The sequence below is a fragment of the Ruegeria sp. CE8 genome (assembly GCF_056537465.1).
Genome location: NZ_JBQFRP010000004.1, coordinates 113,709 through 170,894 on the forward strand (window position 1 = coordinate 113,709; position 57,186 = coordinate 170,894).

Here is a 57,186-nt window from a genome sequence, read left to right on the forward strand (position 1 = left end):
GTTCGACCGTTGGTGGTCAGCGCGACTCCGATGTTTTCAAGCGCGTTCCTTATGCCGCGTCTGTCGACGTTTATTGACGAATTCCCCAATATCGAGTTGAGGATCGATTCAACGATCCAAGCTGTCGACCTCAAGCCGGGCGGAATTGATATGGCCATCCGATATGGAACAGGTCGCTGGCAAGGGCTTGTCTCGCAGATGCTGCTGCCAGGCTGTCTGACGGTTGTCGCGTCCCGCGAACTAATCGGAAACCGGGATCTCACGAATCCTGCAGAATTGCTTGATTTCACGCTTCTTCAGGAACAAGGGTCAGTCGAGTTTGACCTGTGGTTAGAAAAAGTCGGAATTCCGACCGACGCCGACCGGAGAGTTGTCCGCGTGCCGGGCAATATGCTGCTGGATGGCATCCGTCGCGGTGATGGTATCGGGGCGACGGTACCGGCTTTTGTTTCTGACGAGTTGAAGTCGGGACAACTCGTGGCGCTGTTCGACGATCCAATACCGCAGATCGGCTACTACCTTGTCACGTTGCCGGGCCCGGTTCGACCAGCGGCAAAGCTGTTCATGCGGTGGCTCTCGAAATCAATTACCGAATATGAGAAAAGCCTTTTCCGATGGACGCCCTCTCACTTGCTGTAGGCAGTAAAGAGCACCGACTACAGTCAAATTGGGTCTGACTTACCGTATACGACTGTGCGTACAGGGCGCGAATTGTCGCCGGATATGATCATGTTCCCGCAACTTGACGTTCATAATCCACACCATCATACCAACCGAGCGATTTGGTGACGTTCAGGTTGTCGTCTAAGTCCCATTCTTCCCAGCCCGAGAAACGAACATGGTTACCAGTCTCTTTGTGATGGCCTTCGAAAGTCCACGCATAGACCATGTGGTGATCGGCGACGAGAACCGTGTCGAGGCTAAGAACGAGGTCAGGGAAGTCAGCCATAAATCCCGCCGCCATGTCGCCAATCTCCGCCTGGCTCTCCATTGGGTCGCCACCGTTCATTATCATGATTGTATGTTCAGCATATCTTCCGGCGACATCGCCAGGTGCCCGGTTTGTCCAAGCAGCGCAATGGTCTTGAGCTATGCGGTGGGCGGTTTGTACATCAGGTGTCATCTATATCTACATGTCCTAAAAATCGCGAAAAATATGGTTACAAAAACGTTAGTCGGGTCTCTGAAAGCAATCAAGTTTGCTTAACAGCGCTTCTCAACGTTTGCAGGTTTGTTTGCCTCACGGCCATCCGCTCATTGAAATTTCTGCGTTTTGAACGAACGGCAGCTTTCGGGAAGCCGATAAGTGAACTCTGAGAGATATCGAATGTCGGCTGTGGGCCGTTTGCGCGCGAATGAAACTCCCAAAATTGACCCAACCAATCAGTCTTCAATCAGAGAAAAATTGTCGCCATCGCCCGATTTTCTTTTTCGATTTCTGGCTTCCCTGGGTCTTGGGCCTTTGGGAACGTAATTGTCGTTTAACGCCTTCTCGACCAACCATGTCGCAGGGTGATCAGGGAAACCTTCGCCATAGTGGCGGATCAGATCAACATATTTGAAACCAAGCGCAGAAATCTTACCGATCTCCTCGCTGGTTGAGGCGTTTTTGACCACAAGGCCGCCGCCCTTGGCCGCCAGCACTATACCTTTATCTTTCAACGCGGCCAAAAGATCCTCCCAGGAGCGTGTGTCGTCAATGGACTTGCGGATTAGTGCTTTGAGGTCGAGTTCCGGCGGACTATCAATCTCCTGTGGTTCTGGAACCGAGATATCCAATGCCTTTGCGGAAGGGTCGGCCGTTTGTCGATATGGATTGTCCCTGACACGGTCCGTCTGATCATCCTCTCGGGCTGTTGGTGTTGGCTGACTATGCGAGGCTTTGGCATTCTCATGTCGGAAGATCAACTCTGGTAGTATGGTCTCCCAACTATCGCGCCTATGGTAGTGAGCGTACTCTTCTCCACTATCGATCTTGCGCCAGTTGATGATGGCCCCGATCTGGCCAGAGGCAAATACATGCCCGCGGGGTGGTTTCCACGATTTGGCCATACGTCCGACAACACGTTTTTGGGCATCCAACAAAACCCAATGAGGTTGTTGAAACACAAGGGAAAGGGTGTCCCCTACATTTGCTGTGCGCACGGCGTTGTGCACTTCATGCGCATCCCTTTGGCGACCGGCGAACGACAGATCTACGATATCGAGCGCAGGCATCTGGTATTTTGTTGCAGGCAGCGAAGTTTCGTCGAGATCGGGCGTCACATGCCTGATCAGAACTGAGTCGGAACCCGTTTTCAGAAAGGGGTGCGCTCCGGATGTCAGCACTGTCAGGCTTTGCTGTGCGCGGGTCATTGCCACATAGAATAGGCGACGAGGGGCTTCGTTATCCTCCTCTTTCGACACTCGAGACCAACCGCCATTTAGAATGGCGACATGGTCAAATTCAAGGCCTTTGGCCCTATGCGCCGTCAGCAACAGCAGTCCACGTTGTTCACCGCGAGTATCCCGAGACCAGTCCGCGATCCATTCAATGATGTCAGGTACCGGCATAGTTTTGGTGCCCAACTCCCGGGCCAGTTCCGCCACACCTTCTGCCAGCAAATCCACCCATTTGTTGCGAGGCTGAACATTCAGGACCGTGAGGATGTCCTGAATACCCAGAAGTGCGCCTTGTTTCTCACGCAGCCCGGACACCAGACGTTGGGTCTCCCTAAGTCGCCAAACATTTGGAAGGTCTTCGTTGGCCATATCCACGCGCAGACCTTGTGCTTCGGCATAGGTCCGAACTGCATCCAGTGATTTCCAGTCTCGGGAAATCACAGCAACGCGGGACCAGTTCCAGTTGGGGTCCAGACGAGACAGGCGTATCAGCTCGTCAATAGCTGCTGCAGCTTGCGGCATGGCACCGGGTAGGACGTCCAGCAACTGCACTCGGCCATGGGCAACGGAATCCTTACCCTCCAGACGTCCGCCGCTGGGTTGAGAGAGCCGCGCCTGATTGATCTTGATTTGGTGATCAATTTTCATGCGTTCAGGCGCTTTGGATATGACCTGATTGGCGGCCTCGATAATATGTGCTGTCGACCGGTAGTTTTCGATCAGAAAAGATGGTCTGGCCTTATAGTCCTCTTCAAATCTTCGGATGAAATCGACAGAAGCCCCGTTGAAAGCATAGATATTCTGGTCGTCGTCGCCCACGGCAAACAGGCTCAGTTTAAGCTCGGCATCTTCCAGAGAACGACCGGCCACGGCGGAAATGAGCGCGTATTCCTCTGGGCCAATGTCCTGGTATTCATCCACCAATATCCAGCGAAACCCCTGAATCAGACTCTCGCGCTGCGCCTCTGCTTCGGCTTTTGCCAGGCCTTCGGGGTTGAGCTGGCGCACCGCCTCCATAATGACATTGTCGAAGTCTTCTGTCGCGGCCTGAACCCCCGCAAAACTGGCGCCAACCAGCTTCATCGCAAGCGAATGGCAAGTCGAGATCGTAACCCCCGCCGCATCATCGCCCACCAGCGCCCTTAGACGAACGCGGATTTCGGCAGCGGCATGGCGATTATAAGCCAGTACCAGAATACCGCGCGGGTCTTCGCGCTTCATCCGCAATAGATATGCGATCCGGTGCACCAAAACACGGGTCTTCCCAGATCCGGGGCCGGCCAGAACCAAAACATTGGTCTGGTCCCGATCGTCCGCGACAATGTCCTGTTGGACCTTGTTGCCCAGGTCTTCGACAATGGCGGTCCAGGACTTGCTTGTTGTCTGTCGCTTGACCTCACGTGCCATGCCCGGCATCCAACGCTTCATGAACTGCTCTTTGTTGAGCAGGAAGTAATCCTCAGACAGGCGTTCGGCGTCTGTGATCTTCTCGAGACCGGTTTCCGCGTAAGTTGCCATGACATGGGTCTGAAGCGTCTGTTCGGCGTAATGCTCTTCCAGAGGAAGGAAGTCCGATTGCGTGAACTGACCACCTTTGGGATTGAGGAATACGGTCATGGCGGGGCGGAATACAGTCAACCCTTTGCCCAGTGTCAACACGCCCTGTTCATGCATCCACAGCAGGGAGCGTTCTAACAGCTTGGTCATGTCGCGCAGACCGCTGGATTTTAAGACAGCATCCTGTGTGAGCTGCGCCAGAAGGTCACCCACAGTAGTTTCAACTTGCAGGTCTTTGCCGCGTGCGCCTTTGTCGAGTCGACCCGTCAGAAACTTCAAAAGAATCCCGGCCGCTTGCCACCGAACCTCAGCGGTTTGGGCAATGACGTCCCACGTCCTTACCCGAGTCACGTTCATGGTTTTTCGGCTGATTTTGCGCAACCTGATATTACCGGTGCCACCATCCTGTCCCTTGCCGTCCCGCGCTATGCCCCGGATCAGTTTGTCGATGACATCGGGGCGGGCATCGGCGTGGTCCTGATCGCGCAGATGCTGGCAGGTTTCCTGCAGGTTCAGCGGTATTGGAGTCTCTTTGTCCGCATCCGGTGCCAGCTCTCGCATCGAGGCGATCAAATCCCGTTCAAGATTTGCAGCCTCTGTGAGGCGCCCGGAGGAAGACTGCGCCACACCGACATGGATGAAGAGCGTCATCGCAACGTCGTTTCGAGCGATGCCAAAGCTTTCGAGATTGGCCATCGCCTTGGTCAGTGCGCCGGGTGTCAAACCGCTGACGCCGCAGAGCTGATCGGTTGAGACCCCTTCATCCGCCGGGGCCAAAATCAGATGCTGCACGATGGCCAGCAATTGTTTGCGATGCGCTTGAGTGATCTCCGCATCCGAAAGCCGTTGTTTCGCCTCGTCCAGTGTGCGGACTGTTAGCGACGAAGGGAAAATACGAACTCGGTTCTCTTCTCGCGAAACAAGTGTTGCTTCTTCAAGCCAAGATACGGCCGTCTTGACGCGCGTGTCATCAGTCGCACTGTCCCGTTCAAATTCTTGATCTTTTTCGAACCTGACAATCTCACCCGCAGTGGCGACGATCTTGCCAGTTCCAGTCAGATCGCTGGGTGCGATTAGTCCATCGAGGGCAGCTTTGACGCGCTCACCGAGATCTGACCCATGTATCGAGTTTCCATCTTCATCGAGACCGACGCCAAGACCCTTCCGCCGCCGTTCTTCAAAAACCGCTGGTTCTCTCGGCCCTGGATTGGACATCTTCTCCATGAACAACGCAGCCCAAGCCTCGTGTTCCTCATCGGAGAGTTCACCAGGTGACAATTTGCTTTCAAGGGCAGCCTTAACGCGCTCATTTGAATCTTGCCCACGCATAAGTTTCCCGCCTTTGTCGTGGCCGAAACAGCCATTCCTCTTCAGCTGGTCATGCCTCACAGAAAGAAACCCACTCGTTCACCGACTTTGCGCCCCTACAAGAGATTGTATTGCTGAGCTGCGCTCTGTCTCTCTGGCAGAGTATTGGCATAGAACCGCCTCAAACCGCTAAGAGAGTTAGCTATTGTCGATTGGCAATCCACATGGCTGCTCCTCCCAACACAGTCGCAGTCGCAAGATTGAACCGTTGCACAGAGCGCCTACTTGTCATTGCCGTTCGAGCGGCTTCGGCGGCAAACAGATAGATGCCTAATACCACCGACAGAACAACAAGCATAGTCGCGACAAGCGCCATTGCCATCCCCAAATCAATTCTGTCAGTGCTTATAATACTGGGCAACAACGCCACGTTGAACAGCATCATCTTCGGATTGATCCAGCTATTGTTGAGGGCTTTCCCCGTTACCCGAAAATGAGTTCGTCAAATTGTTCTGTTTCGCTCTATTCTCTACCTGTTGAGCCAAAACCACCTGATGCACGGCCAGTTGAAGTTAGTTCGTGCGCTTCGACAATTGAAGCCCGTAGTACCGGCGCGATGATCGCCTGCGCAAAACGATCACCATGATTCAATGTAGTTGGCTCGCCTCCGAGTTGATAGAGACCGACGTACACGATACCTCGATAGTCTTCATCAATCGTGGCAGGACTGTTCGGGATAATTATCTTTCGCTTGATAGCAAGACTCGAGCGAGGCCGAATTTGCATCTCCGTGCATTGAGGAAGCTCAACATAGAGGCCAGTTGAAATCAAGCTTAGCTCACCTGGAACAAGATCAATTGGTCCGTTAGGTAGAAACGCACGGAGATCCATTCCTGCCGAGCCCTCTGTCGCATAGCTGGGGAGCGGCAAGTCATTACCATCAACCCTCTTGAATTTAACGATTTTCGTCACGACTGTTTTCCTTGTTAATTGGCACAACATTAGAACCGGCGAGTTTTTGTTCGTTCAGATTCTCACGCAGGAAATCGTTCTCCGACGATAGAGCCTCATTTTCAACTCGCAGCTTGTATACTTCGGCGCTCATCTTGGAAATAATTTCCTTGAGAGAAGCGATTGTCTCTACTGTTTTCGCCCTCTCTCCACCGGTTTCGATGGCGGTGCTTAGTTTTAGTTCGCCAAGCCAGTTCTTCACGATGTCTCGAGTTTCATGGTGATGCGGATTTCGGAGGGTCGTCTGACCTATATTCGCTCGACGGCAAACTTCCCGCTGGTTCAGTTTTCCATTGTTTTCAAGATAGGTTCCGTGTTGAGAGATCTCGTTTTCAATTGTTCGAAGAGCCTTTAACACCCGCACTCGCGTTTGTTCGCGTTGCGCCTTCTTAAACTCCATCAATCTTTCGAAGTGCTTAGCCATTCGACGAGCCTTTCACCCACCCAAGGCGTGCTTTCAGATCTTCCTGAACATTACTCCAAATATTGGGGTCACACGCTCGCAATTCTTTCTCAAGAGGGATAGCCATGTTGCGATCATCGAGAATTTCTGGGAAAGCGTTCAAACTTGAGACGAGTTGGTTCTGCCAAAATGCGACCTCAAGTTCGGAAAGAGCGCCTGCGTTCAGTTTCCGCAAGACGTGTTGAATCTTTGTGATGCGATCCGAGCGGCAAGCCGCCAATTCAAGTCTGTGACCACAACTCGTAGAACATGCGCCTATATCCCGAAGCCCCAGACTTGAAGAACATACACCTCGTTCAAGCTTCTGAGCTGTACATAGAACTCCTGGGCGTACAACTTCTACTTCACCTAAGAGGCTTGCGGCCGCCGCGATGTCATCGATATCAAGATCTAACTTCCCTGATCTTACCAGCATCTCCTTTTTCGTGCGCCGCAATAAGCCCGCTGCCGGGCCGCCATTACTTTCCGAATTGTCAAAAATCTCCTTTGCACGAACGACCATCACTTCAGACCGAATGCGATCAATTTCTTCTGCAAGTTCAGGGTCTTGATGTGCGTATCCCAATGTTACATCCACATCGTCATGCCCCAGAACGTCAAAAAGAACCTGCGAAGCGTTAGTAAGGGATAGAGCTATAAGACGAGCGATCGTATAGCGGAAACGATGCGGTGTTACTTTCCCATCTATTTCGGACAGCTTTTGTTGCGCTTCTCTCCCCACACGTTTTGCAAACATGGAAATAGCATTATCCAAAACTGGCACTCCGGTAGTGTTCTTACCCCCTCCGAATGGTACCCACAGTTGTTGATCATCCAACATCGCCCGAGACAACTCTTGTTGGCTGGAAAGAGCGTGGGCAGCAACTTTGGGCAACGGCCAATGTCTGTTTACACCGGAGCCATCATCATTGTCTTTGAACGAGGGACCAGTCAAAAAACTCCGCCCGTCAACTATTCTCGCGCAATCAAATGGCAGGGACGATAGCTCTCCCACTCGCATTCCTGTGGTCAACAATAAAATTGCGTTTGCAGTCTGACATAGATGCAGCAGTGACTTTGCACCCCGAACGGTCGGGAGTGGCCAAGATTCAAACGGCTTAACTACGTTGTCCTCACCCGCAACCCAAACTGTAAACCCGAACTGAATTTCTGGCGCAAGGCGCGGAGACCGCCAAGACGAGAGCACCTTCTTTTGTTCTTCTTGCAGTACCGAAACTCGCTTCCCCCTGGAATGGGCCTGACCATAGATGACCGCTCGCCTGTACGCGGCCAGTAACTCTGGCTGCATATGGGAAAGTAAGATTGCGCAGTGAATAATCTGAGTGAAAGCCTCGTCTGATAGGTGATCACTTGCTCGACTTTCTGTCCGTTTTGCAAATTTCTTCACACCTACGTAAGCACTTGGCCAATCGTCGAATAAACCTGCTGCGAATAGTGCATTGAGACGAGAGACCGCGGCGTTACTCCACGTAGGAAATCTGGTTTTCAAATCTTCCATTTCGTCCGGAGATAGCCCTGCAAAAAGCTTAAGCACTGCGCTTGATCTAACAGCGGTTTCTGCAGTCATTGCACTGTTCTCAACTAAGTACCGCGCGACTGCGATCGTACACCGCCATCTTCTTACCCATGTCAACGAAGTGGGCGGTTTTATTAGATGTTGCTTTCCTTTCCTCTTAGCTCTCACAGTCTGAAAGCGGTCGAGAACTGCAATCCGCTTTAATGTCTCTACGAAATGTTTGGACCTGCTGGGTGCACAATCCAGAGAAACTGCGTTCCGAAAATCAATTTTTCGATAACATAACGCCCGTTTAGACGGGGGGCACCATTCCGCAGGAAGCAGCCAGACGTCGTCTTTCACAAGTGTAGGAACGTTATCGTTGGACAATGAAACTGGCGAAATTGGGTATTCAGCCAGTTCCTCCCAGGCAATTGACCATGCGAGATCCAGACTAAACGAACTTGAAAATTGCCGGTAGTAGTCGTTTGAAATGGCATTTTGTAGAGTTGCGTCCATTTTTAAACCTACAGCGAAGGATCATCAAAGATGAACTCAGTTCCCGCCTCCAGGCGTTCCAGCCGAGCTTCAGAATGATCTCGAAATTCAATCTTCACATCACTAAAGGCTGTTTCTCTTGCGAGCTCTATTGCTTCGAGCTCCCAGGAAAGAGTCGATGTCAACCACCGAATTGGAGAACTCGCTTGTCGAATCCAGATCAAATCTGCGTGGCGATCAGCGAGCCCCTTCCATGCTTCAGTGAAGATCACACCATGACGGCATAGGATGCATCTTTGTGTTTCACAAAGCGCTCCAGAGCGCGAAGAAATTACTGGGTCAGGGTTGTTTGGATCTGTGCACCCCATTCCAAGGCGCGTTCTATATAGTCTAAGCCTCTCACGATCTTCATTCGTGAAATCTGCATAGTTTGAGCGCAAAAAAAGGATAGTGGGATCTAAAGCTCTTCCTTGAGACACTTCTTCCAATGCGGCTGAAATAACTTTTCGAAAATCATCAAAATGCTCACGTATGAGCCTGCGTTGTCGGAGGTAGCTGCGCGTTACCCGAACGTCATTGTGATTCAATGCGCGTTTAACCAAGAAAACGTTTCCGCCACTGGCTGCATATATGTGAGCCGCAAACGCGTCTCTGAGGTCTGACCAATTTAGGGTGCGTATACTCTGAGCGACTTTTTCATTAGCGTTCTTGCGCACACTTGGCAGTTCAAGAGCTCTTTTTCGAATAATGGGCAACTGCTCATTCATCAATTGTGCAAGTCTGACTCTGCTGACAGCCTTCACTCCAGATTGCCGTGAATTGAGATAGATCCATGGGGAACGCAATCGATAATCTATCTCGGCCAAAGCGGCGGCTTTTTCCAACCCGTCCGGCTCTTTTTCGATCACCTTCCGTTTCTCCCTGAGCAGCGTTCTTAGGTATTCGGAACGTTTCTCAAGCATTCGAATTATTCGAAAGGAACGAAAACGAGGTCCGGCAAGGCCTACCGATATATGTGGCTTTCCAGTTTTGGGTCTAATCGCCTTTAATATGACACTGTCCGTTTTCCTCGCTTCGGAGCCATTATCTGCCTGCCGCACCTCAAACCAGTCGGTGGAAAGATCAACGGCATCGACAGTATCGATCCAACCCGTTTCCATGCTTACAATCAGAATTGAAGCTGCTACCTCTAAATTTGAAGGCGCGATAGCGTGCTGAAGATCGGTATAGGTGACGCCTGCCCAGGTGTTTCCACGACTGAGGTGGTTTCTCATCTTTGTAAGATCTTGCGAACTGAACTTGTCTGATTTCAGAACTTTTTCGCGGATATATTCGCGCATAAGTACAGCAAGGTTGGCGTGGCTATACCAGGTTTGGTTTTTTACAGAACCCCGAGACCCTTTTTCCCAAATTTGCCGCGGGCCGGATTGAATTCTTGGATCCACTCCATTCGAAAGCCAGGCAAGCCCTCTCCGGTGAGATTGATCAGCCTGTTCAAGAATTCTTTTACAAGCGTTGTAGATCGCACGTACCGCCTCAGGGTTAACGTCCTCTTGGATCTTGATTGTGCGCCCATGTTCAATAGTTGGCCATTGCAGAGACGACGCACCGGTACCACGTGCTCTTGTGATAAAGCTGTGGACGGTTGAGAGTGATTTTCCTCTTGCTCGCAAATTACCGGGCTGAGAGATAAGATACTGCTTGAGGAGCTCACCATCCGCGTTTGTGAACATGAAAACACTGGTTGGCGCCTCACCTGTTTCTCGGTACAAATGAGACAACCACTTTACCATGACTCCCAATGATTTTTGCAAATATGAGTCTATTGAAGCTTTAGTGCGCGGAGTACTAAGGAAGCTCCGAACAACAGGTAAAACTTCTGCTACAATTTGCGGGAATCCAACAAGGTTCCTCTCTGCTGCACCATCACGATAAGCGCGAAGATCGATTTCTATATAGCGACCACTTCTTTCTCGATACTGCATTAACAGGGGATCAGTTTCAGTGAACTGCGTATCGTTGCAGTCGTGATGGTCCAAACTCAGCGGAGCATCTTGGTTTTGCAGTGTGTGTTTGCCAAACTTACGCATCTTCGAGAAAGGAGACCCAACTGTCTCTCAAATTCAGTAAGTCGGCATCATCTGAAAGCCAGGCCAGGTACATGTCACTTGTTCGCGTATCGATATGCCCAAGTTGTGGCCGCAAGTACACATCAACTAATGTTTGATGGAGGTAAGGAGCCACCTGAGAAACCAGTGCATCTGAGGAGGAAATCTCAATCTCTTGCTGAATCTTCTCTTTTAGTGTGAAGCAAGCCCAGATGTGTCGAGCAAGGTGTGGACTAAACCCGTCGAAAGGCAGAGGTTGAGAAGCAACCCAAACTTTGTAGAACCAGTGATATGATAGAGTTGTCCCTGCTGTGTCAGTTAGGAATAGCTTTTTAGGTGCTTTCTCGCCTGGATTTCTCTTGCGAAACTTTGCTAAGAGCTTTTTTCTCCTCACACGAGCATAAGCATGCAACTCTATGAGAAGATCTACGGGTACGTTAATTCGACGCGGCTTTCCTTTCTTCTCAGAGTCACCAATACGGCGGCCGCCCTTTGTACCAAAAATGATTGTCATCTTGACGGTAGCTCTACTCCGATCAATTGGCACTTTTGGTAGCCCGTTGAGCGGAAGATTGACGACTTCATCAGGACGCAATCCAAGACGGATAGCCGTCTTTGCGGCGAGGGCAATACTCGGTCCAAACCGTTTCTCCATGCCACCAAGCCATCTGCCAATTTCATTTGGTGAAGGTAATCGAAGATCCCGCGGATGTTGGCGCACTCGACCTGCCCTTGCCATGAGAAAATCTTGCGTTGGATAGAAGCGAATTCGCCTCCTTTCAGTTTCAAATGGTAAACGCAAACCGTGCAATGCAGAATACTCCAGAAAATCTGAAACATAGGCCATTCGCCTGTTAATCGTGCTTGACGACAAAGGCTTGCCCACAACCCGCAAAGACCAATGTCCAGAGCACATCTGACCTTGGTAATGTTGGCACAATTGGCTATAGGAAATTTCTTTCCAGTCGATGTGACGTGTTTCGCACCAATCAAAAAAATTCGTCAAGTCATTTGCGACAGCAAGAATGGTGTTCATCGAAGGCCGAACAACACTTGCATATTTCGAACGCCTGCCTCCCGCCCAGACACCAATTGCTTTATGTCGAAGATAATCGGCAGCTTCGACATACGGGATCCAGTCTCGAGACCAGATGACACCGATTCCATATCCCACCAACTCATGGAGCCCGAGACTCATTAGGTGTCGATCTTCGCAACGAACGAAATGCGCCAATACACCCAGCTCCAACTCAACATAGAAAAAACAATAGAGATGAAGATATTAAAAGCGTCAAGACTCCCGTTTGGGCGCGGTGACGAGACGGCTCCGCAACCACGAAACACTTATTCGCAAACAGATTGGCAACAAGACTCTGTGGAAATTTCGTGCCTCAGTACGAAATGGCCCTTCGGGCCATAGCGCCTTGGCACACGCCTGCTTTTTGGGGAGCGCGCGCGCCAAGGCGCCCCTCATCACTCTAACCCATCCGCTACTCGACGGGAAAAATAGTACCGTAGGATCAATCCCGTTTAGAAAATTATGAAGTTCTGTGGGCATTGCCCCAGTCAGAAAAACACATAAAGTCGCTTTTCTCTCCGGTCCTAATAACCACGATAATCGCTGTCGATTGTGCCGGGTGTATTGGGCAGTGTGATCCCATGTTTCAGGGCCAGTCCCGAGCGGGGCCGCACCTGCACCTCGTACCCATTGGGAATTTCTATCCTCAGGCCCGTGGGAACCAAAGCGCGTTGCCCCGGCTGCAATACAATAGAATCCCCACCCGGCAGGTTTGCGCGGACGTCAGCACCGGCCGCGCCCGTCGATTCGTAAGACGGCAAGGCAATGGCCGGATCAGCCCCCTCTTCGCGGATCACACGAATTGCTACCATCACTGTTCCTCTTGTTCAGCTTGTCAGAGCGTCGGCGATCTTCTGCGCCAGACGTTTGGCCACGGTATCCTTGCCCATCCGCGGCCATTTTTCGGCCCCATCGTCCGAGATCAGGATGACTGCGTTTTCGGATCCGCCCATGATGCCCGTTGCCGGGCTGACGTCATTTGCCACGATCCAGTCACAGCCCTTTCGGGCGCGTTTCGCGGTTGCATGCTCGACCACGTTGTCGGTTTCGGCTGCAAAGCCAACGACAAGCGATGGCCGTCCCTCCTCCAGCCTTGCTACCCTTTTCAGAATGTCCGGGTTCTCGGCAAACTCCAGAGTTGGCAGGCCATCGCGGCTTTTCTTCAGTTTCTTGTCTGAGGCAGTCGCCATACGCCAGTCTGCGACCGCTGCGGCAAAGACGCCGGCGTCGACGGGCAGTTCGGCATCCACCGCGTCAGACATTTGCCGCGCGGTTTCAACGCGGATGACCTGAACACCTTCGGGCGGAGGAACATCGGCGGGCCCGGTAACAAAGACCACATCAGCGCCCAGCGCTGACAACGCCCTTGCCACCGCTGCGCCTTGAGCGCCGGATGACCGGTTGGCGATGTACCGAACCGGGTCGATCGGTTCATGCGTCGGACCGGACGTGACCAAGATGCGCTTGCCTTTCAAAGGGCCGTCGCCAAGCTGTGACTCGACCGCCCCCAAAATCTCGAGCGGCTCTGACATCCGACCTGGGCCGTACTCGCCACAGGCCATGTCACCTTCGTTCGGGCCGACAAAACGGATGCCATCTGCTTGCAACTGCTTCAGATTGCGTTGCGTCGCTGGATGATCCCACATTCGGACATTCATGGCAGGTGCGCACAAAACCGGCGTATCGGTGGCCATGAGCAGGGTCGAGGCCAGATCGTTGGCCAGCCCGCCAGCCATCTTGCCCATCAGGTCCGCCGTCGCCGGGGCGACAACGATCAGGTCGGCCGAACGCGACAGCTGTATGTGCCCCATCTCGGCTTCATCCGTCAGATCGAACATATCGCGATAGACTTTTTCGCCCGCCAACGCTGAAACCGAAAGCGGCGTCACGAATTCCTCGGCCGCGCGCGTCAGAACAGGCGTCACAGTCGCGCCGCGTTCTTTGAGACGCCGGATCAGATCCAGAGATTTATAGGCCGCGATCCCTCCGCCGATGATCAAGAGAATGCGTTTCGATGCCAGCATGTTTTGCCCTTCCCGTCCCGGTCGGCCTGACATTAGGCAAGGCCAAGGGACAGTTCCAGCGGTTAATTCTGCGTCTCAAACGCCAGACACGGGTCTTCGCGCTCGATGCTTGGACTGTCAATCACGGCGTCAAACTCACCTTCAACGATCCCGTCTTCGGATTGACCCAGCACAAAGACATTCAAACCCGGGCTCATTCGGGACAGAAAGGTCGGGATACCCCGGTCCTTTCGGGCATGGCCGTTGCCTGTGATCACCGCAACAGGCCCGCCGGTTTCATCCGTCGCACGCAATATCGCCCGCGTCAGCACCGCGTCTCGCAATCTTTGAATCGCGACAAGCTGCGGCAGGGCACTCTCTGGTAACGCATTGCAATGAGCCGCCATTTGATCGGCCTCTCGCGCGGTCTGTTCCTCCTTCGGCAACGGAACCGTCAGGCCATACCGGGCCGCGTCTGCGCCCAAGGCGGTGGCAGCGCCGCGTTCCATTGCCGCCCGGGCCGCTGCTCGTGGAACCATCGCTCCGTAAACCGGTGCGTCCGAAGCCTGAAACACCGGGTAATACATGCTTAGCGGAGGCCATCCGGATTCAAGCCACTTCAGAATTCTTGAAAGCTCTTCCGGGTCGGAAACGGCCTTGTCCGCAAGACGCTGAGCACCCTCTTCGGTCACCATTTCCCAAACCACGGCTGACGGCCCGATCGCCTTCAGCGCTTCGGCCTGGATAACATGGTGCTGCGGGTTGTCGTGGATTTCGCCCAATATCACAACGTCCGCCGCGTTCATCGCGGTTAGCACATCGTCAGGTATCAGGTCATCGGCCCGGGCAGCGTTGGCCGTAACCACAAGTGTACAAAGCAGAATCGCAAGCTGTCTCATGCGATGAAGTGTTGCACCTCACGCGATTGAGCTTCAAGGTTCTTCCGCATTTTCACGAAGGCCGCGGCCTCAAGCTGACGGACGCGTTCCTTCGACAGGCCAAGTTCCTGTCCAAGACTCTCCAGTGTCCGCGCTGGTTCACGAAGCTTTCGTTCGCGTACAATAAACCGTTCCCGGTCGTTCAGCGCCTGCATCGCGGTCAGCAGCCATTCGCGCAATTGCTCGGTATCATGGCTGTTTTCGACCGCCTCGGCCGCCTGTTCACGTTCATCTTCAAGGGCATCGATCCATTCGCGCCCATCCTCGTCCGCCGATTGAACAGCATTCAATGAAAAATCCGACCCCGATAGGCGACCCTCCATCATTTCCACATCACGAAGTGGAACACCGATTTCCGCCGCGATCATCTGATGAAGCTGATGACGGTCCAGTTCCATTCCTTCGGTCGCAGCCTCACGCTCTAGCCGCGCCTGCACACGCCTCATGTTAAAAAACAGGGATTTCTGCGACGACGTCGAACCGGTCCGGACCATGGACCAGTTGCGCATGACGTAATCCTGAATGCTCGCCTTGATCCACCAGACAGCATAGGTCGAAAACCGCACACCACGATCAGGATCGAATTTGTCTGCGGCTTTCATCAAACCCAGCCCTGCTTCCTGGATCAGGTCATTCATCGGCGCGCCATAGCGTTTGAACTTGGCGGCCATTGAAATCGCCAGCCTCATATAAGCTGTAATCAGTCGGTGCAGGGCTTGTTCATCGCGGTCGTCCCGCCATGCGTATGCCAGTTGCAATTCGGTTTCCGCGTCCAGAAGCTCGGCCTTCATTGCCTTCCGGGACATCGAAAAATCGTTTGCGTTGTCCAGTGCCATGGAAATCTCCCCTTTTCACAGGCGCGAGCCGGGCTTGCTTTGCCGACATATGGTCGATACGCAGAACAAGACCGGGTGGATCACATGAAAGGTAATTATCGTGGGTCCGGATTTAACCTTTGTGCTGGGAGGCGCGGCCTCGGGCAAGTCGGCTTTCGCCGAGCAACTTGTTGTTTCGTCAGCAAAAAAGAAGACTTATCTCGCAACATCACAAGTGTTTGATGACGAGATGAAACAGAAGGTTCAGCGCCACATATCCCAACGCGGCGAAGGATGGAAAACCATCGAAGCCCCATATGACCTTGGCCCGGCACTGGCCAATCTGACGCCCGACGACGTTTGCCTGATCGACTGTGCGACCATGTGGCTGACAAATCACCTGTTGGCTGAAAGCGATCTGCAACAGGCGCAAGGCGCGCTTTTGCAATCCCTGCGCCTTTGTCGCGCGCAGGTCGTCGTCGTTTCGAACGAGGTGGGGCATGGTATTGTCCCGGATAACGCCCTGTCCCGTCAGTTTCGCGAGGCGCAGGGGCGGTTGAACATCGCTTTGGCAGCCGAGGCCGATTTGGTTGTTCAGGTAACTGCTGGCCTTCCATTGGTTTTGAAGGGGCGATTGGATTGACACGTTTGCATCTCGTACGCCACGGCCCGACCCACGCCAAAACCATGGTTGGCTGGTCCGATCTGCCCGCCGACCTGAGCGATCGCGACGCCGTTGCCCGATTGCACGATCACTTGCCTGCAAATGCCGTTGTCGTATCCTCTGACCTATGCCGCGCCGCCGATACCGCCACGGCCATTCAGGGCGCACGTCCGCGCCTTCCGCATTTGCCCGACCTGCGCGAGATCAACTTCGGCGCTTGGGAGTTGCGTGGTTTCAAAGAAATCGAGGCTGAAGACCCCGAGCTTGCCTTCTCCTACTGGGACAACCCCGGCGATGTACGACCCCCGAATGGGGAAAGCTGGAACGAGGTCCGAGCCCGCGTAGACACCGCCGTTGACCGGTTGATCGCACAGTACACCGGACACGACCTCGTGGTTGTTGCGCATTTTGGCGTGATCCTGACGCAAGTCCAACGGGCGCTCGATGTCGACGCGAACGAAGCGCTAAGCCACCGCATCGACAATCTCTCGGTCACCGAAATCACTCATCACGGTGCCCATTGGTCAGTTGGGCGGATCAATCACCTTCCGTGATGCAACCTCGCACAAATCACTGATTTACTGAACGGCGCAGCCACGCCATCGTTTAGTCATGACTTATGATTTGTTTATCGGAGACCGCCTGTTTTCCAGCTGGTCCATGCGCGGGTGGCTGATGCTCGAGAAGTTCGGCCTGCCCTATCGGTCCCACATGATCGGGCTGTATTCCGGCACCATGACCGAAGATATGAAACCCCTTGCCCCTGCCCGCCTCGTACCGGCGTTGCGGCTGCCTGACGGTACGGTCGTCGGTGAAAGCCTGGCGATGGCGGAAACTTTGGCCGAGTTGCATCCAGATGCTGGCATGTGGCCCTCAGATCCTGCGGCAAGGGCGACGGCAAGGTGGCTTTGCAGCGAAATGGTGGCCGGATTCACCGCATTGCGCGGCCAGTGCCCAATGCAGTTGAAGCACTGCTGGCAGGGGTTCGAACCATCACCGGAAACCCGGGCTGATTTGCAGCGGATTGAGACACTTTGGGCCCATGCGCGTGACATGTCCGGATCGGCATCAGGCCCCCTTTTCGGCACCTATTCGTTGGCGGACGTGTTTTATACACCAGTCGCGGCACGGATTATTGGCTACGGATTGCCGGTCTCTGACGCCAATCGCGAATACTGTCTTGAACTGCTGTCGGATACCCCGGTCCGCCAGTGGCGCGCGATGGGGCTGACGGTCCGCTACGACCCTTTCCCATACGCAGAAGACCTGCCGTCAGCCCGATGGCCAGTCGGCGGAATCTCAACGGCAAAGCCCGTTGAAGGCACGGAATCAATCAACGATACCTGCCCTTATTCCGGGAAGCCGGTCACAACCGTCCTTGAGTTGGATGGCCAACGCTGGGGGTTCTGCAACCGATTCTGCCGCGACAAAACCGTCGCAGACCCGGGTGCCTGGTCAAAATTCATGGACATGGTGGACGCTGTTAACGATTCTTAAACCGCAACTGTGGCAGCAACGACCTGTTAACCAAAAAGGTCGTTCATGGTCGCCCGCGCCCACACTGTTGCATTCCAAGGGGTCGATGCCCGCCCGGTCGAGGTGCAATGCGCCGTCTCGCCGGGCCTGCCTGCCTTTTCCATCGTTGGCCTGCCCGACAAAGCTGTGTCCGAGGCGCGGGATCGCGTGCGCAGCGCGCTGAGTTCGATGGCGATCGCCTTGCCGTCAAAACGGATCACGATCAACTTGTCTCCGGCGGATTTACCCAAGGAAGGCAGCCATTTCGACCTGCCTATCGCCGTTGCGTTACTGTCAGCGTTAGAGATCATCCCTGCTGACGCCGCCGAAGGCTCGGTATCGCTGGGCGAGTTGTCTTTGGATGGCTCATTGGTGCCAGTGGTTGGCGCCCTGCCCGCCGCAATGACCGCTGCAGCCGAGGATAGGGCTTTGCTCTGCCCACGCGCCTCCAGCGCCGAGGCGGCATGGGTCGATGCGACACAAGTGATCGGGGCCAGCTCATTAGGTGACGTCGTGCGGCATTTCTCAGGACAGTCTCCGCTGCCCGCCGCGCAACCCGGTGAAGTCAAACTTGAGCCCAGCTCGCGTGATCTGCGCGACGTAAAGGGGCAGGAGCGCGCCAAGCGTGCTTTGGAAATCGCCGCGGCCGGGCGGCACCACCTGATCATGATCGGCACGCCTGGTTCGGGCAAATCCATGCTGGCTGCCCGCCTGCCTGGAATTCTACCGCCTCTGACACCGGCCGAGGCGCTGGAAACCTCAATGATCCAATCTCTTTGCGGTCTATTGGACGAGGGTGGCATCAGCCGCAGCCGCCCATTTCGCGAACCGCACCACACCGCATCCATGGCCGCTATTGTCGGCGGTGGCCGGGGGGCGAAGCCGGGCGAGATTTCATTGGCCCATAACGGCGTTCTGTTCATGGACGAATTCCCCGAATTTCCCCGCACGGTTCTCGAAACCCTGCGCCAACCCATCGAAACCGGAGAAGTCATGGTCGCGCGTGCGAACGCGCATGTGAAGTACCCCTGCCGGTTCATGCTAGTGGCAGCCGCCAACCCCTGCAAATGCGGCTACCTGACCGACCCCGGACGCGCCTGTTCGCGCGCGCCGGTATGCGGAGAGGACTATCTGGGTCGTATTTCGGGACCTTTGATGGACCGGTTTGACCTGCGGATCGAGGTGCCACCGGTCGGATTTACCGATCTGGATTTACCGCCATCGGGCGACAGTTCGACTACGGTGGCTGCTCGCGTTGAACAAGCCCGCGCAATTCAGGCCGAGCGCTTTTGCGATACTCCGTCGACGCGCCAAAACGCCGATGTCGAAGGCAAACTGCTGGAAGAAATCGCCGCCCCCGATGCCGAAGGCAAAGAACTGTTGCTGAGGGCCGCCGAACGCTTTGGCCTGTCGGCACGGGCCTTTCACCGCATCTTGCGGGTCGCCCGTACAATAGCCGATTTGGATGGGGCGCCAGACGTCCGGCGCCCTCATGTGGCCGAGGCGCTGAGCTTTCGCATCAGCGCCAAAGCTGCGTCTTAGAGTTTTGCTTCAATCGCCTGCCAGATTTTTTCGGCAATGTTCACACCGTTGAACCGTTCCAACTCCTGAATACCGGTTGGCGAGGTCACGTTGATCTCGGTCAGGTAATCCCCGATCACATCAATCCCGACGAAGATCTGGCCTTTCTCTTTCAGCAAGGGGCCAATAGCAGCACAGATTTCCAGATCGCGATCCGTCAATCCGATTTTTTCCGGACGACCACCAACATGCATGTTCGAACGGGTTTCACCAGCGGCCGGTACGCGGTTGATCGCGCCTACGGCCTCACCGTCGACAAGAATGATACGTTTGTCGCCATTGCTGACATCCGGCAGGAATTTCTGAACGATCAGGGGCTCGCGCGAGAAACCGGTGAACAGCTCATGCAGCGAGGTCAGGTTGCGGTCATTAGCATCCAACCGGAAAACTCCGGCACCGCCATTGCCATAGAGCGGCTTGAGAATGACGTCGCCGTGCTTTTCCTTGAACGCTTTAATGGTCTGCAGGTCACGCGCAATTGTTGTTGGCGGGGTCAGGTCCGGGAAATCCAGAACCAGCAGTTTTTCAGGGTAGTTGCGTACCCAGAACGGATCGTTGACCACCAGAACCTGCCCCTTGAGGCGGTCCAACAGGTGGGTTGACGTGATGTAGTGCATATCGAACGGAGGGTCCTGGCGCAGCCAGATCACATCAAACTCAGAAAGGTCCACTTCGCGCTCGGATCCAAGTTCGGCTGGATTACCTGCCACGCGCTGAACCGTCATGTCCTGGCCACGCGCAGTGATCCGCCCTTCCTGATAGGCCAACTGGTCCGGGCCGTAGAAGAACAGCGTGTGTCCACGCGCCTGTGCCTCTTCGGCCAGCCGGAATGAGCTGTCGGCATTGATATCCACGGCCCCGATCGGGTCCATCTGAAAGGCGATTTTCATGGCGTGTCCCTCAGTTTCACGCCAGATACATGGCCCAGCAGGGCTGGCGGTTCAATGGGGATCAACCCAGATCGAACGCGTTTTCGATGATTTGAACAGCACCAGAGCCATCGACCAATGCCGCATCAAATCGCACATTCGTCAGTTGACCGTTTGGTTCAGTCTCAAGGAAATGGGCGGCAGAGGCGCAAATCCTGTCCATCTGTCGCCGGTTGATCCGGCTTGCTGCTGCATCAAAACTGCTGCTTTTCTTTACCTCGACGAAAACGACGCCCTCCGCGTCGCGCGCGATCAGGTCGATCTCTCCGCCCGCGCCGCGCCAGCGTTGGTGAGCTATGGAAAAGCCACGGCGTTCGTACTCTGCCGCGACCTGTTGCTCCGCCGCCTGCCCGGCGTGATAAGAAACCGAGCTTCGAACGGATCGCGCAGACATATCATCCCTTTCCCAGTTTCAGAGCCTTCTGATAGATCGGACGGCGCGGCAGTTTGAACATCTCTGACACCAGATCAGCCGCATCCCGAACCGAATGGGTCTCCAAGGCTCGTTTCAAAGCCTCTTCTATGTCGGATTCGTTAACAGTTTCCGAATGCCCCCGGTCCACCAGCAAAACGATCTCGCCCTTGACCGTCTGCCCCTGCAACTCTGCGGCCAATTCCTCCAATGACCCTCGCCGGACTTCTTCAAACTTCTTCGTAAGCTCGCGGCACATCGCAGCTTGGCGGTTTCCACCCAGCACATCGGCCAGATCGGACAGACACGCCGCCACGCGCTTGGGCGATTCGTAAAAGACCAGAGTGCCCGGCACATCCCGCAAAGCTTCGATCCGGGACCGGCGTGCGCCCGACGCATTAGGCAGGAAGCCTGCAAAGAAAAACGCATCCGTGGGCAATCCGGCCAGCGTCAGCGCCATCAGCGCCGCAGAAGGTCCCGGCGCGCAGGTCACCATGTGACCCGCCTCGGCTGCCTGCCGGCCTAGATCATAACCCGGATCAGCGATCAGCGGCATTCCGGCCTCGGATGCATAAGCGACGGACTTTCCTTCGCTTAGCGCGTCCAGGATTTTCCCTCGCGCGCCCGCGCCACTGTGGTCGTGATAGGCCAGGATTCGGCGGCCATCCAATGGCACGCCATGTATCTCCATCAACCGACGCAGGCTGCGCGTGTCTTCTGCAGCGATCACATCTGCTGACGCCAGCACGTCCAGCGCTCTGAGCGTGATATCGCGCGCCGTTCCAATCGGAGTGGCAATAAAATACAGGCCAGCGCCCAATCTTACTTTTTGGAAATTCAAAGCTGGACCCTCACAGCGTGACGTTTATTATCGCAACCTAACAGATTGGCGGCATCCCAAGTCGCCGGGACAGGGAGTTTTCATTTAGATGTTTACCGTTTGCAAGCCCGTTCGCAAGCTGGCGAAATCCGCCGCTATCTTGGCAACCGCCGCATTGCTGGCCGCGTGTGAGCCCGGTGGCCTGGGTGGAGGACCATCGATCAACACGTCCAAACCCGTTCCGGTCGCCCTGTTGGTGCCTGCGGGATCGGGAAATTCCGGTGATGCAGCATTGGCGCGGAGCCTTGAAAACGCGGCCCGCCTAGCCATGGCTGACTTGCAAAACGTACAGATCGACCTTCGCGTTTACGACACGAGGGGCAGCTCGAATACCGCTGCGACGGTTGCACAGCAGGCGGTTGCGGACGGTGCGAAGATTATTCTTGGACCGGTCTATGCACAGGCGGCAAACTCTGCCGGTCTGTCCGTCCTCAACAACAACGTCAACGTTCTGTCCTTCTCGAATAATACCAGCATCGCGGGCGGCAACGTCTTCGTTTTGGGTCCGACTTTCCAGAACACGGCCAACCGCCTGGTCAATTTCGCCGGATCACAGGGCAAGTCCGGTATGGTCATCGTCCACAGTAATGATGCCGCCGGTCAGCTTGGCCAGTCGGCGATTGCAAACGCACTTAGCAGCAGCCGCGTGAACAATGCAGGGACGGTCGGCTATGACCGTTCGCAGCAGGGCGTTATCAATTCCGTCCCGACAATCAAGGCGACCGTGGATTCCTCCGGCGCGGACTCGCTATTTTTGACGGCCACGACAGCAGGCGCGCTGCCGCTGTACACCCAATTGCTGCCCGAGGCGGGTGTTTCACCGGCAACAACCCAGTTCATCGGCCTGACACGTTGGGACATCCCGGCGCAAACGTTGGAGCTGCCCGGTGTACAGGGCGGCTGGTTCGCCCTGCCCGACCCGGCCAAAGCGCAAGCCTATCGTCAGCGGTACAACAACACCTATGGCGAGGCACCACATCCGATCAGCGGGCTGGCCTATGACGGCATCGCAGCAATTGCGGCTTTGGTCAGCCAGGGCAAATCCGATGCGCTGACCGCTTCAGCCCTGACACAGAACGCCGGGTTCCAGGGCGTCGGCGGTATTTTCCGCCTGCGGTCCGACGGCACGAACGAACGCGGTCTGGCCGTTGCCACGATCCAGAACAAACAGGTAGTAGTGATTGACTCCGCCCCTCAAAGCTTCTCCGGCGCCGGTTTCTGATCAGCCGGTGCTGATGCTCACCCCAAAGGGTGAGCTGATCTGCCCGGCCGATGAAATTTTCGATAGTAACGCCATCATGGCGCAGCTGTCGGAAGCCTTTAAAGACACACAGGACAATGGCGCACGGCGGAATGAGACCGTGCGCATTCTTCGTGACGCCCAAAAGGCTGGGCGCAAGGCTATTGCGGACGCGTTTGCCAAGCGCCCCTTTGACGCAAGGCCCCTGACCCGGTCGTACACCTATCTGACCGATGGGCTTGTTTGCACCGCCATGCAGGTGGCCAGCCTGCACCTGCATCCCCTGGCCACACCGACGCAGGGCGAAAGGATCGCTGTTCTGGCCGTCGGCGGGTATGGGCGCGGTGAGATGGCTCCGGCCTCAGACGTGGATCTGCTGTTTCTGACGCCTTATAAGATTACCGCCTGGGCCGAGAGCGTCATCGAATCCATGCTCTACATCCTTTGGGACTTGCGTCTGAAGGTGGGCCATTCGTCCCGAACCATCAAGGATTGCCTGCGTTTGGGTGCCGATGATTTCACCATCCGCACCGCCATGCTTGAGCAACGATACCTAGCCGGAGACGCCGCGCTTGCCGAAGAGCTGGATAACCGCCTGAAGACCGACCTGTTCAAAGGCAGCGAACGCCAGTTCATTGAGGCCAAGCTGCAGGAGCGCGACGAGCGCCACCACAAACAGGGCGAGCGCTATATGGTCGAGCCCAATGTAAAAGAGGGCAAAGGCGGGTTGCGCGATCTGCAGTCGCTCTATTGGATCGCAAAGTACATCTACGGCGTACAGGATGTGGCCGAACTGGTTCCGCTGGGCCTGTTTACCTCTGACGAATTCAATACTTTCTTGCAGGCCGAGGAGTTTCTGTGGGCCGTCCGATCACACCTTCATCTGGTGACCGGACGTGCGACAGAACAACTGACCTTTGACCTGCAGGTCGAGGTTGCCGACCGGATGGGCTATGAGGATCGGGCCGGACGCCGCGCGGTTGAAGTGTTCATGCAGCGCTATTTCCGCGAAGCCACAAAGGTTGGAGAGCTGACCCGAATATTCCTGACCAAGCTTGAAGCGGCTCATGTAAAGGGTGAAGCCCTGCTGGAACGAATCTTCCGGCGCCGGCCACGCGTTAAAGCGGGATACAGGGTCGTACACGGCCGCCTGGATGTGGCCGACCCGAAGAAGTTCCTTGCCGACAAACTGAACCTTTTGCGCCTATTCGATGAAGGGCTGCGTACCGGGATGCTGATCCATCCGGATGCAATGCGGCTGGTAACCGCCAACCTGAACCTGATCGACGAAGACATGCGCCACGACAAAGAGGCGCAGCGCATCTTTCTGGATCTGATGCTGAAGCACGGCAACCCGGAACGTGCCCTGCGTCGTATGAACGAACTGGGTGTATTGTCGGCGTTTCTACCCGAATTCGAACACATCGTGGCGATGATGCAGTTCAACATGTATCACAGCTATACGGTGGACGAACACACGATCCAGACCATCGTCAACCTGGCCCAGATTGAACGCGGCGAATTGGTCGAGTCACTGCCGTTGGCCTCATCAATCCTGAAGCGCGGAGTCAATCGCAAGGTTCTCTACGTCGCCCTGCTGCTGCACGATATCGCCAAGGGGCGGCCTGAAGATCATTCCATTCTGGGAGCGCAGATCGCGCGGAAAGTGGCGCCGCGTCTGGGTTTGAACAAATCCGATTCTGAAACTGTCGAGTGGCTGGTGCGGTATCACCTGTTGATGTCGGACATGGCACAGAAGCGTGATATCTCGGACCCGCGGACCGTGCGTGACTTTGCAAAAGCGGTGAAAACGGTCAAACGGCTGGATCTGCTGACGGTTCTGACGGTGTGTGACATTCGCGGTGTCGGCCCGAACACGTGGAACAACTGGAAAGCCACTTTGCTGCGGGCCTTGCACGCCGAAACCAAGCGGGCGCTGGAAACCGGTATGGAGGACCTCAACCGGGCCAACCGTGGCGCGGAAGCCAAAAAGGCGCTTCGCTCGGCATTGTCCGAATGGACCAAGGTCGATCTGAAGGCCGAGACAGGACGGCACTATGCACCCTACTGGCAGGGTCTGAACCTCTCGACACATATTGAGTTCGCGGAAATGCTGCGGGCGCTGGAACACAGCGGCGACCCCGGTGCGATGGAAATCCGTCTGCACCCGGACGAGGACCGTGACGCGACGCGCGCCTGCTTTGCGATGGCAGACCACCCTGGAATTTTCGCGCGCATCGCTGGCGCGCTCGCCTTGGTGGGCGCCAACGTGGTGGATGCCCGCAGCTATACCACCAAGGATGGCTATGTGACAGACGCATTCTGGATTCAGGATGCCGAAGGCCACCCGTTCGAAGCCAGCCGTCTGCCGCGCCTGACCCAGATGATCCACAAAACGCTCAAGGGTGAGGTCGTGGCGCGCGATGCCCTTAAATCGCGCGACAAGATCAAGAAGCGGGAACGCGCTTTCAACGTGCCGACGCATATCATCTTCGACAATGACGGATCAGAGATCTACACCATCATCGAGGTTGACACACGCGATCGTCCGGGCCTGTTGTATGACCTGACCAGAACGCTGGCGGCGGCCAATGTCTATATCGCCAACGCCGTAATCGCGACCTATGGCGAGCAGGTTGTCGATACCTTCTACGTCAAGGACATGTTCGGCCTGAAATACCACTCCGAAAGCAAGCAACGCGGTCTTGAGGCCAAGCTGCGCAAAGCCATCACCGAAGGGGCGGAGCGCGCGATCTCATGAAACAGATCCAGTTGTTTTCAGGCCTGTTTACGGTCGGATTCTGGACGCTCGCCAGCCGGATTTTGGGCTTTCTGCGAGAGATCCTACTGACCGCCTTTATTGGGCCCGGGCCAGTAATGGACGCCTTTGTCGCCGCGTTCCGCCTGCCCAACATGTTCCGCCGCTTCTTTGCCGAAGGCGCGTTCAACGCCGCGTTCGTGCCGATGTTTTCCAAACGTCTGGAAGGTGAGGAAAACGCGCAGGGATTCGCGCAGGACGCCTTTAACCTGCTGGCGGCAGCCGTAATGGCGTTGGTCGGGCTGGCGATGATCTTCATGCCGGGGCTGGTCTGGCTGACCGCAGAAGGGTTTTATGGCGACGAGCGGTTCGATATGGCCGTGGACTACGGGTATGTGGTTTTTCCCTACATCCTGTTCATGTCGCTGGCGGCCCTGTTTTCCGGCGTTCTGAACGCGACGGGCCGATTTGCCGCCGCCGCTGCCGCACCCGTGTTGCTGAACATCTTTGCCTGCACCGCCCTGATCGCAGGTGCACTATCCGGTGGCGAGGTGATCCGGTGGCTGATCGCCGTCATCCCACTGGCCGGAATCGCGCAGCTGGCGCTGGTTTGGGTCGCGACGGAACGTGCGGGCATCCGCATCCGACCGGGCATGCCGAAACTGAGCCCCGAAATGCGCCGCATGGTTCGCATCGCCGTGCCGGCAGCGTTGGCGATGGGTGTTACGCAAGTCAATTTGGTCGTTGGCCAATTGGTCGCCTCAAAGACAGAAAAAGCCGTTAGCTGGCTGTTCGCTGCTGACCGTCTGTACCAGCTGCCTTTGGGCGTTGTCGGCATCGCGGTGGGGATCGTCCTGCTGCCTGATCTGTCGCGCCGCCTCAGGGCCGATGATAAGGATGGTGCTCGCAATGCATACTCCCGCGCCGGGGAGTTCACACTGTTGCTGACCCTGCCGTCGACTGTGGCCTTCCTTATTATTCCCGTACCCTTGGTTTCTGTCCTGTTCGAACGCGGCCAATTCAGCGCCGAGGATACGACGGCCACGGCTCTGGCGGTGGCGGTCTACGGTATTGGCCTGCCTGCTTTCATGCTGCAAAAGCTGCTACAACCTCTGTTCTTTGCGCGCGAAGACACACGGTCGCCCTTTCGCTATGCCGTGGTTGCTATGGTCGTGAATGCCGGGCTGGCCTTTGGTTTGTATCCGCTGGTGGGATGGATCGCCCCGGCAATTGCGGCTTCGGCGGCGGGCTGGGCCATGGTCGCCCTATTGGCGATCGGAGCACGACGTTTCGGCGAAGAGGCGCGATTTGACGATCGGTTCAAGCGACGCGCATGGCGTATCGTTGCGGCTTCGTTGGGTATGGGTGCCGTACTCTATGCGGCCATTTATCTTTTTGGCTGGACCTTCCAGCTCCCCGGATGGCGCTATGTTGCGCTGTTTACCCTGATCGTCGTCGCCGCTGCATCCTATTTCATGCTGGGTCATCTCTTCAAAGCGTTCGAGGTGTCTGACTTTAGGAAGGCCTTGCGACGGTCCTGATCAGTCGCGGCGGATACGTCTGACGATCCGTGCCCATCCACCGGGCGCTAGGAAGAATGACAAGCCAAAACCGGTGGCAAAACCGCCGAGGTCTGCGACCCAGTCGGAGGTGCCGCCGAACAACAGCCCGAACAACAGCTGTATCCCCATCAGAACCGCAATCAGGCTGAAAGCGCGAGACTGATTTTCACCCACAAGCGACAGCTTGCGCCACAACAGCCATGTAAACGCGCCGATCAGGCCATAAACCGGGGGAAACCCTCCGACCAGCGGATAGTTCGGGTTCAGCAGAAGCGCGTAGACCAACGCTCCGCCGACGCCGGACAAAACGAAAATGATCAGCATCTGAAAGCCGCCAAACACTTCGGCCACCATTTTCCCCATGGCCAGAACAAAGACGCTGACGAACACTGCCTGGGTAAAGCTGCCCGAGACAAACGGGTAGGTCACGAAGCGGATCACATGCTCAAATGGCCAGCGCCCGTTCTCGATCATCCAGTGGAAAATGTCCGGGGAAAAAGAATAGTTCTGCAACGCGTCCAACCTCCACCCGACTGCCGTCGGCCCGCCGATCAGCCCGCGTGTGCCCAGCGTAAACGCCAATTCGATCCCCATGATGAACAACACCAACGCCACCACCACGGGCGGCAGAGGGTTCACGGCTGGTGTATAATGCTCACTGCTCATTGGGGTGGCCTTTCGCGGCTGTTGACGTCCCTTGACCTCATGGGTAAGCGACGGGGGCTTATTTTTCCAGACGGGAGTTCCCTTCGATGACCGAAACTCAATTCACGCCGCGCGTGTTTTCCGGCATCCAGCCTTCGGGAAACCTGCACCTTGGCAACTACCTGGGTGCGCTGAAGCGTTTTGTGGATATGCAGGGCGAAGACTACGAGACCATTTATTGCATGGTCGACCTGCACGCGATAACCGTCTGGCAAGACCCGTCGCGCTTGCGTGAAAAGACCCGCGAGGTTTGCGCGGGTTTCATCGCCGCCGGTCTGGACCCTGAAAAGTCCATCCTCTTCAACCAAAGCCAGGTGGCCGAACACACGCAGCTGGCGTGGATTTTCAACTGCGTCGCCCGCATGGGCTGGATGCAGCGGATGACGCAGTTCAAGGACAAGGCGGGCAAAAACGCGCAAAACGCCTCGCTGGGTCTGTTTGCTTATCCGGCGCTGATGGCCGCAGACATCCTGACCTACCACGCGACGCATGTGCCGGTGGGCGAGGATCAGAAACAGCATCTGGAACTGACCCGCGACATCGCGATCAAGTTCAACCATGACTACGGCGTGGATTTCTTCCCGGTGACCGAACCCGTCATCGGCGGCCCTGCGCCGCGCGTGATGAACCTGCGCGATGGTACGCGGAAAATGTCGTCCTCGGATCCGTCCGACATGACCCGGATCAACATGACCGACGATGCCGACGCAATCGCCAAGAAGATCCGCAAGGCAAAAACCGACCCCGACGCCCTGCCGTCCGAAGTTGACGGCCTGTCCGAACGCCCCGAGGCACGTAATCTGGTCAATATCTACGCCGCGCTCAGCGATCAGACGGCGGAGCAGGTACTGGCCGAGGTCGGCGGTAAGCAGTTCGGTGAGTTCAAACCGATGCTGGCCGAACTGGCCGTTGCCAAACTGTCCCCGATCTCGACCGAGATGGCCCGTTTGATGGGTGAACAGGCCGAGATTGACCGGATTCTTGCCCAAGGCGCGGAAAAAGCGCGCGCGATTGCCGCTCCGATCCTGCAACAGACCTACGAAATCGTGGGCATGGTTGGCGCGAAACACGGCTGATTGCGCTGGACCTTCCTGTGACGCCTTCCTAGGTTGCCCCAAGGGCAAAGGAGGGCGTCATGGCAGTTGGCAAAAATATCCGCACCTATTTCGATGGTCAGTGGCACAACGGGGACGCCCCCATCATGCGGGCGGCGGATCACGGCGCTTGGCTGGGATCCTCGGTTTTTGACGGGGCGCGATTCTTCGACGGGCTGACCCCTGATCTGGAGGCCCATTGCGAACGGGTTAACCGCTCGGCCGAAGCGCTCATGCTGACCCCGACAGTCACAACCGAGCAGATGGTTGAGATCGTCCGCGAAGGACTGGAAAGCTATCCCAAAGGCTCGGCAGTTTATATCCGGCCCATGTATTGGGGAATCGACGGCGATGCCACAGCCATTGTTCCTCAGCAGGACAGCACGGGCTTTGCCATCTGTCTGGAAGAAATTCCGATGGCCCCTGAAACGGCATCGGTCACACTGACTACCACCCGATTCCGCCGACCGGTTCTGGAATCAGCCGTCGTGAACGCCAAAGCCGGATGCCTTTACCCCAACAACGCGCGCATGCTGCGGGAGGCCCGCTCGAAAGGGTTCTCGAATGCTCTGGTCGCGGACGCTCTGGGCCACGTTGCGGAAACCGCCACCGCAAACATCTTCATGGTCCGCGACGGAGAGGTTTTCACACCTACTCCGAACGGCACATTCTTGGCGGGAATCACCCGCGCGCGCCATATCAAAAACCTGAGGGCCGACGGCGTGACGGTACACGAAGCCGTCCTCAGCTTTGAAGATTTTCACGAGGCGGACGAGGTGTTTATGACCGGCAACATGAACAAGATTACCCCGGTCACTGCCCTTGAGGACACACAATATCAGGTCGGACCGATTGCCCGTCGCGCACGCGAGCTGTATTGGGATTGGGCTGCAAGCACGCAGTAGGCACGCACCGTGTTGCCAGCCCGCATCTGGTCGGGCATGATCCCCCTAAATACACGAGGACACCCATGCGTAAGTTTCTAGTCATTCTGGATGACAGTCGTGAATGCCTGAACGCGATGCGTTTCGCGGCAATGCGTGCAGCCCATACTGGTGGTGGAGTGACGATCCTTTCGGTCATCCCCCCGGATGAGTTCAATCACTGGATCGGTGTCGCCGAAGTGATGCGAGAAGAAGCGCGCGAGCGTATCCACGCCCATTACGAAGTTTTTGCCAAATGGATGCGCGACAAACAGAACGTTGATCCGGAACTTTCTATTCGTGAGGGTGAGCCCGTTCCGCAGATCATCGAACATGTTCAGTCCGACCCGGATATCGGCGTTCTTGTTCTGGGTGCGGGCATCGACAAAAAAGGCCCTGGCCCTCTTGTGACGCAACTGACCAAAAACTCGGGCAGCTTGCCGATTCCGATCACAATTGTGCCCGGGGATCTAAGCAAGGAAAAGCTGGAAGCCATCACCTGAGGCTTGGTCATGCAGCGCAGCATCCAGTTCTGGTTCGAATTCGCGTCGACTTACTCTTATCTCAGCGCCATGCGTATTGAGGAGGCTGCGGCAAGACGGAACGTTGCGGTGGAATGGCATCCCTTTCTTTTGGGCCCCATTTTCGCTGCGCAGGGGTGGGACAACTCTCCGTTCAACATCTACCCTGCCAAAGGTCGCTATATGTGGAGGGACATGGAGCGCCTGACGGCCCAGCGCGGCCTGGTGTTTCGCCGACCCGAACAATTCCCGCAAAACGGCCTGAAAGCTGCTCGGCTGACGCTGGCCATTGAAGAACAGGAGCAAAAAGGCCGTTTTGTTCGCGCGGTCTACTCAGCGGAGTTCGCGAATGGTCAGGATGTTTCGGACGATTCAGTCCTGCGTGAATGTCTAAGCACCGCCGGTTTGCCAGAAAGCCTGATGGGCAAAACCAAAGACCCCGAGATCAAGTCCGCCTTGATTGAACAGACCAAAACCGCTCAGGCCAAAGACCTGTTCGGAGCACCCACTTTTCTAGTCGGAGATGAGCTGTTTTGGGGAGACGACCGGTTGGACGATGCCCTCGAACTGGCTGCTGGAATTTAGAACCGTTCCAAATCTTGACTTATCAGGCCCGGACCCGCATATCAGGTACAACTAAAACGGAGCCGTGACATGTTCATCCAGACCGAATCCACGCCGAACCCCGCGACACTGAAATTCCTGCCCGGCCAGCCGGTGCTGGAAGCTGGTACTGCGGATTTCCCATCGGCTGAGGCAGGTGAGAAATCGCCGCTGGCCAAACGGATTTTTGCCGTCAACGGGGTAACTGGTGTTTTCCTCGGCAATGACTTCGTAACCGTCACCAAATCGGACGACGTACAGTGGGATCACATCAAACCCGCAATCCTTGGCGCCGTGATGGAGCATTACCAGTCCGGCCAACCGGTTATCGGCGCGGACGCTAACGCCGCGTCGGGTCATGCCGAACACACAGGCGAAGATGCAGAGGTTGTCAACCAGATCAAGGACTTGCTGGACAGCCGCGTCCGGCCGGCCGTTGCGCAGGATGGCGGTGACATCACATTCCACGGTTTTGACCGGGGCATCGTTTACCTGCACATGCAGGGGGCCTGCGCAGGCTGCCCGTCTTCGACCCTGACGCTCAAGATGGGCATCGAAAACCTGCTGCGTCATTACATCCCAGAGGTGACCGAGGTTCGCCCCGTTGCCGTCTAACCCGATCATTCTGGCGATTGACACATCGGCCGCGCATTGCGCGGCCGCTTTGCTGCGCGGCGACCAGATTCTCTCGTCCCGCGTCGAATCCATGTCGCGCGGTCAGGCCGAGCGTCTGATGCCTTTGTTGGAAGAGGTGCTGACCGAAGCAGGATGTACTTGGCGTGACTTGTCTGCAGTCGGTGTTGGCATCGGCCCCGGCAACTTTACGGGCATCCGGATCTCTGTTTCCACAGCACGCGGGCTGGCTCTGGGCCTGGGAATTCCAGCTGTGGGCGTGTCCGGTTTCGATGCTCTGGCCTTGGATACTGCGGATGCGTTGCCTGCAATCCGTGCTCCGCGCGAGCAGGTTTACGTCACGTTTCCCAACCAGGGCCCGGCCTTGATGCCACAGGCCGAGGCAGAATCACTCGGAACCCTGATCCTGAACGATGACCCGGATGCGCAGGTTCGAGCCATCGCCCGGATCGCCGCGCAGAGGTGGCAAACCTCGCCCGAGCGGCCTGCGCCGCTCTATGTCCGTCCGGCCGACGCCGCGCCGTCCAAAGACACCCCCCCTGTTTTGCTCGACGGATGACACCTCAGAACCTTGCCGAAACCCACGCAGCGGCGTTCACTCGATCGCGCCCTTGGACTGCGGAAGAGTTCGCCGATCTTCTGAGCAACAGATTCACGCATGTCGTTGGCAACGCTAAATCTTTCGCGCTGTTTCAGGTCATCGCCGATGAGGCGGAGTTGCTGACGATCGCCACACATCCCGATGCTCAGCGGCAGGGATTGGCCAGTAAGCGGATGCAGGAGTGGCATTCGCAAGCGAAGGCCCTTGGTGCGACCCGCTCCTTTCTGGACGTCGCGGCAGACAACCTGCCCGCGATTGCCTTGTACACCCGCTTCGGATACCGGTCCTGTGGATCGCGCAAGGGCTATTATCTTCGCGGAAACAATCAGAAAATTGATGCGATTTTGATGGATTTGCCGCTGGAGTGACCTACCGCCGCGTGTTTTTTCGACCAGTTGGTCAAAATTCTGTTGACCACGGCGGTTGCAAACGGCCTTAATTCCCGCCATCACAACAGTTATGCTCGCTCACAGTGGGTGAACGGGGCTATCTTGGCCCCGACCGACAATAACAAACGGGAGTATGAAATGACCCTGATGAAATCTTTGATGGGCGCCGCCGCCGCTGTCGCACTGACCGCAGGTGCAGCCTTGGCCGAACCGGCCCTGATCTTTGACCTTGGTGGCAAGTTCGACAAGTCGTTCAACGAAGCCGCGCATAACGGCGCGCAGCGTTGGGCCGATGAAACTGGCGGCACCTACCGTGAGATCGAACTTCAGTCCGAAGCACAGCGCGAGCAGGCCCTGCGCCGCTTTGCCGAGGCTGGCGCCAACCCGATCATCACCATGGGTTTCGCAATGGCCGATCCGCTGTCCGCGGTTGCAGGTGACTATCCGGACACAAAGTTCGTCGCGGTTGACGTGAACTGGCTGGACGCGCCGAACATCCGTCAGGTCAGCTTTGCCGAGCATGAAGGCTCGTATCTGGTTGGCATGATGGCCGCGATGGCGTCCGAGTCGGGCACTGTTGGTTTCATCGGTGGCATGGACATCCCGCTGATCCGTCACTTTGGCTGCGGCTATGCGCAAGGCGCGAAGGCTGTGAACCCGGACGTCAATGTTGTTGCCAACATGACCGGCACCACTCCGGCCGCCTGGAACGACCCGGTAAAAGGTTCGGAACTGACCAAGGCCCAGATCAGCCAGGGCGCTGACGTGATTTATGCAGCCGCTGGCGGCACCGGCGTTGGCGTTTTGCAAACCGCAGCTGACGAAGGCATCCTGTCGATCGGCGTGGACAGCAACCAGAACCACCTGCACCCGGGCAAGGTTCTGACCTCGATGCTTAAGCGTGTGGATGTCGCAGTTTATGACGCGATGAAAGCAGGTGAAGGTCTTGAAACCGGCGTATTCGCCATGGGCCTGGCAGAAGACGGAGTTGGCGTTGCAATCGACGACAACAACCGCGAGCTGGTTGACCCCCAAATGGCGGACGCTGTTGAAGCTGCCCGCCGTGGCATCATCGATGGGGACATCTCTGTCGTCAGCTACTACGAGAACGACAGCTGCCCGGCACTGCAGTTCTGATATCGCGTGGGATGGGGGGCGGCCTCCATCCCACTTCCACTCTGCCGCATGAAGCGCAAATACTGCGCCGGCGGCCCTTCGGCAATTGAGGGCAAGATATGACCGTCCCCGCCATTGAGCTCAAAGGGATTTCCAAAGCCTTTGGGCCGGTTCAGGCCAACAAAGACATTTCCATCAGCGTCGCCCCCGGTACGATCCATGGGATCATCGGAGAAAACGGTGCGGGCAAGTCCACGCTGATGAGCATTCTCTACGGCTTTTACAAAGCCGACAAAGGCGAAATCTGGATCAACGGCACAAAAACCGACATCCCGGACAGTCAGGCGGCAATTGCCGCAGGCATCGGGATGGTGTTCCAGCACTTCAAGCTTGTTGAGAATTTCACCGTTCTGGAAAACATCGTTCTGGGCGCCGAGGATGGCGGGCTTTTGGCCCCGTCTCTGGCCAAAGCCCGCAAGGAACTGAAGGCGCTGGAAGAGGAGTACGAGCTGTTCGTGGACCCCGACAAGCGCATCGATGAAATTGGCGTTGGCATGCAGCAGCGTGTCGAAATCCTCAAGGCGCTGTATCGGCGGGCCGAGATCCTGATTCTGGACGAGCCCACCGGCGTTCTGACACCAGCCGAGGCGGATCAGCTGTTCCGGATTCTTGACCGTTTGCGCAGCGAAGGAAAGACAATCATCCTGATCACGCACAAGCTGCGCGAGATTATGGAATACACCGACACCGTGTCGGTGATGCGCCGCGGTCAGATGACGGCGACCGTCAAGACGGCAGAAACCAACCCGCAGGAACTGGCCGAGCTGATGGTTGGCCGCAAGGTCTTGCTACAGGTGGACAAAGTCCCTGCGCAGCCCGGCAAACCCATTCTGGAAATCGAGAACCTGCGCGTCATCGACGAGGCCGGTGTCGAGCGTGTCAAAGGCATCGATCTTACCGTGCGCGCAGGCGAAATCGTCGGCATCGCGGGTGTGGCCGGTAACGGCCAATCCGAGTTGCTGGAAGTTCTGGGCGGGATGCGTACCGGTCTTGGTTCGATCAAATTGAACGGCGAGCCGCTGGCCCTCAGCGGTCACGGCTCTGACGGTCAGGCCCGGCGTGCTCAGCATATCGCGCACGTGCCGGAAGATCGGCAGCGCGAAGGCCTGATCATGGACTTCCATGCCTGGGAGAACGTGGCCTTTGGCTATCACCGGGACCCAGCTTATAAGCGCGGCATCTTCATGGATAACGCTGCTCTGCGCGCCGACACCGAGCGCAAGATCGAAAAATTCGACGTCCGTCCGCCAGATGGCTGGCTGGCCGCCAAGAACTTTTCCGGCGGCAACCAGCAGAAGATCGTGGTCGCCCGCGAGATCGAGCGTAATCCGGACCTGCTGCTGGTCGGCCAACCGACGCGCGGCGTGGACATCGGTGCGATCGAGTTCATTCACAAACAGATCGTTGCCCTGCGTGACCAAGGCAAGGCAATCTTGCTGGTCTCGGTCGAGTTGGAAGAGATCTTCTCGCTGTCTGACCGGATCGCGGTGATGTTTGACGGACATATCATGGGTGAGCGTCTGCCCCATGAAACAGATGAAAAAGAACTGGGCCTGCTGATGGCCGGTGTTGCGGGAGAGGCCGCGTAACATGGAAAAAATGCCCAAATGGGCCGACGTCGTTCTGATCCCGCTGATCAGTCTGCTTTTGGCCGCTATTCTTTCTGCGCTGGTGATCCTCGCCATCGGCGAAAACCCGGTCGAGGCCGTGAACCTGATGGTCACGGGCGCGCTGGGGTCGACCTATGGCTGGGGCTATACGCTCTACTACGCGACCAACTTCATGTTCACCGGATTGGCCGTTGCCGTTGCCTTCCACGCCCGCCTGTTCAACATCGGTGGCGAAGGTCAGGCGATGCTGGGCGGTCTTGGTGTTGCCATGGTCTGTCTTTATGTACCCTGGCCGCATTGGAGCATTGCCCTGCTGGCCGCCTGTGCGGCATCCATGCTGTTCGGGGCCGCGTGGGCCGCGATCCCGGCCTATCTGCAGGCCAAACGCGGCAGCCATATTGTGATCACCACGATCATGTTCAACTTCATCGCCGCGGCCTTCCTGAACTACATGCTGGTAAATGTGATGCGCCCGCAAGGCTCGCAAGACCCGGCAACAGCCCGCTTCTCGGAAACGGTGCACTTGCCGACCTTCCAGTCAATGTTCTCGACCGCCGAGAATGTGGTCTTCCGTGGGGCACCGGCGAATATCTCGTTCTTTGTGGCGCTGCTTGCGTGCGTCGTAGTTTGGGCTCTGATCTGGCGGACCCGGCTGGGTTATGAAATCCGGGCCTATGGGCATTCGGAAACCGGTGCGGTCTATGCCGGGATTTCGCCCGTGCGTATCACCATCATCGCCATGCTGATCTCGGGCGCGCTGGCAGGCCTGATGGCCATCAACAACGTGATGGGTGAGGCGGAACGACTGGTTCTCAACTCGACGGAAGGTGCGGGTTTCATCGGGATTGCGGTGGCTTTGATGGGCCGTTCGCATCCGTTCGGTGTGTTCCTAGCCGCGATCCTGTTCGGGTTCCTTTATCAAGGCGGCGCCGAACTGGCTTTGTGGACGTCGATCCCACGCGAATTGATCGTCGTCATTCAGGCGCTGGTCATCCTCTTCACAGGAGCGCTGGATAACATGGTCCGGATGCCGCTTGAAAAGCTGTTCCTGGGTATGCGGAAGGGAGCCAAGTGATGGAGTTCTTCATAACGCTTATCCAGGTCCTCGATTCGACCATCCGTCTGGCAACACCTCTGCTGTTGGCCTGTCTGGCAGGTCTCTATTCGGAACGCGCAGGCATTTTCGACATCGGCCTTGAGGGCAAGATGCTGATGGCGGCCTTCTTTTCGGCCGCAGTCGCAGCAGTGACCGGCTCAGTTTGGCTGGGTCTTCTGGCAGGGATTGCGTCCTCACTGGTCCTTTCCGGGCTACATGGGCTGGCCTCGATTACCTTCCGGGGCAACCAGTTGATTTCGGGGGTCGCGATCAACTTCCTTGCGGCGGGTATGACTGTTCTGGTCGCTCAAAGCTGGTTCCAGCAAGGTGGCCGCACGCCATCCCTGTTCGGAGGCGGGCGCTTCGTTCCAATCGAGTTTCCCTTTGCCGAATCCCTGAGCGGCGTGCCGATCTTCGGGCCGATTTACTCCGAATTGCTCTCGGGGCATTCGATTCTGGTCTATGTCGCATTCCTGATGGTCCCAGCGACCTGGTGGATTTTGTTCCGGACCCGATTTGGCCTGCGTTTGCGCGCCGTGGGTGAAAACCCGGCCGCGGTCGACACGGCAGGTGTATCGGTCGTTGGTCTGCGCTATGCCGCCGTCGCTATCTGTGGCGTCTTGTGCGGTATCGCCGGTGCCTACCTGGCCACCGCGCTGCAAGCCGGGTTCGTCAAGGACATGACCGCTGGTCGTGGTTTCATCGCGCTGGCCGCGCTGATCTTTGCGAAATGGCGGCCGTGGCATGCCATGGGTGCCTGCCTGCTGTTCGGTTTGCTACAGGCGATTGCACTGCGGTTCCAGAACATCGATCTGGGCGGCGTAGTCATCCCGGTACAGGTTATGGACGCCCTGCCCTACATCCTGACGGTCGTCATTCTGGCCGGCTTCGTTGGCAAGGCCATCCCTCCGCGGGCCGGTGGCGAACCCTATGTAAAAGAACGCTGATAAGTCCAGTTTCGGACTCAGTTCAGTCCTGTTCGCTGCAGAGCGGCATGCAGAGTTGATTTTGCATGCCGCAACCGTTCTAAAGGGGTATGCATGTGCTTCCCTTTATAAACCACGACTCGGACCCAGCCCTAACCGGGCTGAGGGGACCGCATATGCGCCTCAAAAGTGGGGCAATCCAGGTTTTCCAGCCTTATCAAGCGGCTGGCACTGCGCCCAGCGCACCGATATTCGCCATGTGGCCGCGGGGCTTCACCACCGCACGTCGCATTAAATCTACACCACTTTGCCTTGGGGCGGACCACGTCACTCATCGTGATGGGCCGAGCCTCATCCAGTAGCTCGATATGCAAATTTACCTTCCTATCGCCGAAGTCTCAGTCAACGCCTTCCTGCTTTTGGGGCTTGGGGGGATGGTCGGCATTCTTTCGGGCATGTTCGGTGTCGGCGGAGGGTTCCTGATGACCCCCCTGCTGTTCTTCATCGGCATTCCACCAGCCGTCGCTGTTGCTACCGAAGCCAACCAGATCGTTGCATCTTCGTTCTCGGGGGTTCTGGCCCACTTCCGACGAAAGACGGTGGACCTGAAAATGGGGACGGTCTTATTGATAGGGGGCTTAACCGGGGCTGCGCTTGGGGTGGTGATATTCAACTATCTCAAAAGCCTTGGGCAGGTCGATCTGCTTGTCACGTTGTGCTACGTCGTATTCCTTGGTGTTGTCGGCGGCTTGATGTTCATCGAAAGCCTGAACGCCCTGCGCAAATCCAAGAAAGGTGTATCTGCACCGCCAAAACGTCGTCAGCGCGGCTGGGTGCACGCGATGCCGTTCAAGATGCGTTTTCGGACGTCGGGCCTGTATATTTCGGTCATTCCACCGGCATTGGTCGGCCTGTTCGTTGGTGTATTGTCGGCGATCATGGGCGTTGGCGGCGGTTTCATCATGGTCCCCGCGATGATCTACCTTTTGGGAATGCCGACCAAGGTTGTTGTTGGCACGTCCCTGTTCCAGATCATCTTTGTCACCGGCTTTACCACCATGCTGCACGCAACCACGAACTATACGGTCGATGTCGTTCTGGCTGTACTACTGCTGGTTGGCGGCGTTGTCGGCGCACAGATCGGAACAGTGATCGGTGCGCGTATGCCTGCCGAACAGTTGCGCGTGTTGCTGGCCGCGCTTGTTTTGGCCGTGTGCGGGAAACTGGCATTGGATCTTTTGCTTGAACCGTCCGAGCTTTACTCGCTTGGCACTGGCGGAGGGCACTGATCATGCTGAAACGCTTGCTTGTTTTGCTTGCTTTTTGCGCCAGCCCAGCACTTGCCGTTGACGAAGAGGTCGTGCTTGGCCTCAGCCAGGATCGCGTGGCGATTACGGCCAATTTCGACGGTTCTGAGATTCTGGTCTTTGGCGCTGTCAAACGCGAAGCGCCCATTCCGCCCGGACCGCCTCTTGAAGTGATCGTGGCAGTGGCCGGCCCATCCAGCCCGATCACCGTTAGGCGAAAAGAGCGTAAGCTTGGCATCTGGGTCAATACGGACAGTGTTCTGGTCGACTTGGCCCCCAGTTTCTACGCAGTTGCGACAAGCGCGCCTTTGAATGAAATCCTGTCGGATACCGAAGACCTCCGCTATCGCATTTCCATCGAACGGGCCATCCGATCTGTTGGTGCAGCGATGAACATTCGCGGGGCGCAGGATTTTGCAGACGCCGTGGTTCGCATTCGCGAAGACGAAGGTCTGTATTCCATTCGCGAAGACACCGTGGCCGTCGATGAACAGACCCTGTTTCGCACATCGATTGAGATGCCGGCGGACCTGACCGAAGGGGAGTATGCGGCGCGTATCTTCCTGACCCGGGACGGTGAGGTCGTTTCGCAATTCGAAACCACCATCGATGTCCGCAAAGTGGGGCTCGAGCGGTTTTTGTACAACATGTCCCGCCAGCAACCGGTCTGGTATGGCCTGATGTCTCTGGTCATTGCCATCGCGGCTGGTTGGGGCGCGTCGACTGCGTTCCGGTTGCTGCGCGAGTAACTGATCGCTACCCGCGGCCGATATAGGGCATCGTCGTGGCCATCACGGTCATAAACTGAACATTGGCCTCCGGCGGCAAGTTAGCCATGTGCAGAACCGACCGCGCTGCGTCTTCCACGGCCATTGTCGGGTCGGGCTCTTGCCCATCGGCAATGGCCGCGTCGACCAGCCCCTGGACCATCTGCGTGCGCGCATTGCCGATGTCGATCTGCCCGCAGGCAATGCCAAACGCGCGTCCGTCAAGGGACAAGCTGCGGGTCAGGCCCGTTATCGCGTGTTTGGTCGCCGAGTAGTGCACCGAGTTCGGGCGTGGCACATGCGCGGCAATCGAGCCGTTGTTGATGATACGCCCGCCTTGCGGTGACTGATGGCGCATGATCCGAAAAGCCTCGCGGGCACACAGGAACATACCGTTCAGGTTGACGTTGACGCTCTGATACCAATCGTCCAGTGCGATCTGGTCTATCGTGCCGCCCGGCGCGAAAATTCCGGCGTTGTTGAAAAGAATTTCCAGATTGCCAGCCTTTTCCTGAAAGGCACTGAAGGCAGTCGCGACCGCATCGGCATCGGTCACATCCGCGATCAAGGGTATCGCGTTGGATTGCCCCTCGGCCATTTTGTTCAACGTATCGGCTGAGCGCGCCAGAAGGCCAACAGTCCACCCTTCGTCCAGAAACAACTCTGCCGTAGCCCGTCCAATACCCGAACTTGCGCCAGTCACGATTATGGATGTCATGTTTCTTCTGCCTCCAATGTCAGCGATGCCGCCGGCACCGCGCGCAAATCATCCACACGCAGCGGATAGGTCGGCTTGGCCAGGCGGTTGCGCACCACCCAGATCAGTCGCTCCTGGGCACGTGTGATGGCCACATAGGCCAGACGCTTCCAGAGCGGCTGCCCGGCTTCTGTGCGGCCCATGCGGGCTGCGGCGTAGATGTCCGGGGCAAAGACTTGCACCGTATCCCATTGCGACCCCTGCGCCTTGTGAATGGTGACCGCCGCACCGTGCAGGAAAGTGGCCCCCATTCGGGCAGCAAAGGGAATGAAGGGCTCTTCCTCGTCCGGTTTTTCGATCTTGACGATGGATGCGGCGCTGACCTGAGGGTCTTCGGCCCCCATCACATGCAACCGTGAAAATCCCGGTTTGCGGCCCGGCCCCAGATAGATGACCTGAGCCCCCTTTATGAGCCCACGCGCCTCAAGGTCCAGTCGCTTTTTGCGGTGTTTCAAAGGCAGTTCGATGCCGTCGCAAATCAGCGGCTCGCCCTCCAGCAGTTCGGTATCGGGTGCGCTGTGCACGTTTCGGAAGGCCTGAATCAACCGAATGCGCGTCGCGTTGCGCCAGACAAGAACCGGGCTTCGGGCCATTAGGTCAACTTCGACCCGTTGGCCCCAGACAACCCGATCGTCCTGCCGGGCAGTCTGTTCGATCAGACGTTCGAAATCCTCGAACCCCATCTGAGGATCAGCCAACGCATGTGCGAGGTCCAGAATGGGGTTGTCTGCCTCCTGCCGGTGGACGCGGTGCAGGATCTGCTTGCGCGGTTCCGGTAAGCTTTCAAACACCATGCTGCCCGACTGATTGACCGGAGCCAGCTGCGCAGGGTCACCAAACAGCAGCAGCGTCGGGAAAATCTCTTGCAGATCTTCGAACTGGCGATCATCCAACATCGAAGCCTCGTCCACAAACCCAATATCCAGCGGTTCGTCCCGTCGTTTCCAGCCGGTGATGAAATCGGATCCACGCAGGCCAGCTGCCGCCAAAGCACCGGGAATGGATTTGTTGTTCTCATAAAACGCCGCCGCGCGATCCAGCGCTTCATCGGTCAGACCTTCGATCTCCGGCCGCTCATCATTGCCTGCCAGCCATTCCGCGATCCGCTCGTACTCCGGGTCGTAGACGGGCGTATAGAGAATGCGGTGAATCGTCGTCGCCGGAACCCCGCGCAGCCGCAAAACGCTGGCGGCCTTGTTGGTAGGGGCAAGGATGGCGAGGCTGCGTTTCTCTTTGGCTTTGCGGCTTTCAAAGTCCCCGGACACAATCTGAACGCCGGTCTCAGCCAGGGCTTTGTAAAGTTCGGCCAGCAACAGAGTTTTACCAGACCCCGCCTTACCGATCACTGCCATCACACCGGACTTACCAGCCCCCGGCAGTTTCAGCAGGGCATCATCATCAAGGTCAACGCCTGCGGACTTCAACATCTCTGAGATGTTGTCATAAGCGGCGGCCTGGTCGTCGGAAAAGGTCACGGGGGGCAAAGACATGGCGCGACCCTACAAGGCCGCGCCGTCTATCGCCAGATACGGATTTCGGTTTTCGCGCGGTCAGGCCGTCATGGCAAACCGATGCTGCCTGCCGACACCAAACGCCGTCTTGAACCACAGCCGTGACAATTCGCGCGGGATCCCGGCACGCTCAGCCACCCGATTGCAGTCATCCGCCGAATAAGGCCACAGCCCGACAGAGATCTGATCGCGCCCTGCCCCTTGCGTGCCCAGCACTTTCGGAGACGACCCGATCAGACGGTAGATCCGAATCATGCGTGCATCGAATACACCCGCGATGTGGGTCAGACCGAACCCTTCCATCATTTCACCGCCGCTAAGCATAATGGCCCCGGCGGTATGGGGGCTTGCGGTGCGTGACAGGCAAAAGCGGGTCACTTCCCAGATCAACGGGCTGCAAATTGGGCTGCCCCCGTTCAGATGACCAAAGACCTCGTTAATCATAACTGGACCCGTCGTCGGCAGCACCCGCATAGAGCCTCCGTGGCTGCCATCCGTTTCCTCCCAAATGACATACAGCGGGTTCAGGTCATCGTATTGATCCCGCTCCTCTCCTTTTTCGTTCACGTGAACGTCCCAACCCAGCCGCGTTTTGAACTGGTCGGCGCGGTCCCGGAACATCCCTTCGGCCAATTTCGGAAATTTGTGCAATTCGTCCGCATAAACATAGCGCAACATGACTTTTCCCCTTGTCGTCCTGTGCAAGAACGAAGGGGGTACAAAGTTGTGGTTAATTTCCCGTTCGGAGGGCGCGCGTGCCTTAAACCACTATTAACCCTCGGCTTAACGCCGTGGCGATGGCGTGGGTCGTATTTTGCGCCCCGAGCTTGGCGCGAGCACTCTCGATATATACCCGCAGGGTATGCTCAGAGATCGACAGCGAATGAGCGACTTGCGCCCGGCTGTAACCCAGGGCGAGCAAGGTTATGGCATCCACTTCACGCGGGGACAATCCCCGTGAGGATTCGGGTTGGCGGTCACTTTCGAATTCCAATGCCTTACGGTTGAAGTAATGTGCAATCAGGATCAGCTCGCGCCCATGTGTTTCGATGAAACTCTGCCATGCTTCATCGTTGCAGGTATGATTCACCGTGAATAAGGCGAACTGACCATTCGGGCCGCGGATCGGAATCGAGTAACCTTGATTTCCGACCCCGTGTTCCAAAGCATCTTTCAGAAACGTCTTGGCAACTTTGCCCGACCAATCCAGCGTCTTCCAATCCACCGGGTGAAACCGCTGGAAACAGCCCAGAATAACCGGATCAATCCTGTGGTAGTTTCGTTCGAGGTATCGTTCCGCCCAAGTGTCGGGATAGGTGGTATAGCCGTATTGATCACCGGCCCCGTCAACCCAATGGTAAATGAGGTGTTCGATTTGCAGCCTGTCCCGCAGACGAATGGCAACATCGCTTAGCTGATCAAGCGTGCTGGTGTTTTCCAAGTCCTCCAGAACCTGGCTCATATCGAGTTTTGTTCCCATCCGCGGGCGCCCGAACCTCATTCTTTCTGGACGTGATCTCGGCTGCGGCGATCAGCTTGGTATCATCCAACTGCTCGGCCAACGCGGTCAAACCGTTTTCAACAGCAAAGGCGCTGAGGTCCGACAGAACGTCCAGTATCCACTCATTTTGCGCCATCAGCGTCTCTCCGAAATGGTTAACGAAGGGTTAACACAACCATAGCATGTAAGGGTTTTTTTGGCCTATTCACTGGTTTCTACTCCCCAAAAACAGTGAGGGCGCCTGAGATAACATGCTGAAAATGCTAAATTTATACTTAAAATAGGATCGCCCACGAACCGGTAACGCGATTCGCGGGCGATCTCGAAAAAAAATTAGGAATTGATTAGCCGCGCGCGGCCAGAACCTCTTCCAATGTGCGCATTCCAGTCTGCGGTGCCTGTACCAGAACTGACATGTTGCCCGGTTTATGTTCGTTACGCATCATCTTCATATGCGCTTCGGGCAGATCCTGCCAGGTGAACACTTCGGACATGCACGGGTCCAGACGACGCTCAACCATCAGCTGGTTTGCCGCCGAAGCTTGCTTGAGGTGCGCAAAGTGCGAACCCTGCAGGCGCTTCTGGTGCATCCACATGTAACGCACGTCAAAGGTCAGGTTGTAGCCGGTGGTACCAGCGCAGATCACAACCATACCGCCTTTTTTTACAACGAAGGTCGAAACCGGGAAGGTGCTTTCGCCAGGGTGCTCGAATACCATGTCGACGTTCACGCCTTTACCGGTGATATCCCAGATGGCTTTGCCGAACTTACGCGCTTCTTTGAACCACTCGGCATATTCCGGCGTGTTCACCGTGGGCAACTGACCCCAGCAGTTGAAGTCTTTGCGGTTCAGAACGCCCTTGGCGCCCAGGCCCATGACAAAGTCACGCTTGCTTTCATCCGAGATCACGCCGATCGCATTCGCGCCCGCGGTGTTGATCAGCTGGATCGCATAGGAACCCAGACCACCCGATGCGCCCCAAACCAGAACGTTCTGGCCCGGCTTCAGATCGTGCGGCTCGTGGCCGAACAACATGCGGTACGCAGTCGCCAGCGTCAGCGTGTAGCAGGCGCTTTCTTCCCAGGTCAGGTGCTTGGGGCGCGGCATCAGCTGCTGTGCCTGAACATTGGTGAACTGCGCGAACGAACCGTCGGGGGTTTCGTAACCCCAGATACGCTGCGAATCCGAGTACATCGGGTCGCCGCCGTTACAGGCTTCATCGTCGCCGTCATCCTGGTTGCAGTGGATTACAACTTCGTCGCCGACTTTCCAGCGCTTCACCTTGTCGCCAACAGCCCAAACGATACCCGAGGCATCGGAACCGGCGATGTGGAAAGGCTGACCATGGCCATCAAACGGGCTGATCGGTTTGCCCAGCGAGGCCCAGACGCCATTGTAGTTGACGCCGGCCGCCATCACGAGAACCAGAACCTCATGGCTGTCCAGTTTCGGGACATCAACCACTTCCAGCTGCATGGCCGTGTTTGGTTCGCCGTGGCGTTCCTTGCGGATGGCCCATGCATACATTTGTTTCGGGACATATCCCATCGGGGGAATTTCACCCATCTCATAGAGGTCTTTTTCCGGTGCCTCGTACGACGCGATGCCGCTGTCGGTGTCCAGAGCCATGTTGGCCTCCTTTATTCAAAACCATTGCCGCGATGCAGAATCGCTTGCATTAACCGATGGAATATTGGCCTTCGGGAAATAATGCAATAGATTTTGGCGCTATTTTGTAATTTTATGACCCAGCGGATGCAGAAATTTCCTTTGCGGTCGCAGCATCATCCCCACCTGAACTCAGCGGGGCCGAGGCCGCGTAGTACTGCAACAGATCAACCCTTTGGCCGGATTGAGAAATTTTCCCGGCATTTCGCTTGAGTATCCGTCTTTCGACCAGTTGGTCGATGGCATCCTTGATTGAGGTTCGATTTTCGTCGTCTGAAATTCCGTTGCGTCGCATGAGATCGGTAATCAGTTCTATGGCGTCGGCCTCGGCCATTTCTCCGTGCTCTCGTACCAGCCAACACGCAGCGGGTGCCGGAACCAGTGGGATTGCATCACTGATCCGCGCCATCAGGTCTCGCGCCAAATCGGTCATCAAATCGCGCTTATGTGTCGCGCGAAATGCTTGCAGCGAAATTGGCTCGCCATATCTGACAGACGCCAAGCCGAAACGCTTGTAACGGCCAATAACGCGCCGCCAAATCTGTTTGAGAATCCACCGGGTGATCACGCCGATTCTGGCGCGAAACCGGCGCTCATTGCCAAGCGCAGCCCGAGTCAGGATCGTATCTTCCAACACCCGGTCATAATTCAGCGCCACCGGCACGAACACCACGTCGCGCCCGTCTTCCGTGGTTCCGTCGATTATGTACTTGAGCAGCCCAAGCTTCGGGCGCCCCAAACCACCCGTCAGGCTCAACCCGCCTTCGGGAAACATGGCCTGAGTGACGCCGGCTTCGGTTGCATGGCGCACATAACAGGACAGAACCTGCCGGTACAAATCGCTGCCCGACCTGCGGCGGATAAAGTATGCCCCCATCGCACGGATCAACCGGCTCAGTGGCCAGACACGGGCCCACTCGCCCACCGCATATGACAAGGCGGACTGTTCCGCGGCAAGATACGTGACCAACACGTAGTCCATGTTGCTGCGATGGTTCATGACAAAGACAACCGTTGCATCCGGATCAATGTTCTTGACCGCGCTTTCGTCCTGATAGCTGAGTCGCACATGATAGAACGCATTGCTCAACAACCGGGCTACGCGGATCGCAAAACTGAAATAGGCAACGGCCGAGAACGAGGGGACAATCTCGCGCGCGTAACGCCGGGCCATCTCGAACGCCACCGCCTCGGGGACCCCTGTTTCGCGCGCATGCTCTTGAACCGCCTGGCCCACTTGCGGGTCATAAATCAGGCGCTGGATCATGTCGTGACGGTGCGCCAGTTTGAATGGTTGTATCGGCCGCTGCAGCCGAGTGTTCAATTGTTTGACGGCCCGTTCCAGGCGGCGTCGAAAGAACCACCGCACTGATGGAAAAAGAAAATGCGAAGCCAGAGTGACCATGGCAAACACCACGATCAGCAAAAACAGCCAAAGCGGAAGTTCCACGGTCTGAGTCATGCACGCACCCTGCCACCAAATAGAATGGGCTACAATCTGAAGAACCAGATATGCCGCGACGCAGCGAATTGACATATCCCGAAAATTGCGCTTTAGAGGCCGAGAACGTAATTTTGTTGCCCACTCAACTCATGAGGCCCAGCTATGACGCAGACGCAGAAAGATCGCCCCTGGCTCATCCGAACCTATGCCGGTCATTCAACCGCCAAAGCGTCGAATGCACTTTATCGCGGGAACCTCGCAAAGGGTCAGACGGGTCTTTCCGTGGCGTTCGATCTGCCGACTCAGACCGGATATGACAGCGATCACACACTGGCGCGCGGTGAGGTCGGCAAAGTGGGCGTGCCAGTTTGCCATCTGGGCGACATGCGGGTGCTGTTTGACGAGATTCCTCTGGAACAGATGAACACGTCGATGACGATCAACGCGACAGCCCCTTGGCTGCTTGCCCTTTATATCGCCGTGGCAGAGGAACAAGGCGCGGATGTCTCCAAACTGCAGGGCACTGTTCAGAACGACCTGATCAAGGAGTACCTGAGCCGCGGCACCTATGTCTGCCCGCCGAAGCCGTCGCTGAAGATGATCGCGGACGTGGCCGAGTATTGCTATACTAACGTGCCGAAATGGAACCCGATGAACGTGTGTTCCTATCACCTGCAAGAGGCTGGCGCGACACCGGAACAGGAACTGGCTTATGCGCTGGCCACCGCCATCGCTGTGCTGGACGAGCTGCGCCCCCGTGTCCCTGCCGAGGATTTTCCGGCGCTCTGCGGGCGGATTTCGTTTTTTGTGAACGCAGGCATCCGGTTTGTCACCGAAATGTGCAAAATGCGCGCCTTTGTCGACCTTTGGGACGAAATCCTGCAAGAACGCTACGGCGTCGAGGACCCAAAGTTCCGCCGGTTCCGCTATGGCGTTCAGGTCAACTCGCTGGGCCTGACCGAGCAGCAGCCGGAGAACAACGTCTATCGCATCCTGATCGAAATGCTGGCTGTTACTTTGTCGAAAAAAGCACGCGCACGTGCGGTGCAGTTGCCTGCATGGAATGAAGCGCTCGGTTTGCCGCGCCCATGGGATCAGCAATGGTCCATGCGGATGCAGCAGATTCTGGCCTATGAAACCGACCTTTTGGAATACGGCGACTTGTTCGACGGCAACCCGGCCGTGGACGCCAAGGTTGAAGAACTGAAAGAGGGCGCGCGCGCCGAACTGGCCAACCTGGATTCCATGGGTGGCGCGGTTGCCTCTATCGAGTACATGAAATCCCGCCTGGTCGATTCGAATGCGGAACGCCTAAATCGAATCGAGCGGAATGAAACCGTTGTCGTTGGCGTAAACAAGTGGATCGAAGGCGAACCCTCGCCACTGCAAACCGACGATGGCGGCATCATGGTCGTTGACCCGGCCGTTGAGCAGGAACAGATCGACCGCCTCAATGAATGGCGCACCGATCGCGACGATGCAGCCGTCGCGGCTGCGCTGTCTGCACTGCGCGAAGCGGCGCAGACCGGAGCAAACGTCATGGAGCCCTCGATCGCGGCAGCCAAGGCTGGCGTCACCACCGGTGAGTGGGCCGAGGAAATGCGCAAGGTCTACGGCACCTATCGGGGACCGACAGGCGTATCCGGGTCGGTTTCAAACAAGACCGAAGGGTTGGATGACCTGCGCGCCGCCGTGGATGCGGTCAGCGACAAGCTGGGTCGCCGCCTGAAATTCCTGGTGGGGAAACCTGGTCTGGATGGTCACTCGAACGGCGCCGAACAGATCGCATTCCGCGCACGCGATTGCGGCATGGACATCAGTTATGAAGGCATCCGCCTGACGCCTGAGGAAATTGTGACTGCCGCTGCCGAAGACGATGCCCACGTGATTGGCCTGTCGATCCTGTCCGGAAGTCATATTCCGTTAGTGCAGGATGTCATGACCCGCCTGCGCGACGCAGGTCTGGACCATATCCCGGTCGTTGTCGGCGGTATCATTCCCGATGACGATGCGGCAAAACTCAAATCCATGGGTGTCGCGAAAATTTATACGCCCAAGAATTTTGAGTTGAATGCGATCATGGGCGACATTGTTACCCTGGTCGATCCTCAAAACCTCGCTGCTGAATAACAATTCGGCATTTTTTCTTCCTGTTTCTATCCCCTGAATAAAAGGGGATAGATAATCCCTTTCTTTGGAATTACGGTGTGCCATCGGGGACACCGTCAATTTACCAATGGAGAAGAATGGTGGGGACAAATCTTGAAAAACTGTCGCGCAAGGAATTGCTGGAATTACGCGATCAGGTCGAAAAAGCACTGGTAAACGCCGAAAAACGCGAACGGAAAGAAGCATTACAGGCCGCAGAAAAAGCGGCGGCGGAATTCGGGTTTTCTTTGTCAGAACTGGCAAAAGACTCACCGCTTTCCACCAAGGGCCAGAAATCAAATGCGAAATACCGCAATCCGGCTAATCCAAAACAAACATGGTCGGGTCGGGGACGTAAACCGCAATGGATTCACGATGCGTTGAAATCCGGCGCTGATATCTCGGATTTGGAAATCTGAGATCTAATTGGAACTGATCCCAAAATGACAATTCATATTGGCGCCGAAAAAGGCGATATCGCAGAAACAGTTCTTTTGCCCGGCGATCCTTACCGGGCAAAATGGGCGGCCGAAACGTTTTTGGAAGACGTAAAGCAGGTCAACGACGTGCGGGGCATGCTTGGCTTTACCGGAAACTGGAAAGGTAATCCCGTCACAATTCAGGGCAGCGGTATGGGAATGCCGTCCTTGTCGATTTACGTTAACGAGCTGATCCGGGATTTCGGAGCTAAAACGCTGATTCGCATCGGCTCTTGCGGCGGAATGCAAGACAGCGTCAATGTCCGAGATGTCATCCTTGCGATGACCTCGACCACGCTCAGCACGCCGTCACGCGGTATCATGAAAGAGCTGAATTTTGCGCCCTGTGCCGATTGGGGCCTGCTACAGGCCGCGGCTCAGGCTGCGGCTGCCAAAGGTACGCCAACCCATGTCGGCGGCATCTATTCGTCTGATGTGTTCTACGATGAGCGCCCCGACCTGAACGAGCAAATGGTGCGGCACGGCATTCTAGGGGTCGAGATGGAAGCTGCCGAGTTGTATATCCTCGCGGCACGCCACAAGTGCCGGGCACTGGCGGTTCTGACCGTTTCCGATCACTTGCTGACCGGAGAAGCGTTGCCCTCCTCTGAGCGCGAGCGCAGCTTTGGGGATATGGTTGAAATCGCCCTTCAGGCGGCCTTTCCAGCGTTGCAGTAAGATCGCGCAGGGTGGGAAACCACCCTGTCCACATCCTACTTGTCCTTCAGACAACGTTTTGGCGTGTCAGCTCCCTGTTGCTGCGCGCCGCAAAACGCACAGACCCAAACACCTTCTTTCCGGTGTTGCCGCCAGCGGCAATCGCGGGTCAATGTTGACGTGCGAGACCGCCACAAAAAGTAAACGAATACACCGCCAGCCAGGATGAGAAGCAAAATGGGCATGCCAAATGCATGGCCCATTATTATTGCTTACCGCAAGCCTAACGTCGCTTTAAGCAGCGTTTGCGTATTCGAACAGTTCTGCTTCGCGCTGATCTTCCATCGCCGCAGGGGCGGGCGAGTAGTAAGCCCAAGCTTGATTCAGCAGCTCCAGCGCTTCGGCAGGGCTTGTCTTGGATTGTGGTTCTTGATTTTGCATCGGAGCGGTTCCGTTTTCGGTAACATCACTCCTCCCTGATCGAAAGATAGCTCGGATCGGGGGGCGTCGCATTGCATAAATTTGCAATCTCGGCATGCGCTCGCCGCAAGGCGGCAAGCGCATGATTTCAAATCGCTTTAGACTGCGCGATCGACCATCATCTTTTTGATTTCGGCAATCGCCTTGGCCGGGTTCAAGCCCTTTGGGCAGGTCTTGGCGCAGTTCATGATCGTATGGCAGCGATAAAGTTTGAAGGGATCTTCCAACTCATCCAAACGCTCGCCCGTTGCTTCATCCCGGCTGTCGATGATCCAGCGATAGGCATGCAGCAGCGCTGCGGGGCCAAGGTAACGATCCCCGTTCCACCAATAGCTCGGGCACGAGGTCGAGCAGCTGGCGCACATTACACATTCATACAGACCATCCAGCTTTCTGCGATCCTCTATGGATTGCTTCCACTCTTTTGCGGGACGGTTCGTCTTGGTTTCCAGCCACGGCATGATGCTTGCATGCTGTGCATAAAAATGGGTCAGGTCGGGAATCAGGTCCTTAACCACCGGCATGTGTGGCAACGGATAGATCTTCACGTCTCCCTTGATCTCATCCATCCCGTAGATGCAGGCCAAGGTGTTGATCCCGTCGATATTCATCGCGCAGGATCCGCAGATCCCCTCGCGACAGGAGCGCCGGAACGTCAGCGTCGGGTCGATCTCATTCTTGATTTTGATCAGCGCATCCAGAACCATCGGGCCGCAGCTGTCCATATCGACAAAGTAGGTGTCTACGCGAGGGTTTTGGCCATCGTCCGGGTTCCAGCGATAAATCTGAAACTTGCGAACGTTGGTCGCGCCTTCAGGCTTGGGCCAGGTTTTTCCGGTCGTGATCCGGGAGTTCTTTGGCAGGGTGAGTTGTACCATTTCCGACCTCGCTAAAATCCCGCTAATAGATATACTCCGCAGCGCAGAAAGCCAACCTTTAACCTTGAAAACACCCAAGAAAATTAGGCAAATTCACCTTTACAATCCCGCTTAGCGCAAAGAACGTGCAGGCTTAGAGAATGGCAGGGTACAGGACCGCAAATGCCGACAAAAGTCGTCAACATACCCTACGGAAAAAAGAACCCATATCAGGATATGATGTATTCGGCTTGCGGGCCGGAATTCAGCCTGACTGCTCCCCGAAATGCACCTCTTTCCGAGTTTGCGAAGGCTGACTTTCAGCCCGAGAACGGAATAATTCACATTCATTGGGACGACCGCCTGTTTCCTGAGCCAGAATTCGGGAGGCCCGAAACTTCATTCCATGCTGCTCGCATCGGCCTGAAGCAATACCAGGCAAATGGCGGCCGCCTGATCTGGACCATTCACAACCAGTTTGCGCATTCTGAAGAAGGAGAAACGATCCATTTTCGAGAAAACCGCCGGCAACTGGCGCAGATTGTCGATCTGATTCACGTCCACACTCCCCATGCCGGCCAACATATGGTTTCCGAATATGGTGCCGACCCGGAAAAGCTGCGGCTGATCCCGCACCCCAGCTATTTGAGTGTTTACGAGCCGGCGGTGCAGACTCTGCAGCGGCCAATGGCCATTCGTGATCACACCCGGTTTTTGACTTTTGGCACTATGCGCAGCAGCCGTGAACTGGACAGGCTTCAGCATGCGTCTAAAAAGCTGACCAATCGCGGTTACGAATTTCACTTGTCGGTCGTTGGGAGGGTTTTTCCATCTGGGCGGCGATTGATGCGTCGCATGCAAGCGAATCCCAATATATCGGTCGTACCAGATCGTATTCCCGACGATAAAATTCCCAGCGTGTTTTCCCAGGCGCATGCCTACATGCTGCCGTCGACCACAACGTTTACTTCCGGCACAGCCATGCTGGCCCAGACTTTTGGCCTGCCGATAATTGGCCCCGACATCGAACCGCACAAGCAGACAACTCCGGAAGCTTGTCATGACCTGCTTTACCCAGTCGAAAATCCAAGAGGTTTGATCCGGACCATGATCCGAGTAATCGGAATGTCGGAAGAAGAACTTACAGAAAAGAGGCAGGCGTGTCTCGATTTCGCTGAGAAACGGCACCCAGATCGAGTGTCCAATGACTTAAAGCGCGCCTTGTCGGAACTGGTTTGATTTCATTGAATTCTCACTCGACGGCTTAAATTGCGCGACCGGTAAAACAGTAGATTCACACAGAACCGCTTTAGGTGAACCTGGTTTTCTGCTGGTACTTCACCCGCTCGTTCAAAATAAATGACGGGTATCAACCTGATCAATGAGGGATCCCACTGCCTGCTGCAACATCTCTTCCCGCATTGGGTTTGACGCCATTTTAACTCTGATCATCGTCGTATTTCTCTTTGATGCCGTCGAAACTGACACAATCCTTTCAGTTTTTGCCCGTTTCGAAACGCTTGTCTTAATCAAGCTGCCAAAGAATGCAGGAAGGCCGCAGACAAGAAATCTGCGGCCTTCAGTTTTAGTCGATTAGCACACCGAGCACTCAATTTGCGTGAGGCTCAATCCAATGCTTCCGCTTTGTCAGAACGTCCGCGCCTTGGGAGCGATTTTCTTCAGGCTGATGCCGCCTTCATCCTCGGTTGTCAGCGGATCAACAATGACCGGGCGATAGCTGAGCTCGACCTTGTTGCCATCAACGCGGGATACTGTGTGAACGCGCCAGTTTTCGTCGTCGCGCTCGGTGTAATCCTCATGCGCGTGGGCACCGCGGGATTCCTTACGCGCTTCGGCACCAACAATGGTGGCCAGAGCACTCGGCATCAGGTTGGTCAGTTCCAGCGTTTCCATCAGGTCGCTGTTCCAGACCAACGAACGATCGCTGACTTTCAGATCGTCCATCTTGGCGGCGATCGCCGTCATTTTCTCGACGCCTTCAGCCATGGTCTTGGCAGTCCGGAAGACGGCGGCGTCTTCCTGCATGGTCCGCTGCATCTCAAGCCGCAGGTCGGCGGTCGCGATTGCGCCGCTGGCGTTGCGAACAGCGTCGAAGCGATCAAATGCCTTGTCGACCGAGGCCTGGTTCAGCACAGGGTTCGGTGCGTCGGCATCAACAACCTTACCGGCCCGGATCGCGGCCGCACGGCCGAACACCACGAGGTCGATCAGCGAGTTCGATCCCAGACGGTTCGCACCGTGCACCGAGGCGCAGCCAGCTTCACCCACAGCCATAAGGCCGGGAACCACGGCCGTCGGATTTTCGGGGGTTGGGTTCAGAACTTCGCCCCAATAGTTCGTCGGGATACCACCCATGTTGTAGTGAACAGTCGGCAGAACCGGGATCGGCTCTTTGGTGACGTCGACGCCCGCAAAAACGCGCGCCGATTCCGAAATACCCGGCAGACGTTCGGCAAGTGCTTCGGCCGGCAGGTGGCTGAGGTTCAGGTGGATGTGGTCACCGTTGTCACCATGCCCACGACCTTCGCGGATTTCCATGGTCATCGAACGAGAGACATAATCGCGGGGCGCAAGGTCCTTGTACTGGGGCGCGTAGCGCTCCATGAACCGTTCGCCTTCCGAGTTGGTCAGGTATCCGCCCTCACCCCGGGCACCTTCGGTGATCAGGCAGCCAGACCCGTAGATACCGGTCGGGTGGAACTGAACGAATTCCATGTCCTGCAGGGCCAGACCGGCGCGGGCTACCATGCCACCGCCGTCGCCAGTGCAGGTATGAGCCGAGGTGGCGCTGAAATAGGCTCGGCCATAACCGCCGGTCGCCAGCACCACCATCTTGGCGTTGAAGACATGCATTGTGCCGTCGTCCAGCTTCCAGCAGACGACACCCTGACACTGCCCGTCTTCGGACATGATCAGATCAATGGCGAAGTACTCGATGTAAAACTCGGCGTTGTTCTTCAGCGACTGACCATACAGCGTGTGCAGGATTGCGTGGCCAGTCCGGTCGGCAGCCGCGCAGGTCCGCTGTACCGCAGGACCTTCACCGAACTCGGTGGTGTGGCCGCCAAAGGGGCGCTGATAAATTTTGCCTTCTTCGGTCCGGCTGAAGGGCACGCCGTAGTGCTCCAGCTCGTAAACCGCCTTGGGCGCCTCACGCGCGAGGTACTCCATTGCGTCGGTGTCACCGAGCCAGTCCGAGCCCTTGACGGTGTCATACATGTGCCACTGCCAGTGGTCCGGACCCATGTTCGACAAGGACGCGGCGATACCGCCCTGTGCGGCAACGGTGTGTGATCGTGTCGGAAAAACCTTGGTTACACATGCCGTGCGCAAACCCTGCTCGGCCATGCCCAGAGTTGCCCGCAGACCTGCCCCGCCGGCACCTACGACGACCACGTCGTATTCATGCGTTTCGTATTCGTATGCAGCTGTCATTTATCTATTTCCTTACCGCGCGTTTCACAGAGCCAGCTTGATCAGGGCGAACAGCCCGGCAGCTATCAATGTGTAGCCAAACGCCGCGACGGCCATGAGGCTCAGCTTTTCTGCAACACCGTGGACATAGTCTTCGATCGCAACCTGCGTCTCACGTACCAGGTGGATGATGACGACGACCATTGTCAGTCCCGTCACAATCGCCGGGAAGGGACGGCTGTAATAGGCCAGAACTTCCTCGTAGGATCTGCCCAACCCGTTTGCGAAGACGAAAACAAACAGCGGTACAAGAAAGACAAGAGCCGCCGAGCTGACCATCATCTGCCAGTGGTGATGTGTGCCTTCTCCGCCGGCACCGGTTCCCTGCGCGCGTTTGCGGTCAGTGAGATAATTCATCGCCATTCTCCTTAAACCGCAATTGCCGTGATGAATGCGAGGACGGTTGCCAGCACCAACATGCCGATCCCCAGCTTTTCGGAGATCCGGACATCTACGCAATATCCCAGATCCCAGATCACGTGGCGCAAGCGGCCCAGCATGTGATAGAAGATCGCCCAGGTCGCGGCGAACATCACCAGATCACCCAACCAGCTTCTCATCAGCCCGTCGATGAAGTTGAATGCCGTCTCGGATGTTGCGGCTGCCAGGAACCACCAGACGACAAAGAATGCGATCACAAGTGACGCAATGCCGGTGATCCGCACAAGGATCGACGTCACCGAGGTCAGCTGCGGGCGATAGATCGTAAGATGAGGTGAAAGAGGGCGATTGCCCCGATTTACATCGGCCATGTTGGCTCCTTTACGGTTGGCTTCCGAAGGTTTTACCGTTTTTTGCGGTTCTGTCACGTGCTGCAGATGCAAAAAAGCCGATAATTGACGCAAAATGACGGATATTTGCAAATTGTGATCACACAAAATAAACACGTGATCACAAATACAATCCACCCCCAGGAATGTTAGCGCCTGCAGTTCCGAATCTGCAATGCGACTACTTTAATTCAGCGGTTTGCTGGGTCACTTCCCTCAACAATTTCTTACGAATACGTTCGGGATAGTCGGCGAATCCCGAGGCTGAAACGACAAAGGCACCCTCACCAACGATGACGTTTTCAAAGAAATACGCGGTCAGATCCGGTTCGCTTTCCTCGATTGCGATTGCGTTCACCGTCACCCCCCGCGTCCGCAGAATTCTGTGCACTTCCGATGGCTCGACCCCTTCGTTGGACACCCCATCGCCCGATATATCAATCAGGTGCCTTGTGCAGTGAGAGACCTCATCGAAGCTGGACATGGTCATTTCCAGCGCCTCGCCAATCGCAGTGGAGAAGTTGCGCCAGACCCTTGGATCGCGGGCCACTTTGTCGGCAAACTGATCAATCGCCTCGAAACTGTCGATACGCGTCCACGGGACCGTGACTTTTTGCCGAGACGACCCGGTCCATTGCACGAGCATCACGTGGGCCTGCCCACGCACAAGCGCCTCGGACACGATCGGATCGCGCAACCCGGCAGCAAGGCCGTCCATCTGGATCCGATATTCGGTGGAATCAACTGAGCCGGAAACATCCACGGCCAAGGCCAAAGCCAGATCGCACGCATAAGCAGGTGGCGTCAGGCAAAGGCAGGCAGCTATTGAGCGAAACAGGTCCATGAACGCAGCCTAGCACGATTGTCACTGGCTGCGTTCAAATGAATGTCAGCGCGGGCGTCAGATCGGCATCAAAGCCCAATAATCCAGATCAAGCAAAACGTTCGGCAGGTATCGACCTTCCTCGTTTTTAAGCTCGAATGGCTCTCCGCCCTTGGTAGCGACCAGTCGCAACCGCATTGCTCCAACGCCTGGAACCCCGGTATCGGCCTTGTCCAGAACCTCGGACCAGGCCTTGATTGTATCGCCCGCGAAGCAAGGGTTGGCGTGTGCGCCGCCGTTCAGGCCGACGATCATTTGCGCATTTGCCAGACCGTTGAACGACAGGGTCCGCGCCATTGAAATCACATGACCGCCATAGATCAGGCGACCATCCGGGCGGAAGGTCAGGTCGAAATGCACCTTGGCAGTGTTCTGCCACAAGCGTGTGGCTAGCATATGCTCGGCTTCTTCGACGGTGACGCCATCGACGTGATCAATGGTCTCACCGATCTCGTAGTCGCCCCAGCGATGCGCTTCACCCGCCTGCGCAAAGTCGTACTGCGAGAAATCGAGCCCCTCGGACACCACCAAATCCTGCGGGGCCAACGCTTTTTTCAGCTCGGGCACAACGGTTTCGGGCGCAGGCGCATCCAAGGCCGATTTCCGCACCATGACCCAGCGCACATACTCAATCACGACCTCGTCACGCTGGTTCAGACCGCGCGTACGGACCCACATAACTCCAGTCTTGCCGTTCGAGTTCTGTTTCAGGCCGATGACCTCGGATTCCGAGCGCAGCGTGTCGCCGGGATAGACCGGCTTAAGCCAGCGGCCCTCGGCATAGCCCAGATTGGCCACGGCATTCAGCGAGACATCTGGTACGGTCTTGCCAAACACGACATGAAACGCCGCCAGATCATCAATCGGGCTCTGCGGCAGACCACAATTCCGGGCGAACTCGTCCGAGGAGTAAAGCGCGTGTCGCGCTGGGTAGAGCGCATGGTACAGCGCCCGCTCGCCATTGGTCACCGTCCGCGGCACCGCAT

53 protein-coding genes and 1 pseudogene (2 of these 54 running past the window's edge) are annotated in these 57,186 nt (G+C 56.5%); 25 read left to right on the forward strand and 29 right to left on the reverse strand.

What is annotated here, in order from left to right; genetic code table 11:
- Positions 1 to 639 carry the 3' portion of a LysR family transcriptional regulator gene (locus tag ACR0AA_RS08995; RefSeq protein WP_170682338.1) on the forward strand. It extends 255 nt beyond the left edge of the window, so the window shows 639 of its 894 coding nt (coding positions 256-894); its start codon lies beyond the left edge, outside the window; its stop codon occupies positions 637 to 639.
- Positions 640 to 727: 88 nt separating this feature from the next.
- Here the strand turns inward: ACR0AA_RS08995 and ACR0AA_RS09000 are convergent, their stop codons facing one another.
- The 11 genes and pseudogenes from ACR0AA_RS09000 to ACR0AA_RS09050 all read right to left on the reverse strand — a co-directional run bounded on the left by ACR0AA_RS09000 (position 728) and on the right by ACR0AA_RS09050 (position 15,677).
- The gene (locus tag ACR0AA_RS09000) at positions 728 to 1,123 is read right to left on the reverse strand and encodes a nuclear transport factor 2 family protein (protein ID WP_170682339.1); all 396 of its coding nucleotides are present in this window, start codon (positions 1,121 to 1,123) and stop codon (positions 728 to 730) included.
- A gap of 260 nt (positions 1,124 to 1,383) precedes the next feature.
- Positions 1,384 to 5,268 carry a UvrD-helicase domain-containing protein gene (locus tag ACR0AA_RS09005; protein ID WP_480755876.1) on the reverse strand — a complete coding sequence of 1,295 codons (3,885 nt, stop codon included), beginning with the start codon at positions 5,266 to 5,268 and terminating at the stop codon, positions 1,384 to 1,386.
- 501 nt (positions 5,269 to 5,769) lie between these two features.
- On the reverse strand, positions 5,770 to 6,219 hold the full coding sequence (gene dut, locus ACR0AA_RS09010) for a dUTP diphosphatase (RefSeq protein ID WP_281995191.1): 450 nt from the start codon (positions 6,217 to 6,219) through the stop codon (positions 5,770 to 5,772).
- The gene (locus tag ACR0AA_RS09015) at positions 6,203 to 6,682 is read right to left on the reverse strand and encodes a hypothetical protein (RefSeq protein ID WP_281995192.1); all 480 of its coding nucleotides are present in this window, start codon (positions 6,680 to 6,682) and stop codon (positions 6,203 to 6,205) included. The genes dut (ACR0AA_RS09010) and ACR0AA_RS09015 overlap by 17 nt, the downstream gene beginning before the upstream one ends.
- Positions 6,675 to 8,288, reverse strand: coding sequence for a tyrosine-type recombinase/integrase (locus tag ACR0AA_RS09020; RefSeq protein WP_480755877.1), 1,614 nt, complete (start codon positions 8,286 to 8,288; stop codon positions 6,675 to 6,677). The genes ACR0AA_RS09015 and ACR0AA_RS09020 overlap by 8 nt, the downstream gene beginning before the upstream one ends.
- Before the next feature lie 455 nt (positions 8,289 to 8,743).
- Positions 8,744 to 10,804: a hypothetical protein gene (locus tag ACR0AA_RS09025; protein ID WP_281995194.1), complete on the reverse strand. Its 2,061-nt coding sequence runs from the start codon at positions 10,802 to 10,804 to the stop codon at positions 8,744 to 8,746.
- A complete protein-coding gene (locus ACR0AA_RS09030) occupies positions 10,797 to 12,020 on the reverse strand; it encodes a site-specific integrase (protein WP_281995195.1) in 1,224 nt (407 codons plus the stop codon). The genes ACR0AA_RS09025 and ACR0AA_RS09030 overlap by 8 nt, the downstream gene beginning before the upstream one ends.
- 410 nt (positions 12,021 to 12,430) lie before the next feature.
- Positions 12,431 to 12,712, reverse strand: a pseudogene (gene dut, locus ACR0AA_RS09035) (dUTP diphosphatase); the annotation flags it as partial.
- A 15-nt stretch (positions 12,713 to 12,727) separates the two neighbouring features.
- On the reverse strand, positions 12,728 to 13,924 hold the full coding sequence (gene coaBC, locus ACR0AA_RS09040; protein WP_480664050.1) for a bifunctional phosphopantothenoylcysteine decarboxylase/phosphopantothenate--cysteine ligase CoaBC: 1,197 nt from the start codon (positions 13,922 to 13,924) through the stop codon (positions 12,728 to 12,730).
- Positions 13,925 to 13,986: 62 nt separating this feature from the next.
- Positions 13,987 to 14,802: a ChaN family lipoprotein gene (locus ACR0AA_RS09045; protein ID WP_480664052.1), complete on the reverse strand. Its 816-nt coding sequence runs from the start codon at positions 14,800 to 14,802 to the stop codon at positions 13,987 to 13,989.
- Complete coding sequence (locus ACR0AA_RS09050; protein ID WP_480664054.1) at positions 14,799 to 15,677, reverse strand: RNA polymerase factor sigma-32; 879 nt, start codon at positions 15,675 to 15,677, stop codon at positions 14,799 to 14,801. The genes ACR0AA_RS09045 and ACR0AA_RS09050 overlap by 4 nt, the downstream gene beginning before the upstream one ends.
- A gap of 100 nt (positions 15,678 to 15,777) precedes the next feature.
- Here ACR0AA_RS09050 and cobU point away from each other — a divergent pair, with 100 nt between their 5' ends.
- Genes cobU through ACR0AA_RS09070 form a run of 4 tightly spaced genes read left to right on the forward strand, consistent with a single transcriptional unit; the run spans position 15,778 to position 19,377 of the window.
- Entirely contained in the window at positions 15,778 to 16,299 is a 522-nt protein-coding gene (gene cobU / locus ACR0AA_RS09055; RefSeq protein WP_480664056.1) for a bifunctional adenosylcobinamide kinase/adenosylcobinamide-phosphate guanylyltransferase, read from the forward strand.
- Complete coding sequence (locus ACR0AA_RS09060; protein ID WP_480664058.1) at positions 16,296 to 16,874, forward strand: histidine phosphatase family protein; 579 nt, start codon at positions 16,296 to 16,298, stop codon at positions 16,872 to 16,874. Before cobU ends, ACR0AA_RS09060 begins: the two co-directional genes overlap by 4 nt.
- Positions 16,875 to 16,932: 58 nt before the next feature.
- Entirely contained in the window at positions 16,933 to 17,817 is an 885-nt protein-coding gene (locus tag ACR0AA_RS09065; RefSeq protein WP_480664060.1) for a glutathione S-transferase, read from the forward strand.
- Positions 17,818 to 17,862: 45 nt separating this feature from the next.
- A complete protein-coding gene (locus ACR0AA_RS09070; RefSeq protein ID WP_480755878.1) occupies positions 17,863 to 19,377 on the forward strand; it encodes a YifB family Mg chelatase-like AAA ATPase in 1,515 nt (504 codons plus the stop codon).
- Here ACR0AA_RS09070 and gshB read toward each other — a convergent pair.
- The 3 genes from gshB to rsmI all read right to left on the reverse strand — a co-directional run bounded on the left by gshB (position 19,374) and on the right by rsmI (position 21,598).
- Complete coding sequence (gene gshB, locus ACR0AA_RS09075; RefSeq protein WP_480755879.1) at positions 19,374 to 20,306, reverse strand: glutathione synthase; 933 nt, start codon at positions 20,304 to 20,306, stop codon at positions 19,374 to 19,376. The two genes, ACR0AA_RS09070 and gshB, sit on opposite strands and share 4 nt — an antisense overlap.
- Positions 20,307 to 20,367: 61 nt before the next feature.
- Positions 20,368 to 20,739: a YraN family protein gene (locus tag ACR0AA_RS09080; protein WP_480755880.1), complete on the reverse strand. Its 372-nt coding sequence runs from the start codon at positions 20,737 to 20,739 to the stop codon at positions 20,368 to 20,370.
- A 1-nt stretch (position 20,740) separates the two neighbouring features.
- Complete coding sequence (gene rsmI / locus ACR0AA_RS09085; RefSeq protein WP_480755881.1) at positions 20,741 to 21,598, reverse strand: 16S rRNA (cytidine(1402)-2'-O)-methyltransferase; 858 nt, start codon at positions 21,596 to 21,598, stop codon at positions 20,741 to 20,743.
- Positions 21,599 to 21,686: 88 nt separating this feature from the next.
- Here rsmI and ACR0AA_RS09090 point away from each other — a divergent pair, with 88 nt between their 5' ends.
- The 3 genes from ACR0AA_RS09090 to murJ are packed head-to-tail and all read left to right on the forward strand — an operon-like array spanning position 21,687 to position 27,176.
- Positions 21,687 to 22,859, forward strand: coding sequence for a penicillin-binding protein activator (locus ACR0AA_RS09090; protein ID WP_480664070.1), 1,173 nt, complete (start codon positions 21,687 to 21,689; stop codon positions 22,857 to 22,859).
- The gene (locus ACR0AA_RS09095; RefSeq protein ID WP_480664071.1) at positions 22,819 to 25,638 is read left to right on the forward strand and encodes a [protein-PII] uridylyltransferase; all 2,820 of its coding nucleotides are present in this window, start codon (positions 22,819 to 22,821) and stop codon (positions 25,636 to 25,638) included. The genes ACR0AA_RS09090 and ACR0AA_RS09095 overlap by 41 nt, the downstream gene beginning before the upstream one ends.
- Positions 25,635 to 27,176, forward strand: a complete 1,542-nt coding sequence (murJ, locus tag ACR0AA_RS09100) for a murein biosynthesis integral membrane protein MurJ (protein WP_480664072.1) — start codon at positions 25,635 to 25,637, stop codon at positions 27,174 to 27,176. Before ACR0AA_RS09095 ends, murJ begins: the two co-directional genes overlap by 4 nt.
- On the opposite strand, the gene ACR0AA_RS09105 is transcribed toward murJ, so the two are convergent.
- On the reverse strand, positions 27,177 to 27,863 hold the full coding sequence (locus tag ACR0AA_RS09105) for a rhomboid family intramembrane serine protease (RefSeq protein ID WP_480664073.1): 687 nt from the start codon (positions 27,861 to 27,863) through the stop codon (positions 27,177 to 27,179).
- Between the two features lie 86 nt (positions 27,864 to 27,949).
- Here ACR0AA_RS09105 and trpS point away from each other — a divergent pair, with 86 nt between their 5' ends.
- The 13 genes from trpS (at position 27,950) to ACR0AA_RS09170 (ending at position 39,530) form a co-directional block, all read left to right on the forward strand.
- Positions 27,950 to 28,978, forward strand: a complete 1,029-nt coding sequence (gene trpS, locus ACR0AA_RS09110) for a tryptophan--tRNA ligase (protein WP_480664075.1) — start codon at positions 27,950 to 27,952, stop codon at positions 28,976 to 28,978.
- 59 nt (positions 28,979 to 29,037) lie between these two features.
- Positions 29,038 to 29,901 (forward strand): branched-chain amino acid aminotransferase, encoded by an 864-nt coding sequence (locus ACR0AA_RS09115; protein WP_480755882.1) that lies wholly within the window; start codon positions 29,038 to 29,040, stop codon positions 29,899 to 29,901.
- A gap of 65 nt (positions 29,902 to 29,966) precedes the next feature.
- Entirely contained in the window at positions 29,967 to 30,422 is a 456-nt protein-coding gene (locus tag ACR0AA_RS09120) for a universal stress protein (protein WP_480664079.1), read from the forward strand.
- Between the two features lie 9 nt (positions 30,423 to 30,431).
- On the forward strand, positions 30,432 to 31,025 hold the full coding sequence (locus tag ACR0AA_RS09125; protein WP_480755883.1) for a DsbA family protein: 594 nt from the start codon (positions 30,432 to 30,434) through the stop codon (positions 31,023 to 31,025).
- A 69-nt stretch (positions 31,026 to 31,094) separates the two neighbouring features.
- Complete coding sequence (locus ACR0AA_RS09130) at positions 31,095 to 31,658, forward strand: NifU family protein (RefSeq protein WP_480664083.1); 564 nt, start codon at positions 31,095 to 31,097, stop codon at positions 31,656 to 31,658.
- Positions 31,648 to 32,235 (forward strand): tRNA (adenosine(37)-N6)-threonylcarbamoyltransferase complex dimerization subunit type 1 TsaB, encoded by a 588-nt coding sequence (gene tsaB, locus ACR0AA_RS09135; protein ID WP_480755884.1) that lies wholly within the window; start codon positions 31,648 to 31,650, stop codon positions 32,233 to 32,235. The genes ACR0AA_RS09130 and tsaB overlap by 11 nt, the downstream gene beginning before the upstream one ends.
- The gene (locus tag ACR0AA_RS09140) at positions 32,232 to 32,645 is read left to right on the forward strand and encodes a GNAT family N-acetyltransferase (RefSeq protein WP_480664087.1); all 414 of its coding nucleotides are present in this window, start codon (positions 32,232 to 32,234) and stop codon (positions 32,643 to 32,645) included. Before tsaB ends, ACR0AA_RS09140 begins: the two co-directional genes overlap by 4 nt.
- A 159-nt stretch (positions 32,646 to 32,804) precedes the next feature.
- Positions 32,805 to 33,803, forward strand: a complete 999-nt coding sequence (locus tag ACR0AA_RS09145) for a BMP family lipoprotein (RefSeq protein WP_480664089.1) — start codon at positions 32,805 to 32,807, stop codon at positions 33,801 to 33,803.
- 98 nt (positions 33,804 to 33,901) lie between these two features.
- Positions 33,902 to 35,431: an ABC transporter ATP-binding protein gene (locus tag ACR0AA_RS09150; protein ID WP_480664091.1), complete on the forward strand. Its 1,530-nt coding sequence runs from the start codon at positions 33,902 to 33,904 to the stop codon at positions 35,429 to 35,431.
- Between the two features lies 1 nt (position 35,432).
- Positions 35,433 to 36,527: an ABC transporter permease gene (locus tag ACR0AA_RS09155; RefSeq protein ID WP_480664093.1), complete on the forward strand. Its 1,095-nt coding sequence runs from the start codon at positions 35,433 to 35,435 to the stop codon at positions 36,525 to 36,527.
- A complete protein-coding gene (locus ACR0AA_RS09160) occupies positions 36,527 to 37,495 on the forward strand; it encodes an ABC transporter permease (protein ID WP_480664095.1) in 969 nt (322 codons plus the stop codon). The genes ACR0AA_RS09155 and ACR0AA_RS09160 overlap by 1 nt, the downstream gene beginning before the upstream one ends.
- Before the next feature lie 347 nt (positions 37,496 to 37,842).
- On the forward strand, positions 37,843 to 38,763 hold the full coding sequence (locus tag ACR0AA_RS09165; protein ID WP_480664097.1) for a sulfite exporter TauE/SafE family protein: 921 nt from the start codon (positions 37,843 to 37,845) through the stop codon (positions 38,761 to 38,763).
- Between the two features lie 2 nt (positions 38,764 to 38,765).
- Complete coding sequence (locus ACR0AA_RS09170) at positions 38,766 to 39,530, forward strand: TIGR02186 family protein (RefSeq protein ID WP_480755885.1); 765 nt, start codon at positions 38,766 to 38,768, stop codon at positions 39,528 to 39,530.
- A gap of 7 nt (positions 39,531 to 39,537) precedes the next feature.
- Here ACR0AA_RS09170 and ACR0AA_RS09175 read toward each other — a convergent pair whose 3' ends face one another.
- The 7 genes from ACR0AA_RS09175 to ACR0AA_RS09205 form a co-directional block, all read right to left on the reverse strand.
- Positions 39,538 to 40,266: an SDR family oxidoreductase gene (locus tag ACR0AA_RS09175; protein ID WP_480755886.1), complete on the reverse strand. Its 729-nt coding sequence runs from the start codon at positions 40,264 to 40,266 to the stop codon at positions 39,538 to 39,540.
- Positions 40,263 to 41,795: an ATP-dependent DNA helicase gene (locus ACR0AA_RS09180; RefSeq protein WP_480755887.1), complete on the reverse strand. Its 1,533-nt coding sequence runs from the start codon at positions 41,793 to 41,795 to the stop codon at positions 40,263 to 40,265. Before ACR0AA_RS09180 ends, ACR0AA_RS09175 begins: the two co-directional genes overlap by 4 nt.
- Positions 41,796 to 41,855: 60 nt before the next feature.
- Positions 41,856 to 42,494, reverse strand: a complete 639-nt coding sequence (locus ACR0AA_RS09185; RefSeq protein WP_480755888.1) for an acyl-homoserine-lactone synthase — start codon at positions 42,492 to 42,494, stop codon at positions 41,856 to 41,858.
- 82 nt (positions 42,495 to 42,576) lie between these two features.
- Positions 42,577 to 43,296: a helix-turn-helix transcriptional regulator gene (locus tag ACR0AA_RS09190; RefSeq protein ID WP_480664107.1), complete on the reverse strand. Its 720-nt coding sequence runs from the start codon at positions 43,294 to 43,296 to the stop codon at positions 42,577 to 42,579.
- Positions 43,235 to 43,453 (reverse strand): hypothetical protein, encoded by a 219-nt coding sequence (locus tag ACR0AA_RS09195; protein WP_480664109.1) that lies wholly within the window; start codon positions 43,451 to 43,453, stop codon positions 43,235 to 43,237. The genes ACR0AA_RS09190 and ACR0AA_RS09195 overlap by 62 nt, the downstream gene beginning before the upstream one ends.
- Before the next feature lie 208 nt (positions 43,454 to 43,661).
- Positions 43,662 to 44,948 carry a crotonyl-CoA carboxylase/reductase gene (ccrA, locus tag ACR0AA_RS09200; protein ID WP_239338949.1) on the reverse strand — a complete coding sequence of 429 codons (1,287 nt, stop codon included), beginning with the start codon at positions 44,946 to 44,948 and terminating at the stop codon, positions 43,662 to 43,664.
- Positions 44,949 to 45,060: 112 nt separating this feature from the next.
- Positions 45,061 to 46,449 (reverse strand): 1-acyl-sn-glycerol-3-phosphate acyltransferase, encoded by a 1,389-nt coding sequence (locus ACR0AA_RS09205; RefSeq protein ID WP_480755889.1) that lies wholly within the window; start codon positions 46,447 to 46,449, stop codon positions 45,061 to 45,063.
- A 144-nt stretch (positions 46,450 to 46,593) separates the two neighbouring features.
- Here ACR0AA_RS09205 and ACR0AA_RS09210 point away from each other — a divergent pair, with 144 nt between their 5' ends.
- From ACR0AA_RS09210 to deoD, 3 genes are all read left to right on the forward strand, one after another.
- A complete protein-coding gene (locus ACR0AA_RS09210; RefSeq protein WP_480664114.1) occupies positions 46,594 to 48,561 on the forward strand; it encodes a methylmalonyl-CoA mutase family protein in 1,968 nt (655 codons plus the stop codon).
- Between the two features lie 116 nt (positions 48,562 to 48,677).
- Positions 48,678 to 48,998: an H-NS histone family protein gene (locus ACR0AA_RS09215; RefSeq protein ID WP_480664393.1), complete on the forward strand. Its 321-nt coding sequence runs from the start codon at positions 48,678 to 48,680 to the stop codon at positions 48,996 to 48,998.
- A 24-nt stretch (positions 48,999 to 49,022) separates the two neighbouring features.
- Positions 49,023 to 49,736 (forward strand): purine-nucleoside phosphorylase, encoded by a 714-nt coding sequence (gene deoD / locus ACR0AA_RS09220; protein ID WP_480664115.1) that lies wholly within the window; start codon positions 49,023 to 49,025, stop codon positions 49,734 to 49,736.
- Positions 49,737 to 50,009: 273 nt separating this feature from the next.
- Here deoD and ACR0AA_RS09225 read toward each other — a convergent pair whose 3' ends face one another.
- Positions 50,010 to 50,156 carry a hypothetical protein gene (locus ACR0AA_RS09225; RefSeq protein ID WP_480664117.1) on the reverse strand — a complete coding sequence of 49 codons (147 nt, stop codon included), beginning with the start codon at positions 50,154 to 50,156 and terminating at the stop codon, positions 50,010 to 50,012.
- A gap of 137 nt (positions 50,157 to 50,293) precedes the next feature.
- On the reverse strand, positions 50,294 to 51,073 hold the full coding sequence (locus ACR0AA_RS09230; RefSeq protein WP_480664119.1) for a succinate dehydrogenase iron-sulfur subunit: 780 nt from the start codon (positions 51,071 to 51,073) through the stop codon (positions 50,294 to 50,296).
- Between the two features lie 216 nt (positions 51,074 to 51,289).
- On the opposite strand from ACR0AA_RS09230, the gene ACR0AA_RS09235 reads away from it, so the two are divergent.
- On the forward strand, positions 51,290 to 52,291 hold the full coding sequence (locus ACR0AA_RS09235; RefSeq protein ID WP_480755890.1) for a glycosyltransferase family 4 protein: 1,002 nt from the start codon (positions 51,290 to 51,292) through the stop codon (positions 52,289 to 52,291).
- Between the two features lie 408 nt (positions 52,292 to 52,699).
- On the opposite strand, the gene sdhA is transcribed toward ACR0AA_RS09235, so the two are convergent.
- The 5 genes from sdhA to ACR0AA_RS09260 all read right to left on the reverse strand — a co-directional run.
- Positions 52,700 to 54,508, reverse strand: coding sequence for a succinate dehydrogenase flavoprotein subunit (gene sdhA, locus ACR0AA_RS09240; protein WP_480664123.1), 1,809 nt, complete (start codon positions 54,506 to 54,508; stop codon positions 52,700 to 52,702).
- A 24-nt stretch (positions 54,509 to 54,532) separates the two neighbouring features.
- Positions 54,533 to 54,904: a succinate dehydrogenase, hydrophobic membrane anchor protein gene (sdhD, locus tag ACR0AA_RS09245; RefSeq protein WP_480664124.1), complete on the reverse strand. Its 372-nt coding sequence runs from the start codon at positions 54,902 to 54,904 to the stop codon at positions 54,533 to 54,535.
- Positions 54,905 to 54,915: 11 nt separating this feature from the next.
- On the reverse strand, positions 54,916 to 55,299 hold the full coding sequence (sdhC, locus tag ACR0AA_RS09250) for a succinate dehydrogenase, cytochrome b556 subunit (RefSeq protein ID WP_480664126.1): 384 nt from the start codon (positions 55,297 to 55,299) through the stop codon (positions 54,916 to 54,918).
- A 199-nt stretch (positions 55,300 to 55,498) separates the two neighbouring features.
- Positions 55,499 to 56,161 carry a DUF1194 domain-containing protein gene (locus tag ACR0AA_RS09255; protein ID WP_480664128.1) on the reverse strand — a complete coding sequence of 221 codons (663 nt, stop codon included), beginning with the start codon at positions 56,159 to 56,161 and terminating at the stop codon, positions 55,499 to 55,501.
- Positions 56,162 to 56,218: 57 nt separating this feature from the next.
- On the reverse strand, positions 56,219 to 57,186 hold the 3' portion of the coding sequence (locus ACR0AA_RS09260; protein ID WP_480755891.1) for a MaoC family dehydratase. Its footprint extends 61 nt past the window's final position; only the last 968 of its 1,029 coding nucleotides appear in the window; its start codon lies off the right edge, out of view; the stop codon is at positions 56,219 to 56,221.

Coding starts and splice junctions, on each gene's coding strand:
- ACR0AA_RS09000 (WP_170682339.1), bottom strand. CDS start 1,123: ATGACACCTGATGTACAAACCGCCCACCGCATAGCTCAAGACCATTGC.
- ACR0AA_RS09005 (WP_480755876.1), bottom strand. CDS start 5,268: ATGCGTGGGCAAGATTCAAATGAGCGCGTTAAGGCTGCCCTTGAAAGC.
- ACR0AA_RS09015 (WP_281995192.1), bottom strand. CDS start 6,682: ATGGCTAAGCACTTCGAAAGATTGATGGAGTTTAAGAAGGCGCAACGC.
- ACR0AA_RS09020 (WP_480755877.1), bottom strand. CDS start 8,288: ATGACTGCAGAAACCGCTGTTAGATCAAGCGCAGTGCTTAAGCTTTTT.
- ACR0AA_RS09025 (WP_281995194.1), bottom strand. CDS start 10,804: ATGCGTAAGTTTGGCAAACACACACTGCAAAACCAAGATGCTCCGCTG.
- ACR0AA_RS09030 (WP_281995195.1), bottom strand. CDS start 12,020: ATGAGTCTCGGGCTCCATGAGTTGGTGGGATATGGAATCGGTGTCATC.
- coaBC (WP_480664050.1), bottom strand. CDS start 13,924: ATGCTGGCATCGAAACGCATTCTCTTGATCATCGGCGGAGGGATCGCG.
- ACR0AA_RS09045 (WP_480664052.1), bottom strand. CDS start 14,802: ATGAGACAGCTTGCGATTCTGCTTTGTACACTTGTGGTTACGGCCAAC.
- ACR0AA_RS09050 (WP_480664054.1), bottom strand. CDS start 15,677: ATGGCACTGGACAACGCAAACGATTTTTCGATGTCCCGGAAGGCAATG.
- ACR0AA_RS09065 (WP_480664060.1), top strand. CDS start 16,933: ATGACTTATGATTTGTTTATCGGAGACCGCCTGTTTTCCAGCTGGTCC.
- ACR0AA_RS09070 (WP_480755878.1), top strand. CDS start 17,863: ATGGTCGCCCGCGCCCACACTGTTGCATTCCAAGGGGTCGATGCCCGC.
- gshB (WP_480755879.1), bottom strand. CDS start 20,306: ATGAAAATCGCCTTTCAGATGGACCCGATCGGGGCCGTGGATATCAAT.
- ACR0AA_RS09080 (WP_480755880.1), bottom strand. CDS start 20,739: ATGTCTGCGCGATCCGTTCGAAGCTCGGTTTCTTATCACGCCGGGCAG.
- ACR0AA_RS09090 (WP_480664070.1), top strand. CDS start 21,687: ATGTTTACCGTTTGCAAGCCCGTTCGCAAGCTGGCGAAATCCGCCGCT.
- murJ (WP_480664072.1), top strand. CDS start 25,635: ATGAAACAGATCCAGTTGTTTTCAGGCCTGTTTACGGTCGGATTCTGG.
- ACR0AA_RS09105 (WP_480664073.1), bottom strand. CDS start 27,863: ATGAGCAGTGAGCATTATACACCAGCCGTGAACCCTCTGCCGCCCGTG.
- trpS (WP_480664075.1), top strand. CDS start 27,950: ATGACCGAAACTCAATTCACGCCGCGCGTGTTTTCCGGCATCCAGCCT.
- ACR0AA_RS09115 (WP_480755882.1), top strand. CDS start 29,038: ATGGCAGTTGGCAAAAATATCCGCACCTATTTCGATGGTCAGTGGCAC.
- ACR0AA_RS09120 (WP_480664079.1), top strand. CDS start 29,967: ATGCGTAAGTTTCTAGTCATTCTGGATGACAGTCGTGAATGCCTGAAC.
- ACR0AA_RS09125 (WP_480755883.1), top strand. CDS start 30,432: ATGCAGCGCAGCATCCAGTTCTGGTTCGAATTCGCGTCGACTTACTCT.
- ACR0AA_RS09130 (WP_480664083.1), top strand. CDS start 31,095: ATGTTCATCCAGACCGAATCCACGCCGAACCCCGCGACACTGAAATTC.
- ACR0AA_RS09140 (WP_480664087.1), top strand. CDS start 32,232: ATGACACCTCAGAACCTTGCCGAAACCCACGCAGCGGCGTTCACTCGA.
- ACR0AA_RS09145 (WP_480664089.1), top strand. CDS start 32,805: ATGACCCTGATGAAATCTTTGATGGGCGCCGCCGCCGCTGTCGCACTG.
- ACR0AA_RS09150 (WP_480664091.1), top strand. CDS start 33,902: ATGACCGTCCCCGCCATTGAGCTCAAAGGGATTTCCAAAGCCTTTGGG.
- ACR0AA_RS09155 (WP_480664093.1), top strand. CDS start 35,433: ATGGAAAAAATGCCCAAATGGGCCGACGTCGTTCTGATCCCGCTGATC.
- ACR0AA_RS09160 (WP_480664095.1), top strand. CDS start 36,527: ATGGAGTTCTTCATAACGCTTATCCAGGTCCTCGATTCGACCATCCGT.
- ACR0AA_RS09165 (WP_480664097.1), top strand. CDS start 37,843: ATGCAAATTTACCTTCCTATCGCCGAAGTCTCAGTCAACGCCTTCCTG.
- ACR0AA_RS09170 (WP_480755885.1), top strand. CDS start 38,766: ATGCTGAAACGCTTGCTTGTTTTGCTTGCTTTTTGCGCCAGCCCAGCA.
- ACR0AA_RS09175 (WP_480755886.1), bottom strand. CDS start 40,266: ATGACATCCATAATCGTGACTGGCGCAAGTTCGGGTATTGGACGGGCT.
- ACR0AA_RS09180 (WP_480755887.1), bottom strand. CDS start 41,795: ATGTCTTTGCCCCCCGTGACCTTTTCCGACGACCAGGCCGCCGCTTAT.
- ACR0AA_RS09185 (WP_480755888.1), bottom strand. CDS start 42,494: ATGTTGCGCTATGTTTATGCGGACGAATTGCACAAATTTCCGAAATTG.
- ACR0AA_RS09190 (WP_480664107.1), bottom strand. CDS start 43,296: ATGGGAACAAAACTCGATATGAGCCAGGTTCTGGAGGACTTGGAAAAC.
- ACR0AA_RS09195 (WP_480664109.1), bottom strand. CDS start 43,453: ATGGCGCAAAATGAGTGGATACTGGACGTTCTGTCGGACCTCAGCGCC.
- ccrA (WP_239338949.1), bottom strand. CDS start 44,948: ATGGCTCTGGACACCGACAGCGGCATCGCGTCGTACGAGGCACCGGAA.
- ACR0AA_RS09205 (WP_480755889.1), bottom strand. CDS start 46,449: ATGACTCAGACCGTGGAACTTCCGCTTTGGCTGTTTTTGCTGATCGTG.
- ACR0AA_RS09210 (WP_480664114.1), top strand. CDS start 46,594: ATGACGCAGACGCAGAAAGATCGCCCCTGGCTCATCCGAACCTATGCC.
- ACR0AA_RS09215 (WP_480664393.1), top strand. CDS start 48,678: ATGGTGGGGACAAATCTTGAAAAACTGTCGCGCAAGGAATTGCTGGAA.
- deoD (WP_480664115.1), top strand. CDS start 49,023: ATGACAATTCATATTGGCGCCGAAAAAGGCGATATCGCAGAAACAGTT.
- ACR0AA_RS09225 (WP_480664117.1), bottom strand. CDS start 50,156: ATGCAAAATCAAGAACCACAATCCAAGACAAGCCCTGCCGAAGCGCTG.
- ACR0AA_RS09230 (WP_480664119.1), bottom strand. CDS start 51,073: ATGGTACAACTCACCCTGCCAAAGAACTCCCGGATCACGACCGGAAAA.
- ACR0AA_RS09235 (WP_480755890.1), top strand. CDS start 51,290: ATGATGTATTCGGCTTGCGGGCCGGAATTCAGCCTGACTGCTCCCCGA.
- sdhA (WP_480664123.1), bottom strand. CDS start 54,508: ATGACAGCTGCATACGAATACGAAACGCATGAATACGACGTGGTCGTC.
- sdhD (WP_480664124.1), bottom strand. CDS start 54,904: ATGAATTATCTCACTGACCGCAAACGCGCGCAGGGAACCGGTGCCGGC.
- sdhC (WP_480664126.1), bottom strand. CDS start 55,299: ATGGCCGATGTAAATCGGGGCAATCGCCCTCTTTCACCTCATCTTACG.
- ACR0AA_RS09255 (WP_480664128.1), bottom strand. CDS start 56,161: ATGGACCTGTTTCGCTCAATAGCTGCCTGCCTTTGCCTGACGCCACCT.